Source organism: Enterobacter cloacae complex sp. IR53030, assembly GCF_049238365.1.
Lineage (GTDB): Bacteria > Pseudomonadota > Gammaproteobacteria > Enterobacterales > Enterobacteriaceae > Enterobacter > Enterobacter kobei.
The window spans coordinates 343,004-390,286 of record NZ_JBMKHA010000001.1 but is presented as its reverse complement, the minus strand read 5'-3'; the positions used below and the strand labels follow the sequence as shown (position 1 = coordinate 390,286).

The window sequence follows — 47,283 nt, the reverse complement described above, 5'->3', positions numbered from 1 at the left end:
CATTAGCGTCGTTTTTTGAGAATGGTTACAACTTTAGTGCTTTGTGTACAACTTTATTGTCCTCGGACAGCACCGTCCTTCTCAGGAATGACCTGGGGCGGTAACTACGTTGATAACTTTATGACCAGCCGTAGCACCGGCCTGCTGACCTACCGTAACAGCGATTTCTTCGGTCTGGTTGACGGTCTGAGCCTGGGCGTACAGTACCAGGGTAAAAACGACCGTGCTGACGTTAAAACCTCTAACGGTGACGGCGTAGGTTACTCCCTGGGTTACGACTTCGGCGAAGGCTTCGGTGCAATCGCATCTTACAGCAACGCTAACCGTACTCTGAACCAGAAAGCTGATGGTCAGGGTGACAAAGCTGAAGCATGGGGTGTTGGTCTGAAATATGACGCTAACAACCTGTACCTGGCAACCACCTATGCAGAAACCCGTAACACCACCCGTACCGGTTCTAGCGGTGATGCTGGTTTTGCTAACAAAACGCAGAACTTCGAAGTGGTTGCTCAGTACCAGTTCGACTTCGGCCTGCGTCCAGCCATCTCCTACGTGCAGACCAAAGGTAAAGACCTGGCTGCCGTCGGCGGCTTCAGCGGTGGCGATGCAGACCTGGCTAAATTCATCCAGGTGGGTACCACTTACTACTTCAACAAAAACTTCAACGTGTGGGCTGACTACTACATCAACCTGCTGGACAAAGACACCGACTACGCGAAAGCGGTTGGCGGTCTGAACGGCAACGACGATATGGCTGCTGTGGGTGTAACCTACCAGTTCTAATCAGAACACCACTTTGTTATATGCTTAATGAACAGGGCTTCGGCCCTGTTTTTTTATGCCTGACAGAAAATAATGGCGACTTTTGAAAAGCCGCACGCTTTTCGTCGCAAACGGTTGGCATTTTGTAAATCTACCGTTAACCTGATAGCGGATTTCACTTCTGTAATCACAATGGAACTTCGTCATGTTTGAGAACATTACCGCCGCTCCTGCCGACCCAATTCTGGGCCTGGCCGATCTGTTTCGTGCCGACGACCGCCCTGGCAAAATCAACCTGGGTATTGGTGTATATAAAGATGAAACCGGCAAAACCCCGGTACTGACCAGCGTAAAGAAAGCTGAGCAGTATCTGCTGGAAAATGAAACCACCAAAAACTACCTCGGTATTGATGGTATTCCTGAATTTGGTCGCTGCACGCAGGAGCTGCTGTTCGGTAAAGGTAGCGCAATTGTGAGTGACAAACGTGCGCGTACAGCACAGACACCAGGCGGTACCGGCGCACTGCGTGTGGCGGCGGATTTCCTTGCGAAAAACACTTCTGTTAAGCGTGTCTGGGTGAGCAACCCAAGCTGGCCGAACCACAAGAGCGTCTTTAACTCTGCAGGTCTGGAAGTGCGCGAATACGCTTACTACGACGCGGCAAACCATGCTCTCGACTTTGATGGCCTGCTGGCAAGCCTGAACGAAGCACAGGCAGGTGATGTGGTGCTGTTCCACGGCTGCTGCCATAACCCAACCGGTATCGACCCGACGCTTGAGCAGTGGGAACAGCTGGCTAAACTCTCCGTAGAGAAAGGCTGGCTGCCGCTGTTTGACTTCGCCTATCAGGGCTTCGCCCGTGGACTGGAAGAAGATGCAGAAGGCCTGCGCGCTTTTGCAGCCGTACATCAGGAATTGATCGTTGCCAGCTCCTACTCCAAGAACTTCGGTCTGTACAATGAGCGTGTAGGTGCCTGTACGCTGGTTGCGGCTAACGACGAAACCGTCGATCGTGCCTTCAGCCAGATGAAATCGGTTATCCGCGCGAACTACTCTAACCCACCGGCACACGGTGCGTCCGTTGTTGCGACCATTCTCAGCAACGATGCGCTGCGCGCGATCTGGGAACAAGAGCTGAACGATATGCGCCAGCGTATCCAGCGTATGCGTCTGCTGTTTGTTAATACTCTGGCCGAGAAAGGCGCAGACCGTGACTTCAGCTTCATCATCAAACAGAACGGCATGTTCTCTTTCAGCGGCCTGACCAAAGAGCAGGTTCTGCGTCTGCGTGAAGAGTTTGGCGTATACGCCGTGGCTTCCGGTCGCGTGAACGTGGCAGGGATGACGCCTGACAACATGGCGCCTCTGTGCGAAGCGATTGTCGCCGTACTGTAATTTACGCCCACAAAAAAGCCTGCGTTCAGCAGGCTTTTTTATTTATCCAGGTTTACCAGACAGGCATCTCATCCTGAAGGAACGGATTATGGAGCCGTTCATAGCCCAGCGTCGACATCGGACCGTGTCCAGGAATAAACGTCACGTCATCACCCAGCGGCAATAACTTCTGTTTGATCGACTGAATCAGCTGCCCGTGATCGCCGCGCGGAAAATCGCTGCGTCCTACGCCGCCTTTGAAAATCACGTCGCCCGAAATCAGCAGACGAGACTGGTCATCAAAGAAGACGATATGGCCTGGCGTATGCCCAGGACAATGCAACACCTGTAAAGTCACATTCCCTACGTTAACGCGCTCTCCTTCGTTCAGCCAGCGATCGGGCGTCAGAGGCTGACACTCATCAAGGCCAAACATGCGGCTTTGGGCAGGTAACCCCTGCAGCCAGAACTCATCTTCTTTTTCCGGACCGATGATCGGCACACCAAAATGCTGTGCCAGCTCTGCCGCTGCGCCAACATGATCGAGATGACCATGCGTCAGTAAAATCTGCATCAGCGTCACACCGCTGTCGGCGACGTCCTGCTTGATTTTCTCGGCGTCGCCGCCGGGATCAACAAGCGCGGCCAGTTTGGTTTGCTCGCACCAGATCAATGAACAGTTCTGGGAGAACGCGGTAACCGGAATAATACGATAGTTCATACTGCTCCTGTGTTTCGTTATTACCAGTGCCGGACCGGACCGGTATCAATATGCACAAAGTTGCTGCTGGGGTAATATCCTACACCACCTGCGCGCATAGATAACGCAGCTTTGCGAATATTGGCTAACGAAACGCCTTCAATATGGAAATCCATTGCCTGTCCCTTCGTGTGATAGCTTTTTTTCGCTACCCCACGGCTATGGGCGCGTAGTTCATTATTGGTATCCAGTGAGCGATAACCAGAAATGAGCTGCACGGGCTTCCTGGTGCCCAGCAGGCCCTGAAGGCGGAACAACTGATCAAACAATCCTGGGTCGATGGCTTTTACTTTATTCGCGCGGAAATCACGGAAAAAATGGTTGAGTCTTGCTAATTCATCCTGAATATAGCCTCTGCCATCGAAAAACTCCGCTTTTAGCGACTCACCGGTATGAAGATTGTTGAGCGTTAAAACTCGCGGACGAGGTGTCGAGAGGGTGGCAAATGCTGGCGTCGGCAAGATGGCCGCTGCGCCAAGCGCAACACCACCTAACGCCAGCAGTTTGCGGCGATTAGCGTCAAATTTGTCCATGATAATCAGGTCTACAGGTCAATGAAATCGTAAGTATGCTTAGCGCACGAAGGGCACCTTAACTGGCAAAACGGGGGACGTCAAGGCGCCCAACCCCAGTGAATACGCGGCTTACAGCGATATCGCCCCCTATTCACCATAACTTACGACAATCATTTTTCCCGAACTACTTCATTTACCTGATTAATTGTTCCGCTTTTGGCAAAATTTGTGCGCCGGATCGCGCAGTGAGATCATAATTGTAAATATCTGTACGATACTGAGTGCGCCCGTCTTCACCCACAAACGCCGTCAGATAGTAAAGATTGACCGGAATGTTGTGTCGAATATTCACGTAGCGCGTATCCCCCTGTTTCAGGGCGTCAGAAATACGCGTATCGTTCCAGCCCGCATCCTGCAACAACATATTGGCCAGCTCCGAGGCTTTGTTTACGCGCACGCAGCCTGAACTGAGGGCGCGGGTATCTTTCTGGAACAAGTTGTGGTTCGGCGTATCGTGCAGATAGATAGCATCTGAACTCGGCATATTGAATTTGTAACGCCCCAGGGAGTTATGCGCCCCGGGAGCCTGCTGGAAGCGGAACGGCAGGTTGGAAGCCGTAATCGTCGACCAGTCGACCATGTAAGGATCAATCGCCTCTTTACTGTTCCAGCCGCGCATCACCGTATAGCCATGACGTTCCAGATAACCCGGATCGTTCCAGACCTTTGGCAGAATGTCTTTACGTGCCAGCGTCGGCGGCACGTTCCACGGTGGGTTAACCACCACGTTATTTAACGCGCTGCTCATCATCGGTGTTTTACGATCCGGACGCCCGACAATGACGCGCGAGGCCAGTTTTTCGCTGCCATCCTCATAATAGACCAGGGAATAGGCCGGAATATTCACCATAATGCCTGTGGACAAGGTGCCCGGCAGCAGACGCAAACGCTGAATATTCAGTGCCAGCACCCCTGCCCGCTGCGCAGGAGAGACGTTAAGCCAGTCGCGCGTTGACGGGCCTATTACCCCGTCGGCACCCAGCCCCTGCGCAGCCTGGAATTGCTTAACCGCAGCAACCAGTTCGCGATCGTATGCCGCAGGTTTATCGCTCAGGAGAGCGGCCTTCTTCTCTTTCACCGGCGCTGACGGGCTCACAACCGCGCTTTGCGGATCGTCGCCCGGCAGGGCAATCTTCGGCCCGCCCTCAAGACTACCGGAGCGTTTCAGGATTTCGCGCAGAGCAGGAACATCGCTGCTCCACTGGCCTGGACGCAGCGTCGCGGTACCCCGCATTTGCGGCCAGGGACGCGAGTCGCCCACCAGCGCGAGGAGCGACTCATGCAGGGTGGCATACTGCGGGTGCGCCGGGGCGAGACTGGCAATAAAGCGCGGCAGATCGCCATTATCCAGCGCCAGCTGCCACTGGTTGATCACCGACAGCGCTGGCGTCGCCAGCTTGTAGGGCTTATCGCTATATAACCAGCGGTTGCCGTTGACCGGAATACCCGCCACAAACTGCAGATAGCCCATCATGGCATCGGAAAGCACCACGTCCCGCGCCTGGCCAGTGACGGCTGGATCGGTTAACAGCTCAACCCACTTCGTAAACTGCGGCTGAAAACCCGCAATCGCCACTTCTGCCAGCTGCTGCTGGAACGCGCGCACGGCATCACGATCTTCCCACATGGGTTTCATGTCCCGGGCTGCATAAAGCAGCGTGAGCTGATTGATATAGGCGGGCGTGTAGCCTGACGGCAACCCTGAGAGGAGCTGCTGGCTAAGCGATTCGATATCGATGCCTTCCGGCAACGGCTTAATGCCGGCCATGACGGCGGTCGCCGGAGACTGTTCCAGCGGCTGAGACAATGACGTCGGCTGCGCGCCTGTCGCTGCGGAGCTGTCCGTCGGCACAATTTCAGGCTCGTCGGCCTGGGCGGTTAACAGTGGAGCAAACATCACTGCCAGGCATAAACTCAGCGCAGACAGCTGACGACCACATTCTTTCTTTAGCAACATCCCTTGCCCCCTGTTTTCACGACATGCCCATCACGGTGGGGCTTTCTTTTATTATAGGTAGACGGCAAACCTGTTGCCTTACCTTATGTAAAGAAGTTTAAAGATAACGCAGCCCTAAGCACAAGTTAAGTGAATAAAAAAAGCGGCGCTTTTGCGCCGCTCTTTGTAACAAAACGCCTCAGGAAGCGTCTGCCGTGGTTTCCGGCAATGACTCCGGAGGCTGCGGCGTAAAACCACGCAACCCGACAACATGAACGTGTTCGCTGTTCTGGAACACTTTACGCACCAGTTTATAGGTGGTCCCTTTTTCAGGGCTGATGTTTTCCGGTGCCGCAATGATGAGCTGCATATCAAGACGCTCGCAAAGCTCAAACAGCGTGGCAATAGAACGGGCATCAAGACGCGCCGCTTCATCCAGGAACAGCAGGCGGCATGGAGAGATGTCTTTACCGCGCAGACGGCGCGCTTCATCTTCCCAGCTCTGTACAACCATCACCAGAATGGACATCCCGGTACCGATCGCTTCACCGGTAGAGAGCGCCCCGGATTCCGCACGCAGCCAGCCGTCTGAACCACGGTTAACCTCAACTTCCATTTCCAGGTAGTTACGGTAATCCAGCAGTTCTTCACCGATGGTTTGCGGCGTGCGCTGACCCATATCAATCTGCGGGTTCAGACGCTGGTACAGCTTCGCCAGCGCTTCAGAGAAGGTCAGACGGTTGCTGTTGAACAGATCCTGATGCTGCTCGTGCTGCTCAGAGAGCACGTCCAGCAGCGTCGCGTGGGCTTCACGCACGTTGACGTTGAGACGCACGCTGTTCACCTGACCAAACGACACACTCTGCAGACCCTGGTTCAGTTGGCGGATACGGTTCTGCTCACGCTGAATGGTCTTGCGAATAATATTCGCCACGCTGCGGGAGCTGATAGCCAGCTTCTGCTCGCGGGAAGTCAGCTCTTCCGTCAGACGCCCCAGCTCGATTTCCATCTGTTCGATGGCCTCGACCGGATCGTCGGTACGGATGATATCCTGACGAATACGCTCGCGCAGATGCTGATAAACCGCCACGAAGAACTGAATTTTACGCTCCGGACGTTTCGGATCTTCTGACATGCGCAGCACATCGCGCAGGTGCTCGTTATCCGCCACCGCCAGGCGCAGGGCACCCAACGCCTTATCCGACATTGAACGCAGCTCATCGGCTGAGAGGTACGCCAGTTCGCGACGGTGCAGGCGACGTTCCACGTTGTTGTCTTTCACCATCCGCATGACCGCACACCAGCCCGCTTTCGCCGTCACCACCTGCTCGCGCATCTCGTGATAGTCGCGTTCCAGCTTGCGCAGGCGACGGGTCAGGTTATCCATTTCGGCTTCGCAGAAGGTCAGCGCTTTTTCCAGCTGATTACGACGCGCACGGTTGTTGCTGAGCTGGCTATGCAGTTCATCACGACGAAGACGGGCGCGCTCTTCCGCCCCGCTGTCGGCACGCACGCCAATGTCCTGCAACTCTTTCTGCAGGTCGTTTAACAGCTCTTTCTTAGTGTCGAAGGAGCTTTTCAGCGAGGCCAGCACCTGGTTGTACTGATTAAGCTGAGCGGAGTGGCTGCGCATCGCTTCGCGTGCTCGGGTACGTTCCGCTTCTGCCTGCTCAAGACGTTGACGCAGCTTTTCATTCAGGTCGCTGTTACCGCTCAGCATTTCAGCCGAATCGGAATAGCCGAAGTGTGCGCGACGCTGCACGACTTCCGTCAGGGCAAACGCCTGCTGACGCGCTTCGCGCTGCACCTGCTGCGACCAGGCATAATCTTCTTTTAACTGCTCGAACTGTTCCGGGTCGCTCTGCAGGACAGACACCACGGGCTCCAGCTTCGCCAGCTGATTGCCGTGCTGCTGCACGAAACGCGCGGCTTCCTGGGCTTCATCCAGACGTTCCTGGATCTCATCCACGCGATCGGCCAGCGTGTCATCTGCCAGCAGGTTGAGGCGCGGCAGGATGCGGTTAAGGGCCGCGACGCCCTCTTTCGCCTGTTCAAACTGGACGCGACTCTGCTGGTTGTCACTTTCATGACTGGCAATGGCGCGTTCCAGCTCGCCGCGGCGGGTATTGAGTTTGCGGATTTCCGCTTCCGGGTCGGCTTCAAACGCCACGCCCAGATGGCTACCGATAAAGCGGCTGAATGCCTGATGCAGGCGCTGGGTTTTCTGTACATCAAACGACAGGGTCGCAAAACGTTCCGACAGCGTTTCACGCTCGGCATGGAGGCTCTCAATACGGCTTTCACGCGCAGCACGGCCAAACAGCGGCAGTTCCGGGAAGCGGGAGTAACGCCACTGGCGGTCAGCGATTTTCACCACCACCGCTTTTTCCAGCTCGTCAACGCTAAACACGCTGTCATCGAACGACTGCGGATCCCCTTCTATCAGATAGAGATCTTCCGGGCAATCTTCCAGCCCGGCGAGCTGGTCAGAAATCAGCGACAGATCCGGCACCACAATCGCGTTACGGGATGGACCGTACAATGCGGAGAAGTATGGCGCATCGTCCAGGCCGACATCGTCGTAAATCTCAGACAGCAGTACGCCACCAAAACGCTCGGCTAAGGCATTGAGGCGCGGATCTTCTGACCCGCCCGGCTGGCTTAAGCGCTCAATTTCTTCATCGACGTCACGCTTACGTGCGCCGACTTCATCACGCTCAACAATGGCTTCGCGCTCACGCTCCAGCAGCTGTTGCAGGTATTCGGTCACCTGCTGGCTGGATTCGAACTGTTCGCCGCACTGTTCGCTGAGCTGGTTAAGGCTGCTTTGCGCCGCCAGCCAGACCGGCGCGCGCTCCAGGAGCCTTTTAGAACGGGACTGAAGCTGTTCCAGCTCCTGGCGCAGGGTCATGCGCTGCTCACTGGCGCTGGAGACCGTATCGGAAAGCGCAGCGATACGCGCTTCCAGCTCCTGATGCAGCGCCTCAAGCTCGTCGAAATCGTAATGTTTACCCTGACGCTTACAGAACTCAGCCAGCAAACGCTCGGCTTCCTGCTGCTCACGCAGGCGCTGTTCCAGTTCGTTCAGGCGCATACGCAGCGGCTGCACCTGCTCGGCCAGATGGCGCTGGTTGACGCCGTCGCGCAGCAGTTCACGGGCAACGTTCCAGGCTTCGTTACGCGCCAGCGGGCCATTAATGGCGACCACCAGCTGATACGCTTGTTCAAACTGGCTGTGCGCCGTTTGCGCGACGCTCATTTTCTGTTCAAGAGAGAGCAGTTTCTCGGTGGCTTCCTGCTCTTTAGCCTGGAAGGTATCCAGCCACTCGTCGGCGCTTTCCGGCGTCAGGTCAGGCAGATGGCACAGCTCTTTCGCGCGCTGTAACGCCTGCAGTGCCTGGGTGTACTGAATCGCACGCGTCTGCTGCACGTCCAATGCCTGCTGGTAATCAGCAAGCTGGCTTTTCAGCTCATCCACTTCCAGCTCGGCGGCTTCGGCGCGGGCTTCGTTCTCTTCCTGCATCTCGGCGGCTTCGGCCACCACTTCATTTTGCTCTTCGAGACGAATTTGCAGCTCATCGAGATCCGCTTCGTAGCGCTCGATTTTCTCCTGCTGGCGCAGCGCGGTCTGCACCAGGTTCAGGTGATCGCTGGCGGCCTGGTAGTCGGCTTCCAGATCACCTTCAGCACCGTTGTGCTCGCCCAGCTCGCGCGCCATTTCGACGTGCTTATACTGCTCTGCCACCAGCTGTTTACGGGAGGTAAACAGTTCGCGGCGGTATTCTAATGCCTGATCGAGATGGACGCGGCGCTCATTGGCGTGACGCATGTAGTCCGCCGCCACGTAGTTGGTGGCTTCGCTGATCAGGTGTTTAAACAGGTCACGGTCTGACTGGGTCACGCGAATCGCTTCCAGCGTCATGCGGTTTTCACGCAGCGCCGCTTCCATATCCTGGAACGCCTTACGCACGCCGCTGTTTTCCGGCAACAGGTAGTCGCGCAGGGAGCGGGTAATGGCGCTGGAGATACCGCCGTACAGGGACGCTTCGATCAGACGGTAGTATTTGCTACGGTCTGAAGCGGTACGCAGACGACGCGCCACTACGCCCAGATCGAACATCAGGGAGTGGTAATCGGTGATGGAGTTGAACTGCTTGAACTGCACGCCCTCAATGGCTTCGAGCTTGTCTTTCAGTTCCTGTAACGTCAGCACGCGCGCCTGGCGTTCATTCAGGGTTTCCGTCAGCAGCGCGGTCGGCTGCACGGAGGTTGGCAGCCCCTGGATAGCAAACGGTTTGATATCCACTTTACGGTCGCGACCGGCAACCTGCTGCAAACGAACCCCCACCACCACGCGCTGGTGACGAGAGTTAATGACGTCCAGAACGGAATAACAGACGCCCGCTTTCAGCTTACCGTGCAGACCTTTATCGCGGGAGCCGCTTGTCGCGCCTGCTTCAGTGGTGTTACGGAAGTGAAGCAACGTCAGGTCGGGGATCAGCGCCGTCACAAACGCCGCCATGGTGGTGGATTTCCCCGCCCCGTTACCGCCGGAGAGCGTCGTGACCAGCTCGTCCAGATCGAAGGTTCGGGCAAAGAAGCCGTTCCAGTTAATCAGCGTTAGTGAGCGAAATTTACCGCGTTCAATCATTACTCTTCCTCCCCGCTATCCGGCAGATTCTCTTCATGCTCGTCATTGAGCTGCAAATGGTTTTCCACCGGCATCGCTTCACCGTCACGGATCATGCGAAGCTGCGCTTCACGCGCGTCATCCCCCGCACGCACATCGGCGCCGAAGCGGAAGACTGATTCCGTAATGCGGAATTTGCTGCTGTCGTGGTCCATAAACCAGACCATCCCCAGACGACGCAGACGGTTCAGGGAAGAGCGCACCTTTTCCTGTAATTTCTGACGGTCAAGATCCGATCCGGTCGAACGGTTGTTCACCAGCTTGAGCAGCTTGCTCTCATCCGCCAGCGTCAGTAGCTCATCGTAGAGTTCCTGCTGGGTGAAGATGCCTTCATTCGCCAGACGTTCCGGGCTGAGATAGAGATAGCAAAGAATTTTGCCGACCATCATATCCAGCTCGGAGAGCACGGAGCGCGGGATCAGCGTCGTGGAGCGCGGGCGCAGGTAGAAAAAACCTTCCGGCGCGCGAATCAGCTCCACGTTGTAGCGGGCGTAAAACTCTTCCAGGTACTCCTGGAAGTCCATCAAAAAGGCGTGATTATCCAGCTCGTCTAAGCCAATGTGACGACCGGCACGCAGCTGGCTGTCCAGCGCCGGAAATAACGGATTCGCCAGCGCCTGTGCCAGCTTAACCGGCATCACTTGTTCAATATTTGTCAATGACATGCGCCTGTACCTTGGCTCCGTAATCGTTAATTGGCTGCCACTTCGGCGGCAGTCCGGTGAAATCTGCTTGCGCGATACCCAGGCGCACCGCCTGGTCTACCACAATGCGGGCAACGTCGAAGTGGCGCGCACGCGGATATTGCGCCAGATAGTCGCGCACCACGAGTCCAAGATCCAGCGGAGCTTGTCTGGTTTTGTAGACAGCGAGCTGTTCTTCGATCATCGCCGCAAGTTGTTCACGAATTTCGTTGAATTCTTCAAACTCCAGATCCGGCGGCAGTTCACCGGTCACCTCTTCATCGCGCAGGGCCATCTCTTCGTCGCGCATATCCAGCAGACGATCGGCATTGGCGTAGGTCAGCGCCCATGGCGCATCGAAGTAGGTCTGAACCGACTGGCGCAGACGCTGAGCAAAGACGCGGTTTTTATCCATATCAATCGCGGTGCGGATAAACTTATGCACGTGTCGGTCGTAGCCGATCCACAGGTCGATCGACTGCTGTCCCCAGCTAATGATGCGGTCGAGCTTGCTCTGCAGATCGAACACCAGACGGTCGATAAAATGCAGATCGTCATGCGCCAGCGTCGCGTCCTGGATGCGCAGCAGGTTAGCCTGCAGCTTATCCCCTGCCGCCTCCAGCGTATCCTGCAATTCTCGCAGCGTACCGGAGGTTTCTGACAGTAAAAGTTCGCAGCTGGAGATGGCCGCACGCCAGTCTTTATTCAGCAGCTGCGCGATGTCGTCTTTGACCTGCTGCTGCTGTTCGTCCATCAAACGCTGGGTAAGATCGATGCTGTCGAAAATCTCGGCCACCGAATATTTCAGCGGCGCGTAAACGTTGCGGTGCCAGTGGAATTCATCACCGTTTTCATCTGCAGCATCGGCGGCACGCTTAAGCTCACCCGCCACGATCGAGAGCTGCATGGAAAGACGCAGCGTGGAAAATTCGCGCTGGCGAATGTAGTAATCGGTGATGCCGATACCCAACGGCGTCAGGCGATAGATGGCGTTTCCTTCCGCCTGCTCGCTGGTAAAGCGGTTCAGCAGACGTTGACGCACCATATCGTTGATTGCGTTGTTGGCACGCACGCTAATGGTTTCGCTGGTTTGCTCAAACGCATCACTGACATGGCGGAACGCATCCACCAGTTCACCCTCGCTCATTTCGCCATCCAGCCGTTCGCCGTTCAGCGTGGCAACCGCCAGCAGGAAAGAGAGTCTGTCTACCGGCAGCGAGATGGAGAAATCGTTTTTCCTGGCCCAGGCAACCAGTTCGGGGACTGTCTGGGAAAATTCACTCATAGGTTATCCTTGCATCTGCGGCTTGTGCGCGGTGACGTGAATATAGCGGCCAAGGCTGACAAATGGCTCCTGACGGCAATACCGCGTTTCTAATTCTGTTAAGGTGTCAAAACAGTCACGCTGTTTGTGTTTTTCACGCAGATAATCATGAAACACCCTGACGCCCGTTTTCCCGACAATCTGCCAGCCAATCTCTTCCAGCCAGCCGTAAACCTGCTGCGGATCGCGCGGATAGTCCGGGGAAAGCGTGCGCTTTTTCTTTTTAGGCATCCCGACCTGCACATAGTCAAAGTTACCTGCAACCATGTTGTGCATCAGGAAGCCGTTAGCATTGTAGAACATCAGCGACAGCGTGCCGCCCGGGCGCAACATCGACCACAGGGTTTGTAAAACGCTTTGCGGATCGGCCACCCACTCCAGCACCGCATGAAACAATATCAGATCAACCTGGGTTTCCAAATGCTGTGCGATGTCCTGAGCGGCGCATTGTATAAAATGCATGTTGTCGCTCACACCTTTCTCATCTGCAGCACGCGTCGCGCGGGCGACCATTTCAGCCGAAAGATCGCAAAGCGTGACGTGATGACCGCGCTCGGCCATTTTTATCGCCGTTTGTCCTTCGCCGCCACCGGCGTCCAGCACGCGCAACGTCTGGTCGCCAAAAGTGGCCAGAATGGTGTCCAGATCCTGCCAGAGGATCGTCTGACGGAGCTGCCCCTTTGTGGTGCCATAAATGTTGCGCGAAAACTTTTCCGCGATGTCATCAAAATTGCGATCCCGCATTGGGAGAGTTCCACTCGCTAACTGCAAAACCGCTATTTTGTCACACCCGCGCGGAGAATGAACCTCTCTGGTGTAATATCACCGGTAATCACCTGCTATATGGTCAAAAAAGGAACCAAAAAGGATGCTTTTTACCCTTAAGAAATACATTGGAGGGATGATGCTTCCCCTTCCGCTGCTGCTCATCATCATCGCGCTAGGGCTGGCGCTGGTGTGGTTCAGCCGATTTCAGAAAAGTGGCAAAACGCTCATCACGTTCGGCTGGCTTGTCTTACTGCTGCTGAGCCTGCAACCGGTCGCGGATGGCCTGTTACGCCCCATTGAAGATAAGTACCCGACATGGCAGGGAAATCAGAAAGTGGAATACATCGTGGTGCTGGGCGGTGGATATACCTGGGATCCTGACTGGGCCCCCAGCTCGAATCTGATCAACAACAGCCTGCCACGGCTAAACGAAGGGATTCGCCTGTGGCAGGCGAACCCGGGATCAAAAATGATCTTCACCGGCGCCGCAGCAAAAACGAACCCGGTGAGTACGGCTGAAGCGGGTGCCAGAGTTGCGGAATCCCTCGGCGTACCGCGTTCCGCTATCATTACCCTGGACAGTCCAAAAGATACCGAAGAAGAAGCCGCTGCGGTGAAGCAGGCGATTGGCGATGTTCCATTCTTGCTGGTCACCTCCGCCTCACACCTGCCACGGGCGATGATTTTCTTTGAAAAGCAGGGCCTGCACCCGCTTCCCGCACCGGCAAACCAGATGGCCATCAATGCGCCACTTAACCCATGGGAACGCGTGATCCCCTCCCCGATGTGGCTGATGCATAGCGATCGCGTCGGCTACGAGACGCTCGGCCGCCTCTGGCAGTGGCTGAAAGGTTCCTCAGGCGAGCCAGGGCAAGAGTGACTTAGCCGCGAGATCGAAGTTTGCGCGATTGAAACGCCCGGTATTGACCAGTTGCGCGACTTCATCCCAGAGCAGGTACAACCAGCGCCGCCAGATAAACGCTTCGGCAACGGGCGCACGCTGAAGGTAGTGCCACAGTAACCCTTCTGCCGCCCCGCTGTCGCTGAGCCTGAACAACTCATATTCACGTGGGGCCCACAGCATTATTCCAGGCCCCAACATCGCCAGCAGCTGATCGCTGCGGGAGTCTTTCAGCATACTCCGCAGGGTAAAATTGCCGTGGATCAGCACGCAGTTATCATTAAAACCGTCGAACAGCGCTGGCAAGCATTCACGAGTGCGAAAAAGAATACGTTTGTCCTGCATGGTCAAACCGGTGTTATTGAACTGGTTGAGCGTTCCCCACAGCACTTCCACCCGCTGGCGATACCACAGCGGCCACAGGTTCTCCTGGGTGCTGTCGACCGGCCCCACGAGCCCACGGCTATCCTGGCGATGCCAGGCCAGCAGCGCCTCGACAATCTGGTCTTTCAGCTGCTCCCAGCGTTCCGGCGTGCGCGCGGGTGCTTCAACAGGCACGCCGCGTAAACGCTCTATCAACAGGACATCGGGGCCGGGGTGTTCCTCGTGCGTCATGACGCCGTACACGGTCGGCATTCGGACGGTACCCTCCCGCGCCAGCATCGACATTTTCCAGGCGAGCTGCCTGGCAACACCCGGCGACGTGAAACTTCGCGCCATCAGCGGCATTGGGTTTCCCTGACTGTCATACAACGACCAGAGCGCGGTATCGGCCTTTTCACTCACACACTCGACCCGGCTTAATTTCTCACCCAGCAGATGGCTAAGTTCGGCACGCAGCTGTTCCATATGAGATTCCCCCCATTAATGCTACTGCTTTTATAATGAGCGCGCAGAATGAAGATGTCACCCGGTAGAGATCAATCAGGGAAAAGAAAAGCGAAAATTGTGGCGAGAGGACATCCCTCCGAAAGGAGGGATGCAGACGGTATTAACGTAATTCGGCGCGAACGCGCTCAAGGTCTTCCGGCGTATCAACGCCCGTTCCCGGTACTTCTTTGGCAACAGCAACGTGAATTTTCTCGCCATACCAGAGCACACGAAGCTGCTCCAGCATTTCGATATGCTCCAGCGGGCTGGGTGCCCAGGTGACATAGCGGCGAATGAAACCGGCACGATAGCCGTAAATCCCCAGATGGCGCAGGAAGGAATCCCCGATGGTCTCTTTCGAGAGCGCAAAGCGGTCGCGATCCCATGGAATGGTGGCGCGGGAGAAATAGAGCGCATAGCCTTCGGCATCCATCACCACTTTCACCGCATTCGGGTTAAATGCCTCTTCAGCGTGGTGAACAGGCACCGCAAGCGTCGCCATACCCACCTGACGCTGCGCCAGGTTTTCTGCCACCTGACGGATAATAACGGCCGGGATCATCGGCTCGTCGCCCTGCACGTTCACAATGACGGTATCATCGCTGAAACCACATTTCTCAACGACTTCGGCGAGACGCTCGGTGCCGGACTGGTGATCGACGCGGGTCATGCACACTTCACCACCTGCGGCTTCAACCGCACGGGCGACGTCCGGATGATCGGTGGCAACAATCACGCGATCGGCTCCGGATTCACGGGCGCGTTCAAGGACGTGCACAATCATTGGCTTGCCGTTGATATCCACCAGCGGTTTACCCGGCAGACGCGTTGAGGCATAACGAGCAGGAATAATGACAACAAAACTCATGGTTTGCTCTCTTCTGCCACCAGGGAACGGGCTTCGTTTTCCAGCAACACTGGAATACCGTCACGCAGCGGGAAAGCCAGACTGTCCAGCTTGCAAATCAGCTCCTGTTTGTCCTGGCTGTAGTAGAGTTTGCCGTTGCACACCGGGCAGGCAATAATTTCAAGTAAACGGTGATCCATAGTTCCTCCGTATGGGTAATCGCTAAAGCTTAACACATTCCTTTTTCAGGGCGTGTCTGTTTCCCAGCCACTTCGACAGGATATAAATAACCCTTCGGGAACGCGTCCCAGCGTGACGTCGCGAGCCCCCTGCCAGAGGGCGAACTCGCTAATGGCGGACGTTAAGCCCTTCTCCAGACTCGCCGTCACCCTGACCCCCTCTTCCAGATAGAGCGCAATGACTTCAAGCGTGCCGGTTTTGCGGTGCATTTTGGCATCCATGCGCCCGACCAGCCGCCCCTTATGCAGCAGGGGTAAAACAAAATAGCCGTACTGACGCTTTGGTGCCGGGGTATAACACTCCAGCCGGTAGCTGAAATCGAACAACTGTTCGGCGCGTTTTCGGTCCCAGACCACCGGGTCGAAAGGCGACAACACTGCGCTGTGGGTTGCCTGGAGATTTCCGTCCAGCGCCTTGGGCAGCAAAGGAAGGAGATCCGCATGCAGCCACATCTCTCCCAGGGTTTCTACCGTGACGGGAATGACGCACTGTTCGCGTTGCCACATCTCCAGCAGCGGCTTCAGCGCGGGCTGGCGCAGGCGGTAATAATCTGCCAGCCATTGCGGCCGGAAAATGCCCAGACTGCGGGCGCTGTTTTCCAGCATGATGGCCTCGGCAGCCTCCTGGGTAAGCAGGTCACGTTCGTCGTCCCAGTCTGGCATCACGCGCTGGGTCAGGTCATAGACGCGCTGAAAATTACGCCGTTCAATCACCATGACCTGGCCGGAGGTGAATAACCCTTCAAGATGACGTTTGTGCGGTTTCCACTCCCACCAGCCGCTTGTGCCTTTTCGCGGATGTTCAAAATCAGCGGAACGCACTGGCCCCTTTTCCTGAATATGGCCGATCAGTTGCTCTATTTCGGCCGCGTGCTCCTGCATCCACGCCTGTCGGTATTTCCAGCCCATCTTTTCAGGGGCAAGCATGCGGTGACGCACCAGGGCAAAATCGCTGCGGGGCAGGAAACAGGCTTCGTGCGCCCAGTACTCCATGAGATCCCCTTTGCTGAGCGCCTCATCCAGCCAGTGAGAGGGATAGTGGCCCAGGCGGCTGAACAGCACCAGGTAAGGGCTACGGGCAACAATATTAATGGTGTCGATTTGCAGCAGCGACATGCGCTGGATGGCAGAGAGGATATCGGCAGGCTGTGCGCGGCGACGGGGCTTTTTGAGCAGCCCCTGCGCGGCGAGGTGTAAATGACGTGCAGCTGTAAGCGAGAGTTGCGGTAAAGACATGCGTTTTCCTGTCAGTCAAAGCGCCACCAGAACCGCGTAAGCCCTCACTGCACTAACGCAATCAGTTCCTTGAGCAAGTGTTCCGGCTGCTCGCCGCTGAGTTCAGCGTCAACCGGCAGATACCACCAGTTTTCTTTCGCAAAGGCACGGCATTTCACCGCATCTTTTTCGGTCATAATGAGCGTCTGTCCCGACGCCGTGAGCGCATCAACCTGCTCTGCCACCAGCGCCTGATGGTCAGCCAGTGGAATGCGTTTTTCAAGCCTGGCACCACACTGCTCAAGCGTTGCGAAGAAGCGCGGAGGATGACCAATCCCTGCCATTGCCACCAGCGAAGGCAGCTCAGCAACCGCCCGGCGTTCACCTGTCACCAGGTTTACCGCCAGTCCCGGCAACAGGTGCATAGGGATTTCACCCGCTTTTGCCTCACCACCGTTTACAATCACCGCATCAACGGACTTCAGACGTGAAGCGCGTTCACGCATAGGGCCGGCTGGCAGCCACCATCCGTTACCGAAACGGCGAACCCCGTCGATGACCACAATCTCTTTATCACGCGCCAGCGCGTAATGCTGCAGACCATCGTCAGTGATGATAATTTGTACCGCGTGTTCGGCAAGCAGCGCCTGCACGGCGTCGCTGCGAACCGGGGAGACTGCCACCGGCGCGCCAGTACGCTGGAAAATCAATACCGGTTCATCACCCGCTTCGGCAGTGGTGGTTTTCTCTGCCAGCAGCAGTGGGTACTGCGCCGCTTTACCGCCATACCCACGCGAGACCACACCCGGGCGGATACCGCGTTTTTGCAGCTGTTCCACGAGCCAGATCACCACCGGCGTTTTACCGTTGCCGCCCGCCGTAAGATTGCCCACAACCACAACCGGCACTGGCGCACGCCAGGCCCGCTTGATCCCCAGACGGTAAAGCAGACGAATGATGCCGCTCACCAGGCCGTAAAGCCAGGAGAGCGGCAAAAGCAGCAGCCACAGCGGGGATTCACCGGACCAGATGCGTGCAATCATTCGCCGAACTGCATCTTATGAAGCTGGGCGTATACGCCGCGGTGTTCCAGCAAAGCTGCGTGGCTTCCGCGTTCAACAATGACGCCATCCTCAACTACCACGATCTCATCCGCCTGCTCGATAGTCGACAGACGGTGTGCAATCACCAGTGAGGTACGGTTCTTTTGCAGTTCGTCCAGCGCCGACTGAATAGCGCGTTCAGATTCGGTATCCAGTGCGGACGTCGCTTCATCCAGAATCAGGATTGGGCTGTCACGCAGCAGCGCGCGCGCAATCGCAATACGCTGACGCTGACCACCGGACAGGAGCACGCCATTTTCACCAATGATGGTATCCAGACCGTTATCCATCTTGTTGATAAAGTCCATCGCATAGGCCATGCGTGCGGCATTCTCGATCTGCTCGCGGCTGTACTCGTCAGTGCGCGCATAAGCGATGTTGTTGGCGACCGTATCGTTAAACAGATGCACGTTCTGAGAAACCAGCGCAACCTGGTTACGCAGCGACTGCAGGGTGTACTCCCGCAGGTCGTGACCGTCCAGGAGAATTTCACCTTCGTTGATATCGTAGAAACGGGTGATGAGGCTGGCAATGGTGGATTTACCGGAGCCAGAACGGCCTACCAGCGCCACCGTTTTACCCGCCGGAATCGTCAGGTTGATATTGCGCAGAGCGGGCGTATCGCGGCCCGGATAGGTGAAGGTCACGTTGTGGAATTCAACATCGCCACGGGCGCGCTCAATCTCGCGTGTACCTTCGTCTTTTTCCTGCTCGGAATCCAGAATGCTGAACAATGTCTGACAAGCCGCCATCCCGCGCTGGAACTGGGCATTCACGTTAGTCAGAGATTTCAGGGGACGCATCAGGGCGATCATCGAGGAGAAGACCACGGTGATGGTACCCGCCGTCAGCGTCTCCATCACGCTTGGGAAGCTTGCCGCATAAAGGACAAACGCCAGCGCCAGTGAGGCAATCAGCTGAATGATCGGGTCAGAGATGGAAGAGGCCGAGACCATTTTCATCCCCTGCAGACGCATTTTGTTGCTGACTTTATCAAAGCGTTTGGTTTCGACGTCCTGGCCACCGAAAATTAACACCTCTTTGTGTCCTTTCAGCATCTGTTCGGCGCTGGTTGTTACCTGCCCCATCGTATTCTGCATATTTTTACTGATATTGCGGAAACGCTTGGACACAACGCGGATGGCAATGGAGACAACCGGAGCCAGAACGATCAGGATGAGCGACAGCTGCCAGCTGTAATAGAACATCATGATAAACAGGCCGATGATCGACGCCCCTTCACGCACGACGGTAATCAACGCGCTTGAGGAGGAGGACGCAACCTGCTCTGAATCGTACGTAATACGGGACAGCAGTGTCCCCGTAGATTGCTTGTCAAAGAATGAGACCGGCATGCCCATCATGTGGCTGAACAGACGACGGCGCATGGTCATAACCACTTTCCCGGATACCCAGGAGATGCAGTAGCTGGAGATATAGCTGGTGATACCACGTAAGATCATCAGCCCGATAACCACCAGCGGCATCCATAGCAACACTGAGCGATCCGTTTTACCAAAACCGTCGTCCAGTAACGGTTTAAGGAGCGATAACATAAAAGTATCGCTGGCTGCGTTGAGGATTAACGCTACACCCGCCACGATCAAGCCTGCTTTAAAAGGTGCAATCATCGGCCAGAGTCGGCGGAAGGTTTGCCACGTGGAGAGATCTTTGTCGTTATGCATTCAAAAAACCAGCATTTGTTGAAATAGCCGCATATTCTACCCGTTATCTACGGGCGCGCCAAACCACTGATGATACCAACGTGGTAAAAATTGATCCCGCAATCGCCGGATTTGCCAGCGATGTTGCGAGAATGTCACCGATATTTGCCCGGAATGGGGGGTATCTTGCCAGATATACCCCTCTTTTCGATAACGTCGGACCACATTCGCCGACGGAAACCGCCAGGCGTTATAGCGGGCTGCTGAATCCAGCGCAATGTTTCCCTCCACCCGTTGTACCAGCGCCAATGACGATGAGGTATTGCTGCCATGATGGGGAACCTGGATTAACGTCGACGTCAGATGTTGCCAGTAATGGCTAAGCATAGCCTGTTCTGCTGGCGCTTCAATGTCTCCCGTCAGCAGAATACTCTGCTCACCATCGTCCACTTTCACCACGCAGGAGCGGTTGTTTCCCCGAGCCGGGTCATTTTCCAGGGGCCAGTGGACGGTGAAGGTTAATCCCTGCCATCTCCAGCTCTGCCCACGAAAGCAGGGCCGATGCCCCGCCAGACGTAATGGACTTCTTACCCACATCTCCGGCCATGCTTTTTGCAGCGATGCGAGACCTCCTGCATGGTCAAGATGTTCATGGCTGAGAATCACGCCATCTGGCCGCAGATGGTGCCAGCGCAGCCAGGGGATAATTAACCGCTGTGCGCTATCTCCCCCTGGCCAGGCGAGCCCGGTATCATAGAGAATCGCTTTTCCCTGCCGTTCGATGACCATGGCCAGCCCCTGCCCCACATCCAGCATATGTAGCGTCCAGGCATCACTTTTAGCCGTTCGCCAGAGGGGAAATGCCAGCAACAGGCTCCCAGCCAGACACACGGCGGGAACGGTTTTCCAGGCTCGCAAACGCCAGCCGATGATGATAAGCCAGGGCAGTAGCGTCATGTACTGCCAGCGCTGATCCACACTCTGCCAGCCGTCTGGCAAGCGCATCAGTAGCCAGAACAGCCCGGCAAGGGACTTATCGGCTGCAAACCAGATGGCACTTTCCATTCCCCCCAGCGGTAACAGATGGAGCAACATACCGAGTAAAATCAGCGGTACGCTGACAAACGTCACTATCGGCACGGCAAAGAGATTGGCGACCAGAGAGGAGATACTGAAGCCGTGGAAAATCAGCACCTGTAACGGCATGAGCAACACCAGCATGCCGACCTGCAGATAGATCAGATTAAGTAGTGGCCGTATGCGTCGGGCCCACTGCCAGCGAGGAAGAGGCAGCCACTGAAACCAGAAAATCAGCGCCGCGACGGCAAATGCGGACAGGAGCAGACTCTCAGAAAGTATGGCTAAGGGATCGCTTATCAGGATCGCCGCGACACAGCAACACCATACCTGCCACGGCGACCATTGGCGGGAACCGATTCGCAGCGCCGCCAGCACGGCAAGTGCGATGACCGTTCGTAGTGCAGGAGGTTGCAGACCGGTAAGCCAGGCGTAGAAAGCGGCGAAGAACAACCCGGCCAGGAGTGGCATTTGCCAGTGGACCCGGTGGCTGGGGAATATAAACTGGATCGCACGCGCGAGTAACCAGACGAGGGATGCCGCCAGCGTGATATGCAGGCCCGAAATCGCCATCAGATGCAGTGTGCCGGTTTCACGCATCAGGTCTTTTATTTCTCGGGGGACATCCAGACGCTCTCCCATCCCCAGCCCGAGGATAACCGCTCCCCAGCGATAATCAGAAAGTCGGTTTTGCAGCGACATCAGGTATTGCGATCGCAGGCTGCAGTGTCCATCAACAAGTTCCGCATGGGTGAAGCGCCCGCTCAGCGTTTGGTGTCGGGCAATGGCGCTGCGTTGGGGATCATAGCCTCCGTCGTTCAGCTCGCCGTGTGCAGGTCTTAGCCTGAGCATCATCGCCCAACGCTGGCCAGCACATGCTCTCTGTGGCAAATAATTGCCATACAGCGTTACGCCAGTGGACGCCCACCAACGCCGGCCGTTTACGGTACGAATCTTTCCCTGATGCTGAGTTGCACCATCAGTGGCGGTGATCTCTACCTCGGCCTGCACGGCTCTCGTGGTTAAATGCTGCATCGGCCAGACGCTCTCCTGCGCGGCCAGAAGGCCCCACGCGCAAAATAACAGCGCGGTCCCCACATACTTCAGGCGCACGTTTTGGCATGTGCCCAGCACCACCCCGCCCGCCAGCATTATCCAGACGGTATAGCGTGATGGCAGTTCAGGTAACCAGAGTAACGGGGCTATCGCCAGAATGGCGCAGATACATAAAGCGGGAATTCCCATTGCTACCTCCCTGTTTCAGGGGGCAGTATGCTCGTGGGTGATGCGGCTCGTCAGTTGTGAAGAAAAGGATTTACAGCAAGCGCAGCAAGGTTTTTAACAGGTTGCAGAAAACGCAGCGGGAAATGCGGGGTGCCTTCCAGAAGAAAACGACAGGAACAAAAAAAGCACCCGCAGGTGCTTTCTTTCGAACCCAGTTTAACCGGCTGGCTAAACTCAGTTGCCGTAAATATTGGCGCGATCGCGCAGTTCTTTACCCGGTTTAAAGTGTGGAACGTACTTACCTTCCAGCTCGACTTTATCACCCGTTTTCGGGTTACGCCCGGTGCGTGGAGCACGATAGTGCAGAGAAAAACTACCGAAACCGCGGATTTCAATGCGCTCGCCCTGGGCAAGAGTGGAGGCCATATGCTCCAGCATCTCTTTTACGGCATCTTCCACTGCCTTGGCAGGGATATGCGGTTGCTGACTGGCAAGTCTTTCAATCAATTCTGACTTGGTCATGATTCCTCCGGTTCCTTTCAAACCAATTAGCTGAACAGCTCATTAAACAAGGGCGGCCGTAGCCACCCTTTGTTATTGATTACAGGACGGATCCTGTAATCTGTCAAGTTTGCTCTTCATCCTTCACGCTGTAAATGCGTTACAGCTCAAATGATGCTGAGAACCTGATATTACTCGCCTTTAGCTGCTTTGAAAGCTTCAGCCATTGCGTTGTTAGAGAAGTTTGCATCTTCCTGTTTGTTAACAGTTGCGATTGCATCTTTCTCATCAGCTTCGTCTTTAGCACGAACAGACAGGCTGATTGCACGGTTCTTACGGTCAACACCGGTGAACTTAGCTTCAACGTCGTCGCCTACGTTCAGAACCAGAGTGGCATCTTCAACGCGGTCACGGGAAGCTTCAGAAGCGCGCAGGTAACCTTCAACGCCGTCAGCCAGCTCTACGGTTGCGCCTTTAGCGTCAACTGCAGTTACTTTACCGTTTACGATTGCGCCTTTCTTGTTCAGTGCAACCCAGTTGTTGAACGGATCTTCTGCGAGCTGTTTAACGCCCAGAGAGATACGCTCACGCTCTGCGTCAACCTGCAGAACAACTGCAGCGATTTCGTCGCCTTTTTTGTATTCACGAACTGCTTCTTCGCCTGCAACGTTCCAGGAGATGTCAGACAGGTGAACCAGGCCATCGATGCCGCCGTCCAGGCCGATGAAGATACCGAAGTCAGTGATAGACTTGATTTTACCTTCAACACGGTCGCCCTTGTTGTGGGTTTCCGCGAACTGCTGCCATGGGTTGTTTTTGCACTGTTTCAGGCCCAGGGAGATACGACGACGTTCTTCGTCGATATCCAGAACCATCACTTCCACTACATCACCAACGTTAACAACTTTGGATGGGTGGATGTTTTTGTTGGTCCAGTCCATTTCGGAAACGTGCACCAGGCCTTCAACGCCTTCTTCGATTTCAACGAAGCAGCCGTAGTCGGTCAGGTTGGTTACGCGACCAGTCAGTTTAGTACCTTCTGGGTAACGCTTAGCGATAGCTACCCATGGATCTTCGCCCAGCTGTTTCAGGCCGAGGGATACACGAGTACGCTCGCGGTCGAACTTCAGCACTTTAACAGTGATTTCGTCGCCCACGTTCACGATTTCGCTTGGGTGCTTAACGCGTTTCCACGCCATGTCGGTGATGTGCAGCAGGCCATCAACGCCGCCCAGGTCAACGAATGCGCCGTAGTCAGTGAGGTTCTTAACGATACCTTTGACTTCCATGCCTTCCTGCAGGTTTTCCAGCAGCTGATCGCGTTCTGCGCTGTTTTCGGATTCGATAACGGCACGACGGGATACAACAACGTTGTTACGCTTCTGGTCCAGCTTGATGACTTTGAACTCAAGCTCTTTGCCTTCCAGGTGCAGGGTGTCACGGACTGGACGAACGTCTACCAGAGAACCTGGCAGGAACGCACGAATACCATTCAGCTCAACAGTGAAGCCACCTTTAACTTTGCCGTTGATAACACCGACCACAGTTTCAGCTTCTTCGTAAGCTTTTTCCAGGGTGATCCATGCTTCGTGACGTTTAGCTTTCTCACGAGAAAGCAGGGTTTCACCGAAGCCGTCTTCTACTGCGTCCAGCGCAACGTCAACTTCGTCACCAACCTGGATTTCCAGCTCGCCCTGGGCGTTTTTGAACTGCTCTGCCGGGATGGCGGACTCAGATTTCAGACCGGCGTCAACCAGTACTACGTCTTTGTCGATAGCAACAACAACACCACGAACGATGGAACCCGGACGGGTTTCGATTTCTTTTAAGGATTCTTCAAACAGTTGAGCAAAAGATTCAGTCATGTTTAATCTTCAGGTTAATATTAACGTCCACCTGGCTCCGTGCCGGATGGGGTTGTTTCACATACCCGCCGTCAATCCATTGCAGCGGGGGTACTGCTAAATCGGTCGCGTTTACGCGAGTGCCAGTTTTTGGCGCGCATATTGTAGCGCTTTTTCAATCACTTGCTCAATAGTTAAACTGGTTGAATCCAGAACTAATGCATCTTCTGCAGGAACAAGTGGCGCGACAGCGCGGTTACGATCGCGATCATCGCGCTCTTTTATCTCGGATAAAAGGCGATCAAAGTTAACACTAAACCCCTTCTCCTGCAACTGAAGCATGCGGCGTTGAGCACGTTCTTCTGAAGAGGCGTCAAGGAAAATTTTTACAGGCGCATCAGGGAATACCACGGTGCCCATATCGCGTCCGTCGGCGATCAACCCCGGGGCTTCGCGGAACGCACGCTGGCGACGTAACAGCGCCTCGCGCACACGCGGGAAGGCCGCAACCTGGGAGGCCGCATTCGCCACTTCCTGCGTACGGATTTCACCGCTCACGTCTTCCCCTTCAAGGATCACTTCCAGGTTGCCATCGGTAGACACAAAACGGACATCCAGGTGCGCAGCCAGCGGTACCAGCGCTTCTTCAGAGGCGACATCGACATGATGATGCAGCGCAGCCAGCGCCAGCACGCGATAGATTGCGCCCGAATCTAAAAGATGCCATTGCAATGCTTCCGCCATCGCTTTGCACAGGGTACCTTTCCCTGCGCCACTCGGCCCATCAATGGTGATTACCGGGGCAACTGCCGTCATCTTTTTCTCCTTAAATAAGGCATACCGTTAACATAAACGCCGCGCATTATACGCGCCAACGTGCGCAACTGTTACCTTTGCGTGCAAATTACGGAATGATTGAAGCAGAGTGTAGAAGAAATGAGCGGAAGTGTTCGTCAGGAAGCGTAAGGAAATGCCGCATCGAAGGATGCGGCATAACGCTATCAGGCCAGCGTACTGATGCGCGCCAGCTGCTCGAAGTAGTCCGGGAAGGTTTTCGCCGTACATTTCGGGTCAAGAATGGTCACAGGCGTGTCGGACAGCGCCACCAGCGAGAAGCACATCGCCATACGGTGATCGTTGTAGGTGCCAATTTCTGCGAACTGCAGTTTTGCCGGAGGGGTGACGCGAATGTAGTCTTCGCCCTCTTCCACCTCAGCGCCCACTTTACGCAGCTCGGTCGCCATCGCGTACAGACGGTCAGTCTCTTTCACGCGCCAGTTGTAGATGTTACGCAGCGTGGTGGTGCCTTTGGCAAACAGCGCAGCCGTGGCAATGGTCATCGCCGCATCCGGAATGTGGTTCATGTCCATATCAATGGCATTCAGCTCGCCGCGGGTACAGGAGATGAAGTCATCGCCCCAGGTGACAGTGGCGCCCATTTTCTCCAGCACGTCGGCAAAACGGATGTCGCCCTGCACGCTGTTGCGGCCAATACCGGTCACCTTCACGGTGCCGCCTTTGATCGCGCCCGCAGCCAGGAAGTAAGAGGCCGATGACGCATCGCCTTCAACCAGGTAATTGCCCGGAGACTGATACTGCTGCGCCCCACGCACCACAAAACGCTGATAAGACTGGTTTTCCACCTCAACGCCGAAGGTTTTCATCAGGTGCAGTGTGATATCAATGTACGGTCTGGAGACCAGCTCACCTTTAATCGTGATAACCGTATCCTGCGGTGCCAGCGGCGCGGTCATCAGCAGGGCCGTCAGGAACTGGCTGGAAACGCTACCGTCCACCTCGACGTCACCGCCGCTAAAGCCCCCGCGCAGACGCAGTGGCGGATAATTTTCCTGCTCAAGATACTCAATCTGCGCGCCACCCTGATGCAGGGCATCGACCAGATGGCCGATCGGACGCTCTTTCATGCGCGGCTCGCCGGTCAGCACGATGTTATTGCTGCCCAGACACAGCGCCGCCGCCAATGGACGCATCGCGGTACCCGCGTTGCCCAGAAATAGCTCGAGCTCTTCACCCGAACGCAGCGCGCCGCCGTTGCCGGTCATTTCACAGCGGGTACGATCGTCAGAGAGAGTGTAATGAACACCCAACGCTTTCAGCGCATTGAGCATGTGGCGTACGTCATCGCTGTCCAGCAGGTTTGTAAGGACGGTGGTGCCGTTTGCCAGAGCTGCCAGCAGCAGAGCGCGGTTCGAGACACTTTTTGAACCAGGCAGATTGATGGTGCCATCTACCCGCGCGATAGGTTGTAACGTCAGGGATTCCATGAAACTTAACTCTCAACTCAACATAATAAAAACCCCGCAGCAGGGCTACGGGGGTGGAAACAGCGCGATTAACCGTGGCGACGTTCGAAGTCGATCATGAAATCGGTCAGAGCTTTAACCCCTTCCAGCGGCATCGCGTTATAAATAGAGGCGCGCATCCCCCCCACCACACGGTGGCCTTTCAGCGCATGCAGACCTGCCGCGAAGGACTCTTTCAGGAACACGTTGTCCAGGTTGCTGTCTGCCAGCTGGAACGGCACGTTCATGCGGGAGCGGTTAGCTTTCGCCACATCGTTACGGTAGAAATCGCTTTTGTCGATCACGCCGTACAGCAGTTCAGCTTTCTGCTGATTGACCTTGTCCATCTGCGCCACACCGCCGTTTTGCTTCAGCCATTTGAAGACCAGGCCCGAGAGGTACCAGGCAAACGTCGGTGGCGTGTTGAACATGGAGTCGTTATCGTTCAGCACGGTGTAGTCGAGAATCGACGGGCAAGACTTATGCGCTTTACCCAGCAGATCTTCACGTACAATGACGATTGTCAGGCCCGCAGGACCGATATTTTTCTGTGCGCCTGCATAGATAACGCCGTAGCGGCTGACATCAATCGGGGCAGAAAGAATGGTGGAGGAGAAGTCGGCGGCAACCACAACATCGCTGGCGAAGTTTGGCGTCTCGTCGATGGCAATCCCGTCGATAGTTTCGTTCGGGCAGTAGTGGAGATAGGCTGCGTTATCAGAAAGCTGCCATTCGCTCATGGGCTTCACGGCGCGCAGACCGTCAACGGTCACTTTGGCGTCGATAACGTTCGGCGTGCAGTATTTGTGCGCTTCTTTAACGGCACTTGCCGCCCAGTAGCCCGCATCAACGTAGTCAGCCGTCGTTTTATCGCCAAGGATATTCAGCGGTACGCCAGCAAACTGGCCGCGTCCGCCGCCGTGACAGAACAATACTTTGTAGTTCGAGGGAATATTCAGCAGATCGCGAAAATCCTTTTCTGCCTCTTCCGCCACCTGAATAAACTCTTTACCACGGTGGCTGATTTCCATCACCGACGTACCGAGACCGTTCCAGTCACAAAGTTCCTGTTGAGCCTGTTTAAGCACGTCTGCCGGTAACATCGCCGGACCTGAACTGAAATTAAAGACTTGAGCCATTTCCCCTCACCACGCTAAAAGCCATAAGTTATAACTGTGGATATCGGTTTTATCATTCAGTGACACGCGCCGCAATGTCTAAAACTTATGACCCGTGAAATGTGGCTCACATCACACAAAACAATCTGCCGCCTCGCCAGGACAAAACCGACAAAATGGCTGTCAGGTGATCCGTTTAGCCCGGCTAACCTTCGTCCATTCTGGATTCGTACAGCGAGGGCATAATTGATGATCGCCTGCCTTCATAACCACCACATGGCTGCATTTTATACAGGCATACTCGCCCGTATCGGGGACGGTTTTGTATCGCTCAATGAGCATATCCGGCAGGATGCATAACCCCGGCTTCACCTCGTCATCATGATAGTAATACACGCTGATTTGACCGTTCGTTTCCATAATGGCCAGACGCACCTGTCCGAGTTGTTCGACGCTGTTCAGACGCAATTCCATAAAAAATTCGAACTCGGTCATATTGGCACTTTGCACATTTTCCCAGGCCAACTGTCCGTCTTCGACAATCACAACAGGCTTCCCTTCCAGCAGATCTTCCAGCTTTTCGCTCTTCGACATCAGCCACATCACAAGGCGGTACAGCAGCGCCAGCGAGACAAAGACGATAAAGACCGGCACCATCGGCACATCGTCATAAAAGGCGACATCCCCCGCCGCTGACCCCAGCGTGAGGATGATTAACACCTCAAAAAGCGACATCTGCCGCACACCGCGACGGCCCGTAATCTTGAGAAACAGAAAGACAAGAACGAAGGTATACAGGCTCCGCAAAGCCACTTCGCCTAAAAACTCGGGGGGAACTTTGTCAAACGCCATCCGCTGGAGATCAAATGCTTTCATTTTTCTATGCCTTAACAGTCAGTTACTGCCACTAAGCATAGCCCAGCCTTTTATTTTCGCCGAAGATAGCACCCGTCACGCAAAACCCGTATCATTGCGCGCTTTACGTACGATAAAAGTGAACGCCATGACTCAAACGTTTATCCCCGGCAAAGACGCCGCTCTGGAAGATTCCATCGCTCGCTTCCAGCAGAAACTGACCGACCTGGGTTTTAACATCGAAGAAGCCTCCTGGCTCAATCCGGTGCCCCATGTCTGGTCCGTCCATATTCGCGACAAAGAGTGTGCCCTGTGCTTTACCAACGGGAAAGGCGCGACTAAAAAAGCGGCACTGGCCTCCGCGCTGGGTGAGTATTTTGAGCGTCTGTCCACCAACTATTTCTTCGCTGACTTCTGGTTGGGCGAAACCATCGCTAACGGCCCATTCGTTCACTATCCGAACGAAAAATGGTTCCCGCTGACCGAAGACGATGAACTGCCGGAAGGTATTCTCGACGCCCGCCTGCGTGCGTTCTACGATCCAGAAAACGAACTGACCGCCAGCATGCTGATCGATCTGCAGTCTGGTAACGAAGATCGTGGTATCTGCGCCCTGCCGTTCACCCGCCAGTCTGACGAGCAGACCGTGTATATTCCGATGAACATCGTCGGCAACCTGTATGTGTCTAACGGCATGTCCGCCGGTAACACCCGCAACGAAGCGCGCGTTCAGGGCTTGTCAGAAGTGTTCGAGCGTCACATTAAAAACCGCATTATTGCCGAATCTATCAGCCTGCCTGAAATTCCGGCCGACGTGCTGGCGCGTTATCCGGGCGTGGTGGAGTCCATCGCCAAACTCGAAGCGGAAGGTTTCCCAATCTTCGCCTACGATGGCTCACTGGGCGGTAAATATCCGGTGATCTGCGTGGTGCTGTTTAACCCAGAAAACGGCACCTGCTTCGCCTCCTTCGGCGCGCACCCTGACTTCGGCGTGGCGCTGGAGCGTACCGTCACCGAACTGCTGCAGGGCCGTAGCCTGAAAGATCTCGACGTCTTCACACCGCCAACCTTTGACGATGAAGAAGTGGCGGAGCATACCAACCTCGAAACCCACTTCATCGATTCCAGCGGCCTGATCTCCTGGGATATGTTTAAGCAGGACGCAGACTATCCGTTCGTAGACTGGAGCTTTGCCGGCACCACGGAAGAAGAGTTCGCCACGCTGATGGCCATCTTTAACGCCGAAGATCAGGAAGTCTACATTGCCGACTACGAACACCTGGGCGTTTACGCATGCCGCATCATTGTGCCGGGCATGTCCGACATCTACCCTGCTGAAGATCTGTGGCTGGCGAACAACAGCATGGGCGCGCACCTGCGCGAAACCCTGCTTGCTCTGCCAGGCAGCGAGTGGGAAAAAGAGGATTATCTGAACCTGATCGCCCAACTGGACGAAGAAGGTCACGATGATTTCACTCGCGTGCGTGAACTGCTGGGCCTGGCGACGGGTAAAGACAACGGCTGGTATACCCTGCGTATCGGGGAGCTGAAAGCGATGCTGGCGCTGGCTGGCGGCGATCTGGATCAGGCCCTGGCCTGGACGGAATGGACGATGGAATTCAACCAGTCGGTCTTCTCTGCCGAGCGCACCAACTATTACCGTTGCCTGCAAACCCTGCTGCTGCTTTCGCAGGAAGAGGATCGTGAGCCACTGCAATACCTGAACGCTTTCGTGCGTATGTACGGTGCTGAAGCGGTTGAAGCCGCCAGCGCGGCGCTCAGCGGTGAAGAGCCATTCTACGGTCTGCAGGCCGTGGACAGCGATCTGAAAGCCTTCCCGGCGCACCAGTCGCTGCTCAAGGCCTATGAAAAGCTGCAGAAAGCAAAAGCCGCTTACTGGTCAAAATAAGCGCATATAACATTAGCAGCAGTAGGCGTATTCAATCGTCTGGGCTATATTACGGGGCAATTTCATTGCCCCGTTTTTTATTTTTTTCGGTAATGATTGCTGATTGTAATAATAAAGTTAAACATGGGTAAATATAATAATCTTTACCCGGGCTTTATTGTTACTTTTTATGGTAAATACTCCATATTAATTAACTGTTTCGGAGGGGGCCGAACGAAATAATTCAACTCTTTTCATAACTTTTAAAATTTATTTTTATACGGATAATCAATTACTTACTCCGCATTTGCTGTAAAACTATACACACTGCGGGCCTATAAGCCAGGCGAGATATGATCTATATCAATTTCTCTTCTATAATGCTTTGTTAGTATCTCGTCGCCGACTTAATAAAGAGAGAGTTAGTGTGAAAGCTGACAACCCTTTTGATCTTTTACTCCCCGCCGCGATGGCAAAAGTTGCCGAAGAAGCGGGTGTCTATAAAGCAACGAAACACCCGATGAAGACGTTCTATCTGGCGATTACTGCTGGTGTGTTCATCTCAATCGCTTTCGTCTTCTACATCACTGCCACTACCGGTACTGCTGCCATGCCTTTCGGCATAGCCAAACTGATTGGCGGCATTTGCTTCTCACTGGGTCTGATTCTTTGCGTCATCTGCGGTGCCGACCTCTTCACCTCAACGGTGCTGATTGTCGTGGCAAAAGCCAGCGGAAGAATTACCTGGGGTCAACTGGCGCGCAACTGGCTTAACGTCTACGTTGGCAACCTGATTGGCTGTCTGCTCTTTGTTCTGTTGATGTGGCTTTCTGGCGAGTACATGACCGCCAACGGCGGCTGGGGGCTTAACGTCCTGCAAACCGCCGACCACAAAATGCACCACACATTTATCGAAGCCGTTGCTCTCGGCATCCTTGCAAACCTGATGGTCTGCCTGGCGGTCTGGATGAGCTATTCTGGTCGTAGCCTGATGGATAAAGCCATGATTATGGTTCTGCCGGTTGCGATGTTTGTTGCCAGCGGCTTTGAGCACAGTATTGCGAATATGTTCATGATCCCGATGGGGATTGTTATCCGCAACTTTGCAAGCCCGGAGTTCTGGACCGCAATTGGTTCATCCCCGGAAAGTTTCTCTCACCTGACTATTATGAATTTCATTACTGATAACCTGATCCCCGTCACTATCGGGAACATTATCGGTGGGGGTCTGTTAGTTGGGTTGACATACTGGGTCATTTACCTGCGTGGCGACGACCATCATTGATGGTTATCTCAGGCAGTAAATAAAAAATCCACTTAAGAAGGTAGGTGTTACATGTCCGAGCTTAATGAAAAGTTAGCCACAGCCTGGGAAGGTTTTGCGAAAGGTGACTGGCAGAATGAAGTCAACGTCCGTGACTTCATTCAGAAAAACTATACCCCGTATGAAGGTGACGAATCCTTCCTGGCTGGCGCAACTGACGCGACCACCAAGCTGTGGGACAGCGTAATGGAAGGCGTTAAACTGGAAAACCGCACTCACGCGCCAGTTGATTTTGACACCTCCGTTGCTTCCACCATCACTTCTCACGATGCTGGCTATATCAACAAAGCCCTTGAGAAAATCGTTGGTCTGCAAACTGAAGCACCACTGAAACGCGCAATCATCCCGTTCGGTGGTATCAAAATGGTTGAAGGTTCCTGCAAAGCGTATAACCGCGAGCTGGACCCAATGCTGAAAAAAATCTTTACCGAATACCGTAAAACCCACAACCAGGGTGTATTCGATGTTTACACCAAAGACATTCTGAACTGCCGTAAATCTGGCGTTCTGACTGGTCTGCCAGATGCGTATGGCCGTGGCCGTATCATTGGTGACTACCGTCGCGTTGCGCTGTACGGTATCGACTTCCTGATGAAAGACAAATACGCGCAGTTTGTTTCCCTGCAGTCTGACCTGGAAAACGGCGTAAACCTGGAAGCGACTATCCGTCTGCGTGAAGAAATTGCTGAACAGCACCGTGCGCTGGGTCAGATCAAAGAGATGGCAGCGAAATATGGCTGCGATATCTCTGGTCCTGCAACCAACGCCCAGGAAGCTATCCAGTGGACCTACTTCGGCTACCTGGCCGCTGTTAAGTCTCAGAATGGTGCAGCAATGTCCTTCGGCCGCGTATCCACCTTCCTGGATGCGTACATCGAACGTGACCTGAAAGCAGGTAAAATCACCGAGCAAGACGCTCAGGAAATGATTGACCACCTGGTCATGAAACTGCGTATGGTTCGCTTCCTGCGTACCCCAGAATACGATGAACTGTTCTCTGGTGACCCAATCTGGGCAACCGAATCTATCGGTGGTATGGGCGTTGACGGCCGTACACTGGTCACCAAAAACAGCTTCCGCTTCCTGAACACCCTGTACACCATGGGTCCTTCTCCGGAGCCGAACATCACCGTTCTGTGGTCTGAAAAACTGCCTCTGAACTTCAAGAAATTCGCCGCTAAAGTGTCCATCGACACCTCTTCTCTGCAGTACGAGAACGATGACCTGATGCGTCCGGACTTCAACAACGACGATTACGCTATCGCTTGCTGCGTAAGCCCAATGGTTGTTGGTAAACAAATGCAGTTCTTCGGTGCGCGTGCAAACCTGGCGAAAACCATGCTGTACGCCATCAACGGCGGCGTTGATGAAAAACTGAAAATGCAGGTGGGTCCTAAGTCTGAGCCAATCAAAGGCGACGTTCTGAACTTCGACGAAGTGATGGAGCGTATGGATCACTTCATGGACTGGCTGGCTAAACAGTACGTCACTGCGCTGAACGTTATCCACTACATGCACGACAAGTACAGCTACGAAGCCTCTCTGATGGCGCTGCACGACCGTGACGTTATCCGCACCATGGCGTGTGGTATCGCAGGTCTGTCCGTTGCTGCTGACTCCCTGTCTGCAATCAAATACGCGAAAGTTAAACCAATTCGTGACGAAGACGGCCTGGCTGTAGACTTCGAAATCGAAGGCGAGTATCCGCAGTTTGGTAACAACGACGCTCGCGTTGATGACATGGCGGTTGACCTGGTAGAACGTTTCATGAAGAAAATTCAGAAACTGACTACCTACCGTAACGCTATCCCGACTCAGTCTGTTCTGACCATCACTTCTAACGTTGTGTATGGTAAGAAAACCGGTAACACCCCAGACGGTCGTCGTGCTGGCGCGCCATTCGGACCAGGTGCTAACCCAATGCACGGTCGTGACCAGAAAGGTGCGGTAGCCTCTCTGACCTCCGTTGCTAAACTGCCGTTTGCCTACGCGAAAGATGGTATCTCTTATACCTTCTCCATCGTGCCAAACGCGCTGGGTAAAGACGACGAAGTGCGTAAAACTAACCTCGCGGGTCTGATGGATGGTTACTTCCACCACGAAGCGTCCATCGAAGGTGGTCAGCACCTGAACGTGAACGTAATGAACCGTGAAATGCTGCTCGATGCGATGGAACATCCTGAGAAATATCCTCAGCTGACCATCCGTGTATCTGGCTACGCAGTACGTTTTAACTCCCTGACTAAAGAACAGCAGCAGGACGTTATCACCCGTACTTTCACTCAGTCCATGTAAGTGGAATTGACTGAAATCACGCGTTAAAAGGCGTACAATAAAGGCTCCACGCAAGTGGGGCCTTTTTAACACCCTCGCTTCATCAGTCTCTTTTGTCCGCTATCTATACTGAATGGATAACAGCCAAAACAGACTCGACATAGCCTTTGAGCTGTGCAACTACATAGGCCCCCGGATGGGCCAAATTCGGAGATCTCACCGCAATGTCAACTATTGGTCGCATTCACTCCTTTGAATCCTGTGGCACCGTCGATGGCCCGGGTATCCGCTTTATTACCTTCTTCCAGGGCTGCCTGATGCGCTGCCTGTACTGCCACAACCGCGACACGTGGGACACTCATGGTGGGAAAGAAGTCACCGTGGAAGATCTGATGAAAGAGGTGGTGACCTATCGCCACTTTATGAACGCGTCCGGCGGCGGCGTGACCGCATCCGGCGGCGAAGCCATTCTTCAGGCTGAATTTGTCCGCGACTGGTTCCGCGCCTGCCGCAAGGAAGGCATTCACACCTGTCTCGATACCAACGGCTTCGTGCGCCGCTACGATCCGGTTATTGATGAACTGCTCGAAGTGACCGATCTGGTGATGCTCGATCTCAAACAGATGAATGATGAGATCCACCAGAATCTGGTTGGCGTTTCCAACCACCGTACGCTGGAATTTGCGAAATACATTGCCGACAAAGGCATCAAAACCTGGATCCGCTATGTTGTTGTTCCCGGCTGGTCAGATGATGACGACTCTGCGCACCGCCTGGGGGAATTTACCCGCGACATGGGCAACGTCGAGAAAATTGAGCTTCTGCCCTATCACGAACTCGGCAAACATAAATGGGTGGCGATGGGTGAAGAGTACAAACTTGATGGCGTGAAGCCACCGAAAAAAGAGACGATGGAGCGCGTGAAAGGTATTCTTGAGCAGTATGGCCACAAGGTCATGTATTAAAGAAAAGGCCCGGTGAGAACCGGGCCTTTTTAAATTCTATTTAAAGACGCCGTTAATAACGGAAGTCACAATCGCCGTACTCAGCGCAATTAAGACCAGATCGTCACCCACCACGCGCCATTCATAACCTGGGTAGGATGGAAGCTGGCCGAGCATAGAGGCTGGCACGGTTTTCTTCGCAATACCCGGAGGAAGCGGTTTACCGCGGGCCAGGTTTTTCGCAATACCCGGAGGCAGAGACTCATAGCCCGTTAAGCCGTAATTCAGTGCCAGGTGACGGGCATGATCGAAGCTCACGCGCGCGTCAACATCATTGCCGACATCTTTGCTGCTTTTAAAGCTCTTATCAGATTTCCCTGGGTTATCCTGACCGCTATTTTGCTTATTACCATGGTTACCAGAGTTCCCGTTACCATGATTGCCGCCATTACCTTGTCCGCCACCGTTGCCGTGACCACCGCCATTCCCGTTTCCTGGATTAGCCATGACCGGAGCCGCTGCAAACGTTAAAGACAACACTACGGCAAGTGCGGTAGTGGAAAAACGACGTTTAGACATGATTGTTGCCTTTTAGTGGTAGAACTCATTTGAATTATCGCCGGGCGGGGAAAACAAACAATACGTAAAAGTCTTATATATGACAGGGACAAAAAAGCCTGTCATTGACAGGCTTTTATTTAATCAGGCGTGCGCCACAGGCGTTGGATGCTCGCCTGCTTTGCGCAGCAGCATTAAGAGATAAATAAACGACACGCTGGCGATCATGATAAACAGCAAATTGTCAGAATAACTCTGCATCAGCATCGCGGTAAATGTTGGTCCCAGCAGGCTGCCGATGGTATAGCTTAATAACAGCGCCTGGTTCATCGCCACCAGCTGGTGATGTTCAACTTTCTCACAGGCCCACGCCATCGCGACCGGATAAAGCGTGAACCCCGCTGCCCCAAGGATAAACAGCGCTGGGGCCATCGCGGCGTTGCTGAGCATAGCAAGACAGCCCATGATCACCACAAAGACCTGAACGCGCAGCACCAGCAGGCGACCGAAGCGATCGGCCAGGCGGCCAATCGGCCACTGGCCGACAATCCCCGCGCTCACCATGACCGCCATCCAGAAACCAATCCCGGCATCGCTGACACCCTGATGGTTCAGGTAGAGCGGCATAAGACCATAGAGCGAGCCCAGAACAATCCCCGAGATAATGCAGCCATTCACTCCCAGACGCGCCTGGCGCAGCCTCAGCATCGGCCAGATGTGGGTCGCTTCCTGATGCTCACTTTTCTGGTTAACGATACGCGTAAAGAGCAGCGGCAGGATCGCCGCCAGCACCATACCGGTTACCCATGGCAGCACGCTCATCAGGTCCGTTGGCAGTTTGCTGACCATCAGTTGTCCCAGCACGGTGCCCACATAGTAAACCATCATATAGGCTGCCAGCAGGCGCCCGCGGTTACGTGACGTGCCGCTGCACATCAGCGCACTTTCAACAACCACCCAAATCATCGCGCAACCGACACCGGCGATAAAGCGCCACGCCATCCAGCTCCAGAAGCCGACCATCAGACCCAATCCGGCACACCCGGCGGCGAAAATCAGCGAAGCCAGATAATAGCTGCGATTAAAGCCAAAGCGTTTAATCAGGCTACCGGTTAATAATGTGCCCAGCAGGTTCCCGGTGAAAAAGGACGAGCTAACCATACCCACCTGCCAGGTCGGTAAGTTTTCATGGGCGAGCCACAGCGGGACGAGCGTATTCAACACTGCGATCGCCAGGGTCAGCAGAAGCAGGCCACAGAGCAACAGTAGCACTGGCCGGGTATAGGTGGTCATGGATTAAAAACCGTGAGGAAGTTCAGATTTCGTGCGCATCATGCCACTGGCAAAAACAAAGTCAATCCACTGATTTAGCCGGCTCGCACGATATGTTCCCTGTCGATTTAAAAAACTTATCCTGCTAATGCAGTGCCTGCTATAGATATTAATTATGTCTCTGTTTTTATTTATTAATGGTAGAAATTAAAACAAAACGACAGTCGAAAAATTTCATGAATGAAAAAAGAAAAGCCGGGCGCTATGTCCCGGCTTTTTATAACAAAAAATAAGATTAGCTGGCGATGGCCATACCGACCGTCATATGCAGACCATAAAAGACGCCACGACCAATCAACTCCCCTGCCAGCACCAGCACAAAGGCCAGTGATAACAACGGCAGAGCAGGCTGGTAGCCTTTTAGCTGAGGCGCGATCCAGAATACCAACGCCGCTACCAGCAGCACGATACGCCAGGCCATCAGAGAACCGTAATCCGGCACCAGCGCAGAGGCCTGCTGAATGGAGCTATGAATGGTGGCCAGCTCAGCACCCTGCATCAGAGCAACGATTGCACTCACCACCAGCGCCAGCAGCGATACGGCTGGCAGCAAACGCATGGCCCAGCCGTCTACCCCCGCCACGCGCAACAGCAGATAGCCGAGCAGCGGCCCGCCGATAAACATCGTCAGGAAGAAGCTCATTGGCGTCCAGACGCTGTACCAGGTAGGGACGGTATCAATGGTGTTATAGACACGCACCATCATCCACACAAACACCACGCCCAGCACCATGGTCACGATCAGCCAGAGGCTACGCAGACCTGCAGGCAATTTTTTAAGCGCTGCCAGCAACCAGCCCAGCCCGCCGATGGCGAAGAAAATCGCCCCGCTGGCAATCTCGTTACTTAGGGACGATGCCCCCACGCGGTTAAGCGAGTTAAACGCGCGCATCGGTGAGCCCAGGTGCAGCGTAGAGGCGATAAAACCAATCCCCATCAGCACCCACAGGCCAAACATGCTCAACACTAAACGCTGCTGCTGTTCAGCAGTGAGTTGACCTTTCAGCAGTGCCAGCGCGAGCACGATGAAGCCACCCGCCACGCACTGACCAAAGACCGTGAAGATCATCAGCGGCCATTCATGCCATCCACTTCCCATCTCACACCTCCTTCGGGTTTGCCAGGTAGCCGGTGGTATCACCTGTAGGACGGCTGTTGGCGTTAGGTTTAATCACAATACTCGGTTTCGTGAAGTGCGCGGACGGCAGCGGTGCTACCGCAGCAAGCTGACCATGTTTTTGACGCAGTTCTTCAATAGGGCCAAAGTCCAGCGCGCGCAGCGGACAGGACTCGACGCAGATCGGTTTTTTGCCATCCGCGACGCGAGAGTGGCAGCCGTCGCACTTGGTCATATGCCCTTTGGCGGCATTGTACTGAGGTGCGCCGTACGGGCAGGCCATATGGCAGTAGCGGCAGCCGATACAAACATCTTCATCCACGACCACGAAACCGTCTTCACGCTTGTGCATCGCCCCGCTCGGACAGACCTTCGTACAGGCAGGGTCTTCGCAGTGGTTACAGGCAATCGACAGGTAATAGGCAAACACGTTCTGATGCCAGACACCGTTATCTTCCTGCCAGTCGCCTCCGGCGTATTCGTAGATGCGACGGAAACTCACGTCTGGGGTGAGATCTTTGTAATCTTTACAGGCCAGCTCGCAGGTTTTGCACCCGGTGCAACGGCTGGAATCAATGAAAAATCCATACTGGGTTGTCATCGGTTACTCCTTAAACCTTTTCAACCTGAACAAGGTTTGTGTGAGACGGGTTGCCTTTCGCCAGCGGCGACGGACGCTGCGTGGTCAGTACGTTAATGCTGCCTGCCTGATCGATGCGGTTGGCATCAGGGCTGTACCATGCCCCTTCTCCCAGCGCCACGACGCCTGGCATCATGCGTGGCGTGACTTTGGCTTCAATGTGCACCTCACCGCGGCCGTTGAAGATGCGCACGCGATCGCCATTGTTAATACCACGCGCTTTCGCATCCATCGGGTTGATCCACATCTCCTGGCGGCAGGCGGCTTTCAGTACGTCGACGTTACCGTAGGTGGAGTGAACGCGCGCTTTATAGTGGAAACCGGTCAACTGCAGCGGGAATTTCGCCGTGAGCGGATCGTTATAGTTTTCGAATCCTGGCGTGTAGATCGGCAGCGGATCGATAACGTCCCCCTCCGGCAGCTCCCAGGTAGACGCAATTTTTGCCAGTTCTTCGGAGTAGATTTCAATTTTGCCCGACGGCGTAGTCAGCGGGTTCGCCTGCGGATCTTCGCGGAACGCTTTGTAGGCAACGTGATGCCCTTCAGGATCGCGCTGTTTGTACATGCCCTGCTTGCGAAAGGTATCGAAATCCGGCAGGTCTGGGATGGCTCTGCGGGAGAGTTCATGCAGATGGCGCATCCAGCCTTCCTGAGTACGTCCCTCGGTAAACTGCTGCTCAACGCCCAGACGCTTCGCCAGCTCGGAGGTCATCTCATAGATGGTTTTGCACTCGAAGCGCGGTTTGATCGCCTGATCGGTGAAGATCACGTAAGACATGTTGCCGCAGGAGGCATCCAGCGCGAAGTCCATCTGCTCAGACGCGGTGCAGTCCGGCAGCAGAATGTCGGCGTATTTTGCCGAGGAGGTCATGTGGCAGTCGATCACCACAATCATCTCGCACTTCTTGTCGTCCTGCAGGATTTCATGAGTGCGGTTGATTTCCGAATGCTGGTTGATAAGACAGTTACCGGCGTAGTTCCAGATCATCTTGATCGGCACGTCCAGCTTGTCCTTACCGCGCACGCCGTCGCGCAAGGCGGTCATTTCCGGGCCACGTTCAATCGCATCGGTCCACATAAACATGGAAATGCTGGTTTGCACCGGGTTGTCCAGCGTTGGCATACGTTCAAACGGGACTTCATATGAGCCTTCACGCGCACCAGTGTTACCACCATGAATCCCCACGTTGCCGGTCAGAATGGAGAGCATGGAGATTGCGCGGGTGGCAATTTCACCGTTCGCATGACGCTGCGGTCCCCACCCCTGGCTGATATAGGCCGGTTTGGCTGAGCCAATCTCACGCGCCAGTTGAACAATACGCTCGACCGGAATACCGGTGATGGTAGACGCCCACTCCGGCGTTTTCGCCACGCCGTCGCTGCCCTGACCGAGAATATACGCCTTGTAGTGGCCATTAGCTGGGGCACTGGCTGGCAGGGTTTTCTCGTCATAACCGACGCAGTATTTATCCAGGAACGGCTGATCGACGAGATTTTCAGTGATCATCACCCACGCCAGCGCGGAGACCAGCGCGGCATCGGTACCTGGGCGGATTGGGATCCACTCATCTTCGCGCCCTGCACCGGTGTCGGTATAGCGTGGATCGATAATGATCATGCGGGCATTGGATTTAGCACGCGCCTGTTCGAGGTAGTAGGTCACCCCGCCGCCGCTCATACGCGTTTCACCCGGATTGTTCCCGAACAGAACGACCAGCTTGCTGTTTTCGATATCAGACGGGCTGTTGCCGTCTGCCCAGCCACCGTAGGTGTAATTCAGTCCTGCGGCGATTTGTGCAGAGGAGTAGTCACCATAGTGGTTAAGATAACCGCCGCAGCAGTTCATCAGACGCGCCACCAGCGTTTTTCCCGGTGGCCAGGAGCGGGTTAGCGTGCCGCCCAGCGTTCCGGTACCGTAGTTCAGGTAGATGGATTCGTTGCCATACTCTTTGATCAGCCGCTGCATATTGGTGGCGATAATATCGTAGGCTTCATCCCAGCTAATGCGCTCGAACTTCCCTTCCCCACGTTTACCCACGCGCTTCATTGGGTACTTAAGACGATCCGGATTATAGACGCGACGACGCATGGAGCGGCCACGCAGACAGGCGCGAACCTGGTGTAACCCTTCGTAGTTATCGTCCCCGGTATTGTCGGTTTCGACATATTTTATTTCGCCATCCACTACGTGCATACGCAGCGGGCAACGGCTACCGCAGTTTACCGTACAGGCACTCCACACCACTTTTTCCGGGACTGAGGCCGGGGATAGTGCATCCGCCGCTGACGCCAGTCGGGTAAAAGGGAGCGTGAAAGCGCTGCTGGCTACAGCCAGGCCGCCTATTGCCGTGGTTTTCATCAAACCACGGCGAGTGACCTCGGCAGCCAGCAATTCTTCAGGCGCGTTGATTTTCATAGAGACTCACTTTGGTTGCTCACAAAGAAAAGAGAGGCGGCACAAACCGCTATGTAGTTTTATATATAACGAAATTATTCGTTATCAGCTTTTTCTGCTGACTTTCATTCGGAGGAGTATTACTACTTTAGAGGCAGGGGGTATTGCGTCGTATCAATTCACAGGCATAAAAAAAGCGCCCGAAGGCGCTTTTTTTGTTTTGAGGCACATATTTAGCCGATGTACTGCTGACCTTTCATGTATGGGCGCAGCACTTCAGGGATCTCAATACGGCCATCTGCCTGCTGATAGTTTTCCAGCACGGCAACCAGCGTACGACCCACAGCCAGACCAGAACCGTTCAGGGTATGAACCAGACGGGTTTTCTTGTCAGATTTACTGCGGCAGCGTGCCTGCATGCGGCGCGCCTGGAAATCCCAGACGTTAGAGCAGGAGGAGATTTCACGGTAGGTGTTCTGCGCAGGTACCCACACTTCCAGGTCGAAGGTTTTGCAGGCACCAAAGCCCATATCACCGGTGCACAGCGCCATACGACGATACGGCAGGCCCAGCAGCTCGAGGACTTTCTCGGCGTGACCCGTCATCTCTTCCAGCGCGTCCATGGAGTCTTCCGGACGAACAATCTGCACCATCTCGACTTTATCGAACTGGTGCATACGGATCAGACCACGGGTGTCGCGGCCATAAGATCCCGCTTCAGAACGGAAGCACGGAGAGTGTGCGGTCAGTTTGATCGGCAGTTCGTCTTCGTCGATGATCTCATCACGCACGAGGTTAGTCAGCGGCACTTCTGCGGTAGGGATCAGCGCATAGTTGCTGCTGTCCGCTTCTTCATCCAGCGGACGGGTATGGAACAGGTCGCCGGCAAATTTCGGCAGCTGACCCGTACCGTACAGCGTATCGTGGTTGACCAGATACGGGACGTAGGTTTCGCTGTAACCGTGCTGCTCGGTGTGCAGATCCAGCATGAACTGGGCCAGCGCACGGTGCAGATGGGCAATTTGGCCTTTCATCACCACGAAGCGAGAACCGGTCAGCTTAACCGCGGCCGCAAAGTCCAGACCCGCGTGCATTTCGCCCAGCGTGACGTGATCGCGCACCTCGAAGTCGAACTCGCGAGGCGTACCCCAGCGTTTCACTTCAACGTTGTCGTTCTCGTCTTTGCCGACAGGCACGCTGTCGTCAGGAATGTTCGGGATCGCCAGCGCAATATCGCGAATTTCGGCCTGAAGAACGTCCAGCTCGGCTTTCGCCTGATCCAGCTCTTCACCCAGTTTGTTCACTTCCAGGCGTAATGGCTCAATATCTTCCCCGCGCGCTTTCGCCTGGCCAATGGATTTCGATCGAGAATTACGCTCTGCCTGCAGATTTTCAGTTTGTACCTGCAGAACTTTACGACGCTCTTCAAGAGCGCGCAGCTTATCTACATCCAGCTTAAAGCCCCGGCGTGCCAGTTTTTCAGCGACTGCGTCTGGCTCATTACGCAGCAGATTGGGATCGAGCATGCTTATCCTGTGCTTATCGAATTAAAATAGGAAAATGTGACCACAGCCTGCGGTCACAAGGATACTATGCCAACATTACCGCAACGATCGAACTAACGGTAGCGTTTTATAGGGCTATTTTGATCCTGTCCGGCGAGCCAGGTGAGCTTTTCACCAATCTTGCCCTCAAGACCTCTGTTTGTAGGGTGATAATAGCGGGTTTGTGCCATTTCCTGCGGGAAATACTCCTCCCCGGCGGCATAGGCGTTGGGCTCGTCATGCGCATAGCGATACTCCTGCCCGTAGCCCATCTCCTTCATCAGTTTGGTTGGCGCGTTGCGCAGATGAACCGGCACATCGTAATCCGGGCGTTCACGTGCGTCCGACATCGCGGCCTTAAACGCGGTATAGACAGCATTGCTTTTCGGCGCGCAGGCCAGATAGACAATCGCCTGCGCAATCGCACGCTCGCCTTCTGCTGGGCCCACGCGGGTAAAGCAGTCCCAGGCAGAAAGGGCAACCTGCATGGCGCGCGGGTCAGCATTGCCGACATCTTCTGAGGCAATGGCCAGACAGCGGCGCGCCACGTACAGCGGATCGCCACCCGCGGTGATTATGCGTGCGTACCAGTAAAGCGCCGCATCCGGGGCGCTGCCGCGGACGGACTTATGCAACGCCGAGATCAGGTCGTAGAAACGATCGCCTTTATTATCAAAACGCGCGCTGCGCTCACCGGCAATTTCGGTCAGGAGTTCCGGCTTCAGCACCCGCTTTCCGGCATCATCCACTTCGGCCATATCGGCCATCATTTCCAGGGTGTTCAGCGCGCGGCGCGCATCGCCATTAACCAGCTCCGCAATCGCCCTGCGCGTTTCGTCAGGCAGAACGATATCCTGCCCGCCGTAGCCGCGTGCTTTATCGTCCATCGCCTGGGTCAGAACCTTTTCGATATCCTCGGTGGTCAGGGATTTGAGCAGGTAAACGCGGGCGCGAGAGAGCAGCGCCGAATTCAGTTCAAACGAGGGGTTTTCGGTGGTCGCGCCGATGAAGAAAATTGTGCCGTCTTCAATATGCGGCAGAAAAGCATCCTGCTGGCTCTTGTTGAAGCGGTGAACTTCGTCGACAAAGAGGATGGTGCGGCGCCCGGCATTACGGTTCTGACGCGCGCGCTCGATTGCCTCGCGGATCTCCTTTACGCCGGACGTGACCGCCGAGATACGTTCTACGTCAGCGTTGGCATAGCGGGCAATCACTTCAGCGAGGGTCGTTTTACCGGTCCCGGGTGGTCCCCAGAGGATCATGGAGTGCAAATGCCCGGCCTCAATGGCCCGCGGCAAGGGTTTCCCCGCAGCCAGCAAGTGCTGCTGGCCGATGTACTGCGCTAAATTTTCTGGCCGCATACGAGCGGCCAGAGGTTGAAACGCATTATCTGAAAAATCGAGCGACAGATTGCTCACTCATGCCTCTTACTTATTGCGTTGGTCGTCCACCGTTACGCCCTGCGGCGGGGTGAAGGTGAATTTCGATGCATCCACGGCGCCGTTCTGCTGAGACTTGAGCTGGTAGCTGCTGCGCTGATCGTCCTGCTCAACCGCGCCGAACTGATTGATAGTCCCGTTGGTGCTGACGTTGATGGTGAACTGCTTCAGGTTGCCGTTGCTGCCTTTCGGCGTCAGGACAAACTCATCACCGTTCTGCTTAATATTGTACTGCTGCCAGTCGCTGGCCTGGTTGCGGGCAATCAGCATAAATGGCGTATTGCTGGTGGCATCTTTCAACCAGGTTGCCGTGGCCTGCTCAACGAACGGGTTGAAGAACCACAGTGTTTTACCGTCAGAGACCAGGATGCTCTCATCCGGCTGAGTCATGTGCCAGTTAAACAGATTCGGGCGTTTTACCCACAAATCTCCCTGACCTTCCTGCACCGCGTTGCCGCTGCCGTCAGTCACTTTCTGTGTGAAGCTGGCGTGGAAGCTGCTCACTTTATCCAGTCGGCTTTTAAGGTCGCTGGCCGCATCAGCCCAGACGCTGCTGGCAACAAAACTGGTGAGTAATGCACAGGCGATGGCGATTTTTTTCATTGTTATTCCTTAAAATACGTCTTCCCGAAATGGGGTTTCCGTCATCTATTCTGGACCTGCCCGAAGGCAGGCGACAGAAGAAAATGCTTAATTTTGGCTGATTTACCCTTCTTTGCAATCGCTGAAGGTTAATCAAACGGCGGCGGCGCCAGCACCTCGCGGTTACCGTTATGCCCCTGCTCGCTCACGATGCCCTGGGCTTCCATCTGTTCGATGATACGCGCCGCGCGGTTATAGCCAATGCGGAACTGACGCTGGACGCCAGAGATCGAGGCTTTACGTTTTTCGGTGACGAAATTAACCGCCTGATCGAATAACGGATCCAGCTCTTCGCCGCCGTCAAAGCCACCGCCGCCGCCTTCGCTTTCCGTATCGCTGGTAATACCGTCCACATATTGTGGGCGACCGCGTGCTTTCCAGTCCTGCACGACGGCGTGAACTTCCTCATCGCGGACGAACGCACCGTGGACACGCACCGGAGAGGTGGAGTTCGGGCCGGAATAGAGCATGTCACCCATACCCAGCAGCGACTCTGCGCCGCCCTGGTCAAGAATGGTACGGGAGTCAATTTTACTTGATACGGTAAAAGCGATACGCGTCGGAATGTTCGCTTTGATAAGACCCGTAATAACGTCCACCGAAGGACGCTGGGTGGCCAGCACAAGGTGAATACCGGCCGCACGCGCTTTCTGCGCCAGACGAGCAATCAACTCTTCCACCTTCTTACCGACGGTCATCATCAGGTCAGCAAACTCATCCACCAGCACGACGATGTAAGGCAGTTTTTCCAGCACCGGATGCTGGGCATCCATGCTATCGCCCGGCTTCCAGTAAGGATCCGGAATCGGACGTCCCATGCGCATCGCCTGAGCGATTTTCTCGTTATAACCGGCCAGGTTACGCACGCCCAATGCAGACATCAACTTGTAGCGGCGTTCCATCTCGTTGACGCTCCAGCGCAGGGCGTTGGCAGCGTCTTTCATGTCGGTGACCACTTCCGTCAGCAGATGCGGGATACCTTCGTAGACGGACAGTTCGAGCATTTTCGGGTCGATCATGATGAAACGCACATCTTCCGGCTGCGCTTTGTAGAGCATGCTGAGGATCATGGCGTTCACCCCGACGGACTTACCGGAACCGGTCGTACCGGCCACCAGCAGGTGAGGCATTTTCGCGAGGTCTGCCACCACCGGATCGCCGGCGATATCTTTACCCAGCACCACGGTCAGCGGAGAGGGGTTATCACGGAACTTGGTGTTGTCCAGCACTTCACGCAGGTAGACGGTCTGACGTTTTTTGTTCGGCAGTTCAAGACCCACGTAAGGTTTACCCGGAATCACTTCCACCACACGCACCGCCACGGTCGACAGAGAACGCGCCAGGTCACGAGACAGGTTAGAAATACGCGCGGCTTTTACGCCCGGCGCCAGGTTCAGTTCGAAACGGGTGATGACCGGACCCGGGGAGTAGTTCACCACATCCGCCTTAATGCGGAAGTCAGCCAGACGGGCTTCCACCAGACGGGCCATCTGCTCCAGAGCAAAAGTATCAACCGGCTCGACTTCAGCAGGGGGCGGCGTCAGCAGATCCAGTGACGGCAGCGGCGTGCTTGGACGCTGCAGCGGACGGCTGTCACCGTTACGCATCAGCAGCGGGTGAATCAGGCTCTCCTGCGGCTGTGGCGCTGGCTGCTGGAACTGCGGCGGCTGGTGTTGTGGCTGCTGCGGTTGAGCATACGGCTGCTGAACCGGTTGTTGCGGCTGCGCGTAGGCCTGCGGGGCAGGCTGCTGACGCACAGGTTCAGCTTCAGGCATCACGCTCGGGGTAAATAAAGGCTCACTCGGACCATCATCCACCAGGTCTTTCATTGGTGAGAACTCGAAATCAGACAACGAGAACGGGTTGGCACCCGTTGGCTGTTCCCCGGAGTAGCGCTGCTGTTGCGTTGCCGCGAACTGACGCGCTAACTCTGCCTCTGCTGCTTCATCTTCATCGTCCAGAGCGGGCTCATCGTGCTGGTATTCTTCACCGTAGCGTTGATTCTGCTGTGCCGCGAACTGGCGAGCCAGTTCGTCCTGCTGCATGTCTTCTGCGTCATCTTCGTAGTCCGGCTCACGTGCTTTTTCTTCGGCCATACGCTGGGATGGCAGTTTGATGCCGTAAGAGGCAAGTTCACGACGGGTAGGAACGCGAACGCGGTTAGGGCGTGGCAACTGTGGACCAATCCCCTCTTTCACCTGAGGACGCGGTGCGCCACCCGTAGCCAGGCTGAAGACAGGTGCGGCAGCAGCAGCGGCCACGGTGGCCTGCTTCACGCTTTCCGCGACAGGTGCAACCGCAGGCGTCGCGTCGACCGGCGGAACCGAAACTGAAGGTGCCTTCGTAACGGGCTCCTGCGCGGGTTCAGGCACAGGCTGATACCAGGCCGCCAGCTGCTCGCGTTCACGGGCGCGGCGTTCTTCAACTTCTTCAAAATAGTACATTGGCGGACGAGACGGTTTCACCTCTTCCATCACCTCAGGTTCAGGCTGAGGCTCAGCATATGGCTGCGCAGGTTCAACCGGTTCAGGCACATATTCCTGATACGGCTG

35 protein-coding genes and 1 pseudogene (1 of these 36 running past the window's edge) are annotated in these 47,283 nt (G+C 55.0%); 7 read left to right on the top strand and 29 right to left on the bottom strand.

The features are described from left to right. Window positions 1-69 precede the first annotated feature (69 nt). Window positions 70-783, top strand: a pseudogene (locus ACOTXR_RS01845) (porin); the annotation flags it as partial. Window positions 784-967: 184 nt separating this feature from the next. Next, window positions 968-2,158 (top strand): aspartate transaminase, encoded by a 1,191-nt coding sequence (gene aspC / locus ACOTXR_RS01840; RefSeq protein WP_014883232.1) that lies wholly within the window; start codon window positions 968-970, stop codon window positions 2,156-2,158. A 52-nt stretch (window positions 2,159-2,210) separates the two neighbouring features. Here aspC and ACOTXR_RS01835 read toward each other — a convergent pair whose 3' ends face one another. From ACOTXR_RS01835 to cmoM, 7 genes are all read right to left on the bottom strand, one after another. Continuing rightward, complete coding sequence (locus ACOTXR_RS01835) at window positions 2,211-2,858, bottom strand: MBL fold metallo-hydrolase (protein ID WP_047027823.1); 648 nt, start codon at window positions 2,856-2,858, stop codon at window positions 2,211-2,213. A 20-nt stretch (window positions 2,859-2,878) separates the two neighbouring features. After that, window positions 2,879-3,430, bottom strand: a complete 552-nt coding sequence (locus ACOTXR_RS01830; protein WP_014883230.1) for a YcbK family protein — start codon at window positions 3,428-3,430, stop codon at window positions 2,879-2,881. 175 nt (window positions 3,431-3,605) lie between these two features. Further along, the gene (ldtD, locus tag ACOTXR_RS01825) at window positions 3,606-5,429 is read right to left on the bottom strand and encodes a L,D-transpeptidase (protein WP_058691161.1); all 1,824 of its coding nucleotides are present in this window, start codon (window positions 5,427-5,429) and stop codon (window positions 3,606-3,608) included. A 178-nt stretch (window positions 5,430-5,607) separates the two neighbouring features. Beyond that, window positions 5,608-10,059, bottom strand: coding sequence for a chromosome partition protein MukB (mukB, locus tag ACOTXR_RS01820; RefSeq protein WP_058691162.1), 4,452 nt, complete (start codon window positions 10,057-10,059; stop codon window positions 5,608-5,610). After that, window positions 10,059-10,763 carry a chromosome partition protein MukE gene (gene mukE, locus ACOTXR_RS01815; protein ID WP_421766973.1) on the bottom strand — a complete coding sequence of 235 codons (705 nt, stop codon included), beginning with the start codon at window positions 10,761-10,763 and terminating at the stop codon, window positions 10,059-10,061. The genes mukB and mukE overlap by 1 nt, the downstream gene beginning before the upstream one ends. After that, a complete protein-coding gene (gene mukF / locus ACOTXR_RS01810) occupies window positions 10,744-12,066 on the bottom strand; it encodes a chromosome partition protein MukF (protein WP_014883227.1) in 1,323 nt (440 codons plus the stop codon). Before mukF ends, mukE begins: the two co-directional genes overlap by 20 nt. Before the next feature lie 3 nt (window positions 12,067-12,069). Further along, entirely contained in the window at window positions 12,070-12,849 is a 780-nt protein-coding gene (gene cmoM / locus ACOTXR_RS01805; RefSeq protein ID WP_014883226.1) for a tRNA uridine 5-oxyacetic acid(34) methyltransferase CmoM, read from the bottom strand. A 124-nt stretch (window positions 12,850-12,973) separates the two neighbouring features. On the opposite strand from cmoM, the gene elyC reads away from it, so the two are divergent. Then, complete coding sequence (elyC, locus tag ACOTXR_RS01800) at window positions 12,974-13,753, top strand: envelope biogenesis factor ElyC (protein ID WP_058691163.1); 780 nt, start codon at window positions 12,974-12,976, stop codon at window positions 13,751-13,753. On the opposite strand, the gene ACOTXR_RS01795 is transcribed toward elyC, so the two are convergent. The 13 genes from ACOTXR_RS01795 to ACOTXR_RS01735 all read right to left on the bottom strand — a co-directional run bounded on the left by ACOTXR_RS01795 (window position 13,730) and on the right by ACOTXR_RS01735 (window position 28,655). After that, a complete protein-coding gene (locus tag ACOTXR_RS01795) occupies window positions 13,730-14,623 on the bottom strand; it encodes a YcbJ family phosphotransferase (RefSeq protein WP_045268529.1) in 894 nt (297 codons plus the stop codon). The two genes, elyC and ACOTXR_RS01795, sit on opposite strands and share 24 nt — an antisense overlap. Window positions 14,624-14,765: 142 nt before the next feature. Next, entirely contained in the window at window positions 14,766-15,512 is a 747-nt protein-coding gene (kdsB, locus tag ACOTXR_RS01790) for a 3-deoxy-manno-octulosonate cytidylyltransferase (RefSeq protein ID WP_014883223.1), read from the bottom strand. After that, on the bottom strand, window positions 15,509-15,691 hold the full coding sequence (gene ycaR / locus ACOTXR_RS01785) for a protein YcaR (protein ID WP_006174474.1): 183 nt from the start codon (window positions 15,689-15,691) through the stop codon (window positions 15,509-15,511). The genes kdsB and ycaR overlap by 4 nt, the downstream gene beginning before the upstream one ends. A 45-nt stretch (window positions 15,692-15,736) precedes the next feature. Next, window positions 15,737-16,966: a winged helix-turn-helix domain-containing protein gene (locus ACOTXR_RS01780; RefSeq protein ID WP_058691164.1), complete on the bottom strand. Its 1,230-nt coding sequence runs from the start codon at window positions 16,964-16,966 to the stop codon at window positions 15,737-15,739. Between the two features lie 44 nt (window positions 16,967-17,010). Next, entirely contained in the window at window positions 17,011-17,988 is a 978-nt protein-coding gene (lpxK, locus tag ACOTXR_RS01775; protein WP_047027819.1) for a tetraacyldisaccharide 4'-kinase, read from the bottom strand. Beyond that, on the bottom strand, window positions 17,985-19,733 hold the full coding sequence (msbA, locus tag ACOTXR_RS01770) for a lipid A ABC transporter ATP-binding protein/permease MsbA (protein WP_014883220.1): 1,749 nt from the start codon (window positions 19,731-19,733) through the stop codon (window positions 17,985-17,987). The genes lpxK and msbA overlap by 4 nt, the downstream gene beginning before the upstream one ends. A 36-nt stretch (window positions 19,734-19,769) precedes the next feature. Further along, entirely contained in the window at window positions 19,770-22,034 is a 2,265-nt protein-coding gene (locus tag ACOTXR_RS01765) for a ComEC family protein (protein WP_058691165.1), read from the bottom strand. A gap of 213 nt (window positions 22,035-22,247) precedes the next feature. Then, window positions 22,248-22,535 carry an integration host factor subunit beta gene (gene ihfB, locus ACOTXR_RS01760; RefSeq protein WP_008499965.1) on the bottom strand — a complete coding sequence of 96 codons (288 nt, stop codon included), beginning with the start codon at window positions 22,533-22,535 and terminating at the stop codon, window positions 22,248-22,250. A gap of 170 nt (window positions 22,536-22,705) precedes the next feature. Further along, window positions 22,706-24,379, bottom strand: a complete 1,674-nt coding sequence (gene rpsA, locus ACOTXR_RS01755; RefSeq protein ID WP_008499966.1) for a 30S ribosomal protein S1 — start codon at window positions 24,377-24,379, stop codon at window positions 22,706-22,708. A gap of 111 nt (window positions 24,380-24,490) precedes the next feature. Beyond that, entirely contained in the window at window positions 24,491-25,174 is a 684-nt protein-coding gene (gene cmk, locus ACOTXR_RS01750; protein WP_013097305.1) for a (d)CMP kinase, read from the bottom strand. Between the two features lie 185 nt (window positions 25,175-25,359). Then, on the bottom strand, window positions 25,360-26,643 hold the full coding sequence (gene aroA, locus ACOTXR_RS01745) for a 3-phosphoshikimate 1-carboxyvinyltransferase (protein WP_058691166.1): 1,284 nt from the start codon (window positions 26,641-26,643) through the stop codon (window positions 25,360-25,362). A gap of 68 nt (window positions 26,644-26,711) precedes the next feature. Next, window positions 26,712-27,800: a 3-phosphoserine/phosphohydroxythreonine transaminase gene (gene serC / locus ACOTXR_RS01740; protein ID WP_023332545.1), complete on the bottom strand. Its 1,089-nt coding sequence runs from the start codon at window positions 27,798-27,800 to the stop codon at window positions 26,712-26,714. A 162-nt stretch (window positions 27,801-27,962) separates the two neighbouring features. Continuing rightward, window positions 27,963-28,655 (bottom strand): DUF421 domain-containing protein, encoded by a 693-nt coding sequence (locus ACOTXR_RS01735; protein WP_023332544.1) that lies wholly within the window; start codon window positions 28,653-28,655, stop codon window positions 27,963-27,965. A gap of 127 nt (window positions 28,656-28,782) precedes the next feature. Between ACOTXR_RS01735 and ycaO the strand changes: the two genes are divergently transcribed. The 4 genes from ycaO to pflA all read left to right on the top strand — a co-directional run bounded on the left by ycaO (window position 28,783) and on the right by pflA (window position 35,085). Beyond that, a complete protein-coding gene (ycaO, locus tag ACOTXR_RS01730) occupies window positions 28,783-30,543 on the top strand; it encodes a 30S ribosomal protein S12 methylthiotransferase accessory factor YcaO (RefSeq protein ID WP_014883215.1) in 1,761 nt (586 codons plus the stop codon). A gap of 406 nt (window positions 30,544-30,949) precedes the next feature. Beyond that, window positions 30,950-31,807, top strand: a complete 858-nt coding sequence (focA, locus tag ACOTXR_RS01725; RefSeq protein ID WP_014883214.1) for a formate transporter FocA — start codon at window positions 30,950-30,952, stop codon at window positions 31,805-31,807. A 51-nt stretch (window positions 31,808-31,858) separates the two neighbouring features. After that, entirely contained in the window at window positions 31,859-34,141 is a 2,283-nt protein-coding gene (pflB, locus tag ACOTXR_RS01720) for a formate C-acetyltransferase (RefSeq protein ID WP_058691167.1), read from the top strand. Between the two features lie 203 nt (window positions 34,142-34,344). Further along, complete coding sequence (gene pflA / locus ACOTXR_RS01715) at window positions 34,345-35,085, top strand: pyruvate formate lyase 1-activating protein (protein ID WP_014883212.1); 741 nt, start codon at window positions 34,345-34,347, stop codon at window positions 35,083-35,085. Window positions 35,086-35,121: 36 nt separating this feature from the next. On the opposite strand, the gene ACOTXR_RS01710 is transcribed toward pflA, so the two are convergent. The 9 genes from ACOTXR_RS01710 to ACOTXR_RS01670 all read right to left on the bottom strand — a co-directional run. After that, complete coding sequence (locus ACOTXR_RS01710; protein ID WP_023332541.1) at window positions 35,122-35,643, bottom strand: anti-virulence regulator CigR family protein; 522 nt, start codon at window positions 35,641-35,643, stop codon at window positions 35,122-35,124. Window positions 35,644-35,766: 123 nt separating this feature from the next. Beyond that, the gene (locus ACOTXR_RS01705) at window positions 35,767-36,915 is read right to left on the bottom strand and encodes an MFS transporter (protein WP_014883210.1); all 1,149 of its coding nucleotides are present in this window, start codon (window positions 36,913-36,915) and stop codon (window positions 35,767-35,769) included. 274 nt (window positions 36,916-37,189) lie between these two features. After that, entirely contained in the window at window positions 37,190-38,053 is an 864-nt protein-coding gene (locus ACOTXR_RS01700) for a dimethyl sulfoxide reductase anchor subunit family protein (protein ID WP_014883209.1), read from the bottom strand. Between the two features lies 1 nt (window position 38,054). Then, window positions 38,055-38,672 carry a DMSO/selenate family reductase complex B subunit gene (locus tag ACOTXR_RS01695; RefSeq protein WP_014883208.1) on the bottom strand — a complete coding sequence of 206 codons (618 nt, stop codon included), beginning with the start codon at window positions 38,670-38,672 and terminating at the stop codon, window positions 38,055-38,057. 10 nt (window positions 38,673-38,682) lie between these two features. After that, window positions 38,683-41,127, bottom strand: a complete 2,445-nt coding sequence (gene dmsA, locus ACOTXR_RS01690) for a dimethylsulfoxide reductase subunit A (protein WP_058691168.1) — start codon at window positions 41,125-41,127, stop codon at window positions 38,683-38,685. Between the two features lie 212 nt (window positions 41,128-41,339). Next, window positions 41,340-42,632, bottom strand: coding sequence for a serine--tRNA ligase (serS, locus tag ACOTXR_RS01685; protein WP_023332538.1), 1,293 nt, complete (start codon window positions 42,630-42,632; stop codon window positions 41,340-41,342). 92 nt (window positions 42,633-42,724) lie between these two features. Then, entirely contained in the window at window positions 42,725-44,068 is a 1,344-nt protein-coding gene (gene rarA / locus ACOTXR_RS01680; RefSeq protein ID WP_023338207.1) for a replication-associated recombination protein RarA, read from the bottom strand. A gap of 9 nt (window positions 44,069-44,077) precedes the next feature. Continuing rightward, window positions 44,078-44,692, bottom strand: coding sequence for an outer membrane lipoprotein chaperone LolA (lolA, locus tag ACOTXR_RS01675; RefSeq protein WP_014883204.1), 615 nt, complete (start codon window positions 44,690-44,692; stop codon window positions 44,078-44,080). A 128-nt stretch (window positions 44,693-44,820) separates the two neighbouring features. Further along, on the bottom strand, window positions 44,821-47,283 hold the 3' portion of the coding sequence (locus tag ACOTXR_RS01670) for a DNA translocase FtsK 4TM domain-containing protein (protein WP_078309756.1). The gene runs 1,230 nt beyond the window's last position; 2,463 of the gene's 3,693 nt are visible here — the last part of the coding sequence; the start codon falls outside the window, past its right edge; it ends in the stop codon at window positions 44,821-44,823.

What these genes read in the sequence shown, in the direction of transcription:
- lpxK (WP_047027819.1), bottom strand. Translation starts at nt 17,988, where the DNA reads ATGATTGCACGCATCTGGTCCGGTGAATCCCCGCTGTGGCTGCTGCTT.
- kdsB (WP_014883223.1), bottom strand. Translation starts at nt 15,512, where the DNA reads ATGAGTTTTGTTGTCATTATTCCTGCTCGTTATGCCTCAACGCGTCTG.
- serC (WP_023332545.1), bottom strand. Translation starts at nt 27,800, where the DNA reads ATGGCTCAAGTCTTTAATTTCAGTTCAGGTCCGGCGATGTTACCGGCA.
- ACOTXR_RS01795 (WP_045268529.1), bottom strand. Translation starts at nt 14,623, where the DNA reads ATGGAACAGCTGCGTGCCGAACTTAGCCATCTGCTGGGTGAGAAATTA.
- ACOTXR_RS01695 (WP_014883208.1), bottom strand. Translation starts at nt 38,672, where the DNA reads ATGACAACCCAGTATGGATTTTTCATTGATTCCAGCCGTTGCACCGGG.
- serS (WP_023332538.1), bottom strand. Translation starts at nt 42,632, where the DNA reads ATGCTCGATCCCAATCTGCTGCGTAATGAGCCAGACGCAGTCGCTGAA.
- ACOTXR_RS01705 (WP_014883210.1), bottom strand. Translation starts at nt 36,915, where the DNA reads ATGACCACCTATACCCGGCCAGTGCTACTGTTGCTCTGTGGCCTGCTT.
- dmsA (WP_058691168.1), bottom strand. Translation starts at nt 41,127, where the DNA reads ATGAAAATCAACGCGCCTGAAGAATTGCTGGCTGCCGAGGTCACTCGC.
- ACOTXR_RS01835 (WP_047027823.1), bottom strand. Translation starts at nt 2,858, where the DNA reads ATGAACTATCGTATTATTCCGGTTACCGCGTTCTCCCAGAACTGTTCA.
- rpsA (WP_008499966.1), bottom strand. Translation starts at nt 24,379, where the DNA reads ATGACTGAATCTTTTGCTCAACTGTTTGAAGAATCCTTAAAAGAAATC.
- mukB (WP_058691162.1), bottom strand. Translation starts at nt 10,059, where the DNA reads ATGATTGAACGCGGTAAATTTCGCTCACTAACGCTGATTAACTGGAAC.
- ihfB (WP_008499965.1), bottom strand. Translation starts at nt 22,535, where the DNA reads ATGACCAAGTCAGAATTGATTGAAAGACTTGCCAGTCAGCAACCGCAT.
- mukF (WP_014883227.1), bottom strand. Translation starts at nt 12,066, where the DNA reads ATGAGTGAATTTTCCCAGACAGTCCCCGAACTGGTTGCCTGGGCCAGG.
- ACOTXR_RS01780 (WP_058691164.1), bottom strand. Translation starts at nt 16,966, where the DNA reads ATGTCTTTACCGCAACTCTCGCTTACAGCTGCACGTCATTTACACCTC.
- elyC (WP_058691163.1), top strand. Translation starts at nt 12,974, where the DNA reads ATGCTTTTTACCCTTAAGAAATACATTGGAGGGATGATGCTTCCCCTT.
- mukE (WP_421766973.1), bottom strand. Translation starts at nt 10,763, where the DNA reads ATGTCATTGACAAATATTGAACAAGTGATGCCGGTTAAGCTGGCACAG.
- pflA (WP_014883212.1), top strand. Translation starts at nt 34,345, where the DNA reads ATGTCAACTATTGGTCGCATTCACTCCTTTGAATCCTGTGGCACCGTC.
- ACOTXR_RS01700 (WP_014883209.1), bottom strand. Translation starts at nt 38,053, where the DNA reads ATGGGAAGTGGATGGCATGAATGGCCGCTGATGATCTTCACGGTCTTT.
- msbA (WP_014883220.1), bottom strand. Translation starts at nt 19,733, where the DNA reads ATGCATAACGACAAAGATCTCTCCACGTGGCAAACCTTCCGCCGACTC.
- aroA (WP_058691166.1), bottom strand. Translation starts at nt 26,643, where the DNA reads ATGGAATCCCTGACGTTACAACCTATCGCGCGGGTAGATGGCACCATC.
- ldtD (WP_058691161.1), bottom strand. Translation starts at nt 5,429, where the DNA reads ATGTTGCTAAAGAAAGAATGTGGTCGTCAGCTGTCTGCGCTGAGTTTA.
- cmoM (WP_014883226.1), bottom strand. Translation starts at nt 12,849, where the DNA reads ATGCGGGATCGCAATTTTGATGACATCGCGGAAAAGTTTTCGCGCAAC.
- cmk (WP_013097305.1), bottom strand. Translation starts at nt 25,174, where the DNA reads ATGACGGCAGTTGCCCCGGTAATCACCATTGATGGGCCGAGTGGCGCA.
- ycaR (WP_006174474.1), bottom strand. Translation starts at nt 15,691, where the DNA reads ATGGATCACCGTTTACTTGAAATTATTGCCTGCCCGGTGTGCAACGGC.
- pflB (WP_058691167.1), top strand. Translation starts at nt 31,859, where the DNA reads ATGTCCGAGCTTAATGAAAAGTTAGCCACAGCCTGGGAAGGTTTTGCG.
- ACOTXR_RS01710 (WP_023332541.1), bottom strand. Translation starts at nt 35,643, where the DNA reads ATGTCTAAACGTCGTTTTTCCACTACCGCACTTGCCGTAGTGTTGTCT.
- ACOTXR_RS01830 (WP_014883230.1), bottom strand. Translation starts at nt 3,430, where the DNA reads ATGGACAAATTTGACGCTAATCGCCGCAAACTGCTGGCGTTAGGTGGT.
- ycaO (WP_014883215.1), top strand. Translation starts at nt 28,783, where the DNA reads ATGACTCAAACGTTTATCCCCGGCAAAGACGCCGCTCTGGAAGATTCC.
- aspC (WP_014883232.1), top strand. Translation starts at nt 968, where the DNA reads ATGTTTGAGAACATTACCGCCGCTCCTGCCGACCCAATTCTGGGCCTG.
- lolA (WP_014883204.1), bottom strand. Translation starts at nt 44,692, where the DNA reads ATGAAAAAAATCGCCATCGCCTGTGCATTACTCACCAGTTTTGTTGCC.
- ACOTXR_RS01765 (WP_058691165.1), bottom strand. Translation starts at nt 22,034, where the DNA reads ATGGGAATTCCCGCTTTATGTATCTGCGCCATTCTGGCGATAGCCCCG.
- ACOTXR_RS01735 (WP_023332544.1), bottom strand. Translation starts at nt 28,655, where the DNA reads ATGAAAGCATTTGATCTCCAGCGGATGGCGTTTGACAAAGTTCCCCCC.